This window comes from Pseudomonas sp. BF-R-26 (assembly GCF_019947395.1).
Taxonomy (GTDB): Bacteria; Pseudomonadota; Gammaproteobacteria; order Pseudomonadales; family Pseudomonadaceae; genus Aquipseudomonas; species Aquipseudomonas farris.
In genome coordinates, this window is record NZ_JAGYGK010000004.1 from 344661 (window position 1) to 402331 (window position 57671).

Consider the following 57671-nt stretch of genomic DNA (forward strand, 5'->3'; position numbering starts at 1 on the left):
TGGCTAACACCGGTGACAAAAAACCTGGCAATTTTGCCAACGACCCTGATAAAGCCTCCGAAGCTGGCAAAAAAGGCGGGCAGTCGGGCGGCGGGATGATGAACGATCCGCAACGCACTTCCGACGCCGGCAAAAAAGGTGGGCAGGCCTCAGGGGGACGTCAATCCCGCGATACCAATCGCTCCGGCAGCGAACAGGGAGGAGGGCGCGCCGGCAACCTTGTCGAAGATAGAGAGAAAGCATCTGACATAGGCAAAAAAGGAGGAGGACAAAATCCCGGCGGCGGGCGTAAACCCTGATGCCGTGTGAAATACATCAAGCCCCGCTTATGGCGGGGCTTGGTTTTATCCAGGTCAGATTCCCGACGCCTCACGAATCATGATCGGCGCATGCTGTGCCATCAGCTCAGCGACCCAATCGATGAATACGCGCAACTTGAAGCTGATATGCCGGTTCGGCGGAAAGGCCACGTAGATCGGCATCGGATCAAGGCGCCAATCTTCGAACAAACGGACCAACTCACCGCGCGCTTCGTAGGTTTTGGACATGTAGTCTGGCAGCCAAAGAACGCCGAGGCCGGCCAGACCGGCCGCGATGTAGGCGTTGCCATCGTCGACCGCCAACACATAGCGACCCTTGATATGGACACTCTCACTATTGCTGCGCATGGCATAAGGCACGGCTTTGCCTGTGCGTGCCCACAGGAAACCGACGACACGATGATGCGAATCTTCCAGCTCTTGCGGATGCGACGGCTTACCGACGCGCTCCAGGTAGCTCGGCGCCGCATAAACGCCCAACTGGAGTTCGCCTACCCGCCGGGCCATCAGAGACTGATCGGTTAGTTCGCCGCCGCGTACGACGCAATCTACATTCTCACCGATCATGTCCACGATGCGATCGCTGACCCCCATGTCGATCTGGATGTCAGGGTATCGAGCATGAAACGCAGGCAACGCCGGTACCAGAATCATGCTGGCCAACGGGCTGGGCACATCCACTCGCAGCCGGCCCCTGGGCAGGGCCGAGGCGCTGGACAGGCTGGTCTCGGCATCGTCCATGTCGGCTAGCAGCCTTACCACACGCTCGTAATAGACGGCGCCATCGGCGGTTACGTTGCACTTGCGCGTCGTGCGGTTGAGTAATTTGACGCGTAACCGGGCCTCCAACTGCTGCACCAGTTGCGTCACGCTCGTCTTGCTCATATGCAGGGTTTCGGCTGCCTTGGTGAAGCTGCCCGTTTCCACCACCCGAGCAAATGCCAGCATCGCATCGAAACGGTCCATTTCTGCCCCGGATATCTATTGGATTGTTTGGGTTTTACAAACAGTGATGGCTACAGTTGCTCGTTTATCGTGCAGGCACAAGTCCTTAAAGTCTCTTCATCATTAATGCGGGTCGGCTTTGACCCGTTGTTGGAGGCACTTTATGAGCAAGCGTGATGTTGTTTTTCCGCCCGGACGCCAAGCGCTTTATGAGCGCAATCGCTATTCGCCGGCAATTCGGTCCAATGGCTTTTTATTCGTATCGGGGCAAGTCGGTAGTACCGAAGACGGCTCACCCGAGCCCGACCTGGAGACTCAGGTTCGGCTCGCGTTCAACAACCTGAACGCGATCCTGGGATCTGCCGGTTGCACCTTCGACGACGTGATTGACGTAACGGTCTTCATCGTCGATCCGCAAGAGAAGTTCGAAACGATCTGGAAGGTAGTGCCGGAGTTCTGGGGTAACGCACCGCACCCGACGTTAACCGCCGTCGGGGTAACGTGGCTGTATGGATTTGAGTTCGAGATCAAAGCGATCGCCAAGCTTCCTGAAACCACCAGCAGTTGATCTGACCAGCGATAGCGCGGCGCAACTATCGGTTCAAGTAATAGTGACAATCAAGAAACGCAAGTTCTGCTTTGTCGGGCAAAGTCGGAAAATCGCCTCCATCGAGACGCTCAACGACCCCGACTTTTTATTTTCAGGACTTCACCAATGCGCCCTTTATTTGTTCCTGTCATGGCTTTCGCCTCCTTGCTGCTGGCCGGTTGCGCCTCCGCGCCGAACGACCCGACGCTGACTTTTCAGACGAAAAAAACGCCTGCCGAGTACGCCGACTGCGTGGTGCCGAAGTTGCAGGGCAGCGCACTGAACCCGACGGTCTCGCAAACCCAGCGCAGCTACCGGATCGTGGTGCCGAGCAAAGTCGCGGCAGACAACGTTCTCGAAGCCTACAAAGCCCCGAATGGCGGCAAGGTGTTTTTGTATGAGCGCCACTTGCTGGCGTCGAACTTCATGCCTTCGAGTTTCGAACGTGCCGCGCAGGAATGCCTGTAACCGCTTTTAAAATGCTCCTTTGGTTGGCCGCAACCAACCCATTTTTTGTCCCGCGACTCATTCGGTCGCGGGATTTTTTTTGCGTGAAGATTTTGGTGGGCAATGGATCATTCTTTGAGAAGTGACCCGGCTGCGTGACTGGCCTGGTTCCTGCTCCTGAAATGTGAGAGTTGGTAGGCGATTGCCAACCAAATGAACCATGCAGGCATCACGCACAGTGCAAGGCGGGTGTCTGGCCGAAGAGCAAGCAGGCACAGCACAAATGCGAGAAATGCGAGGGAGAACCACGCCATCGGTACGCCTCCAGGCATTTTGTACCGGGATTGCGCATGGAGATCGGGTCTTGCTTTGCGATAAGCGATGTAGGACGCCAGGATGGTCGACCAGGTAAAGATCACCAGGATGGCCGACACTGTCGACACGATGGTAAAGGCAGTCATGACTTCAGGGATGATGAACAGCAGCAGCACCCCCAACAGCATCAGAAAGGTCGTGAAGGCCAGGCTGATGAGCGGAACGCTGTTTTTCGATAGCCGCCTGAAGATACCGGGTGCACTGCCAAGGTCAGCCAGGCCGAACAACATGCGGCTGGACGAGAAGACGCCGCTGTTGGCGGATGACGCCGCAGAGGTTAGCACCACAAAGTTCACAATGCCGGCCGCCGCTGGAAAACCCGCGATCAGGAACAGTTCGACAAAAGGACTTTTGTTGGGCGATACCTGCTGCCATGAGGTCACCGCGATGATGCAGACCAGGGACAGAACATAAAAAAGGATGATCCTGAGCGGTATGGAATTGATGGCTTTGGGCAACGTCTTTTCGGGCGACTTGGTTTCGGCGGCCGCGGTGCCGATTAATTCTGTGCCCGCAAACGAAAAGATCGCCATCTGAAAGCCAGCGAAGAAGCCGAACAGGCCGTTGGGGAAGGCGGCCTGCTTGTCCAGCAGGTGCGTCAGGGAAGCCGTGACTCCCGTGGGTGAGACGAAGGAGCTGGCAATCAGCAGCACACTGACGGAAATCAGCGCGACGACTGCGATTATTTTGATGATCGCGAACCAGAATTCAACCTCGCCGAACAGTCTGACGGTGAGCACATTCAAGGCAAATAGAGTAAGCATCATGCCGATGGCGGGGATCCAGGCCGGTACATCAGGGAACCAGTATTGAAAGAACCCCCCGACGACCACTGCATCTCCCACAACGGCCACGCTCCAGCTCAACCAGTATGACCATCCGAGAAAGAAGGCCGCACGAGGGCCAAGGTAGGCCCCGGCAAAGTCAGCAAAGCTTTTGAAGTTCAGGTTAGATAAAAGCAGCTCTCCCATGGCACGCATGACGAAGTAAACAAAAAGACCGATGATCATATAGATAAGTATGATCGAGGTACCGGACAGGGCGATGATCTTGCCGGAGCCCATGAACAACCCCGTACCAATGGCGCCGCCCATGGCCATTAGTTGAATGTGGCGATTGCTGAGCGTGCGCTGTAATGCGGGTTGTTCAATTATTTCATGCGTATCTGATTTCATCACAAAACCTCTTGATTTTATGTTTTTTGAGTTTTGGCAGAGAAATAGTGTGTGTGTTTTATTGTTGTAAGTTCGCCATGCATCAGGATGGTGATTAAAACGTTTGCAGTATCGGTTAATCAGTAAGGTGTTCGTGGCTCGCCACCTGACTTGATAGCGAGCAATCGTGCATCTTAACTTGCTGCTAGCTGCTGCTTTTGCGGGGACGATACTGATGAAAAATCAGAGTTCTCCTCAATCAATTGATACAGGTTCTTGATATTGGCAGGCGTGGGTACAAGATGGATTTTCTCACCGATCGCGTATTTTCTAGCCTGATCATGCAAATAACGCAGTGAAGAAAAGTCTTCTAGAGCAAATCCCACCGAGTCGAAAACCGTGACTTGCGTGTCATTTTCCCGGCCTGGCTCGTTATCCCGAACGATGCGGAAATATTCGATGACAGGATGGTCAGCGTCCAGTTGCTGAATGTCGCCTTCAATGCGCGTCTGCGGTTCGAACTCGACAATGATCCGGGCGTTGCGCAGGACATCGGCGTGAAGTTCGGTTTTCCCGGGGCAGTCACCGCCAACCGCGTTGATATGCATGCCGGGCTCGATCATGTCGGGCGTCAATATTGTCGCGTAGGCCTTGTCCGCCGTGACGGTGGTGATGATATCAACGCCTTTGATGGCTTCATGTACCGAGGAGGCTATGGTGACATTGATGCCGGTATAGCTTTCCAGATTTTTTTTCAGTTTCAATGACGCGGCGCTGTCGATATCAAATATCCGCACCTCGTTGATCCCGAGCATTTCATAAAAGGCAATCGCCTGGAATTCGCTCTGGGCGCCATTTCCGATAATGGCCATGCGTGTCGAACCCTTGCGTGCCAGGGACTGGGCTACCAGGGCGGACGTTGCCGCTGTGCGAACCGCGGTGGTCAGGGTGAGTTCACTGAGAACGGCGGGGTATCCGCTATCGACGTTCGCCAATACCCCAAAGGCCATGACTGTCAGCAAGTTATTGCCTGCATTTCCTGGATGGCCGTTTACGTATTTGAATGAATACTGTTTGCCATCGTCAGTCGGCATCAGTTCGATCACCCCGCAAATGGAGTGATTGGCGGTGCGTGGGGATTTATCAAAGTCAGCCCAGCGGCAATAATCAGCCTTGATGTAGTTGGCCATTTGCGTAATGGCCTGACCGATTCCAATTTTGCCAAAAAGCGCGGCGGTGTGATCAACGTCTATGAATAGAGTCATATGTGTTTGTCTCTTAGTTGTAAGTATAGGAAGGTTGTCTCGGTCACGAAACTTAGAATTGTTTGCTCTCATACCCATGAAGTACATTGACCGCATTGATACCGATTTCATCGACCATGTATCCGCCTTCCATAACGAAGAGTGTCGGCGCGCCGACAGTGGCGATGATTTCACCCATGCCAAAGAAATCCTGGCTTTCCAGAAGAAAGTGGCTGATCGGATCGTCCTTGAACGTATCGACGCCCAGGGAAATCACTAAGAGTTCAGGCGAGAAGTTACGAAGTTTTTTGCAGGCATGGATCAGGGCGTTTTGATAACTATGCCAGGTGGTGTTTTTCGGCAACGGATAGTTCAGGTTATAACCTTCACCGGCACCTGCTCCACACTCGGAACTGAAGCCCGAGTAATAAGGATAGGAAACCGAGGGGTCTCCATGCAGGGAAGCAAACATCACATCGTTGCGATCGTAGAAAATGTTCTGCGTCCCGTTGCCATGATGGAAGTCGACGTCGAGCACCGCGACACGTTTAGCACCTTGAGTCAGTGCATGTTGCGCGGCAATGGCCGCGTTATTCAGGTAGCAGTAGCCTCCCATGTATTCACGAGCAGCGTGGTGCCCGGGTGGACGACACAGGGCAAAGGCGCTGTTGTGGCCTTCGTTGATCAACGACAGTCCTGTGAGTGCAATGTCCGCGCTGGTTTTGACGGCTTCCCAGGTGGTCGCGGTGATCGGCGAGCCGGCATCCATGGCAAAGAAACCGAGCTTGCCATCAATGAACGCGGGGACATGTTCATTGGACAAGTCGCGCACCGGCCAGACCAGGGGAAGGGCGTCGTGCTCCCGGCCGGTTGCCGTCCATTCGGACCACGCGGTTTCCAGAAAGGAAACATAGCGCTCACTGTGTGCATTGACGTAGCACGCCCGGTCAAATTTTCGCGGGACGATGATATCGCCGAGCCCAACGTGCTGGACTCGGTCGCGAACGGTATCCGCTCGGCTTGGCTGTTCGAAAGAAGGTTTGAGAACGCCGTCCTTTAATTCGGTCCCATGGTGCAAGCGATGGGAATCGCTGAAAACTGTAAGCATTTATACGCATCCGTCGTGGTGGTCCAGTGCCAATAGTTTGTTCTGGGACGGGTGCACTTTCTTTGCTTTTTGTTCTCGCTCTGCTAGCGTAATCGGAATTATTTTCCCGTAGATGGCACCATGCAGAAAAAAAATACCCATCGCGCATTGCTTGACGATACCGACCTTTCCATCCTGGCTTTGTTGCAGGAGGACGCCAGCATTTCCAACGCCGAGTTGAGTGAGCGCCTCTCGCTAAGCCTTACTCCATGCTGGAGGCGGCGCAAGAGACTGGAAGAGGAGGGAGTGATCAAGGATTACCAGGCAAACCTGGACCGGCGCAAGCTGGGGCTGGACATCATGGCGTTCGTGCATATTCGCTTTGCCACGCACACCGACCATACCCCCGAAGCCTTTGAAGCCGTCATCATGCAGCTCCCGGAGGTCTTGTCTTGTCACAAGATAACCGGGGATGCCGATTACCTTTTGCAAGTGTTGGCTCAGGATCTTGATAGCTACAGCGACTTTGTCGAGAGCGTATTGAGGCGACAACTCGGTATCGCCTCTATCCAGTCAAGTCTTGCGTTGCGTGAAGTCAAAACGACCAGTCGTATCGCCATTCCGGGGCGGACAAAGCAGTAAACGGGCATTCTGAAGCGTCCAGCCCGAAGCCTGGCTGCCCCGGACTGGTTCCTCTTATTGCATCACATAACGCCCCGGTGCCGACTCAAGTGCCGGGTATTGCGCATTCCCGGTGCTCAGCACTGAAGGCTGGCGTTCCCCGGCGTGTTCGGCCAGCCAGACGAACCAGTCATTCCACCAACTGCCCGGATGCTGCTGGGCATTCTTGAACCAGGTTTCAGGGTTCTTGGTGACGCGATTGTTGGTCCAGTAATGGCGTTTTTCCTTGGCCGGTGGGTTGATCACCCCCGCGATATGCCCTGAGGCGCCGAGTACGAAACGCTTGGTTCCAGACAGTAGCTTGGTGCTGGCGTAGGCGCTTTTCCATGGCACGATGTGGTCGTCATGGGTGGCGAGGATGTACGCCGGGGCATCGATGGCGCGCAGGTCCAGCTTGACCCCGCAGCAATCCAGTTCGCCGGATTTCAGATCGTTCTGCAGGTAGGTATGGCGCAGGTACCAGCAGTACATCGGCCCGGGCAGGTTGGTGCTGTCGTTGTTCCAGAACAGCAGGTCAAGGGGGATCGATTTCTGCCCCTTGAGGTATTTGTCGACGTTGTAGTTCCACCACAAGTCATTGGGGCGCAGCAACGAGAATGTATTACCCATGTCCTCGCCCTTGAACAGGCCGATGGGGCCGTTCAGGCCGCCGATGGTGCGCTCGCGATAAGCCACCAGTTGCTCGTCGACGAAGATGTCGATGGGGCCGGTATCGAGGTAGTCGAGGAAGGTGGTCAGCAGGCTCACGCTGGCGATCTCTTTGTCGCCACGGGCCGCCAACACGGCCAGCGCCGAGCTCAACAACGTGCCACCAATGCAGAATCCCACGCAGTTGGGCCGTTGCTCGCCGCTGATTTCACGGGTCACTTGCAGGCCTTTGATAATCCCGGTTTCGATCAGGTCATCCCAGGTGGTGCCGGCGTGTTCCTGGTCGAAGTTGCGCCACGACATCAGAAACACCGGATGGCCTTGCTGCAACAGGTGGCGAACCATCGAATTTTCGGGGCGCAGGTCGAGGATATAGTACTTGTTGATCGATGGCGGAACGATAAACACCGGGCGCCGGTACTGGGTTTCGCTTTGCGGATAGTACTGGATGAGCTGGAAGAGTTCGTTCTCGAAGACCACTTCGCCCGGGGTGTTTGCCAGGTCGACACCCACTTTGAACGCGCCGGCGTCGCACTGGCGCATCTTGCCTTCCTGCAGGTCGCTGGCCAGGTGCATCAGGCCTGTGAGCAGGCTGCTTCCTTGGGTGTCCACGACCCGTTGCAGCGCATCGGGGTTACTCGCCAGAAAATTGCTCGGCGCGCCGGCGGCGATGGCTTGCTCCGCCAGATAGAGCAAGCGTTGACGCGGTTTCTTGCCGTCGATCGGCAGCTGATCGAGCAGCTTCAGCAGAAAGCCGGCATTGAGCAGATAAAACGCCGCGAGGGAGCCGAACAGCGGTTGGCTCCAGTTGCCGCTGGCGAAACGCCGATCTTCGAAGCTGAAGGGCTGACCGGTCAATAGACGCTGGCCGAGTTCACACCATTGTTGCTGATAGTCCGATTGAAGGCTGTCCAGGGTTTCGCGTGGCAGCTCGAACCAGGCGTTGTAGTCCTGCCCGGTAAACCAGGGGTTGGTGCTGACCCAGAGCCTTAATTGTTGCACTGCAAAGGAAGCAATGAACGGAACCTGGCCCGACCAGAGTGTGTTTAAGGTATGCGCGTTGTCCATGGAACTCCTTGCCCACATGAATAAACCGGGCAGAAAAAAACCGCGGCACCGGACGTCGACGCCGCGTCTGACAACTCAGCCTGTGTTTCTAACGCTCGATGACCAGGCTGACGCCCTGGCCGCCACCGATGCACAAGGTGGCCAGACCTTTTTTGCCATCGCGACGAATCAGTTCATGTACCAGCGACACCAGAATCCGCGCGCCTGATGCGCCGATCGGATGACCGAGGGCAATGGCGCCACCGTTGACATTGACTTTGTTCATGTCCCAGCCCAGTTCCTTGCCGACGGCCAGTGACTGCGCGGCGAACGCTTCGTTGGCTTCGATCAGGTCCAGGTCGTCCAGGCTCCAGCCGGCTTTCGTCAAGACCAGACGGGTAGCGGGTACCGGGCCGATGCCCATGATCGACGGGTCCACTCCGGCACTGGCATAGGCCTTGATGCGCGCAAGTACCGGCAAACCCAGAGCCAGGGCCTTGGCGGCGCTGGCCAGCATCAACACGGCGGCGCCGTCATTGAGGGTCGACGAGTTGCCGGCGGTCACGCTGCCGTTTTTCTGGAACGCGGGTTTGAGGTTGCCCAGTGCCTGGAGCGTGCTGTCCGGACGCGGCTGTTCATCGGTGTCGAAGACCAGCGGCTCGCCCTTGCGCTGGGGAATCAGGATCGGGGTGATTTCGCCCTTGAAGTAACCCGCCTCGATGGCCGCGGCGGCTTTCTGTTGCGAGGTCGCGGCGAAAGCGTCCTGATCTTCGCGACTGATACTGTATTGATTCGCCAGATTCTCGGCAGTGATGCCCATGTGGTAGTCGTTGAAGGCATCCCACAAACCATCCTGAATCACGCTGTCTTGCAGTTGCGCATGACCCAGGCGCAGACCGGTGCGCGCCTTGGGCAGAACATAGGGCGCCAGGCTCATGTTTTCCTGACCGCCGGCAATCACCAGTTCGGCGTCGCCGCAACGGATCGCCTGAACCGCAAGCTGGACCGCCTTGAGGCCTGAACCGCAGACTTTGTTCAGGGTCAGGGCAGGGGTGGTATGGGGCAGGCCGGCCTTGATCGCGGTCTGGCGTGCCGGGTTTTGCCCGGAGCCTGCAGTCAGCACCTGGCCGAGGATGACTTCATCAATCTGCGCAGCGTCGATCCCGGTCTGTTCGAGCAGGCGACGAATCACCGCCGCGCCCAATTCGGTGGCTGGAATGGCAGACAGTGAACCTTGAAAACTGCCAATGGCGGTGCGAGTAGCGGCAACGATTACGACTTCGTTCATGCATGACCTCATTAGGATTCTGTCGAGCGGGAGCAGGGCATCCATGCCCTGACAGGCTTACTGCATGTTCATGCCGCCGTTGACCGAGAAGTCGGCACCAGTGCTGTAGGCCGATTCATCGGACGCCAGCCAGGCGACGATCGAAGCGATTTCTTCGGGTTGGCCAAGGCGCCCGACCGGTGTGGCTGCGATCATGGTCTCGAGAATGTCCGGGCGGATGGCCGCGGTCATGCTGGTCTGGATGTAGCCGGGCGATACGGTATTGACGGTCACGCCCTTGCCCGAGACTTCCCGGGCCAGTGCCATGGTGAAGCCATGGATACCGGCTTTGGCCGCGCTGTAATTGGTCTGGCCGAACTGGCCGCGCTGACCGTTGATCGACGAGATGTTGATGACCCGACCCCAGCCCTTGGCCAACATGCCTTCAATCACCTGTTTGGTGGTGTTGAACAGGCCGCTGAGGTTGGTCCCGATCACCGCGTTCCAGTCTTCTGGAGTGAGTTTGCGAAAGGAAGCGTCCCGAGTGATGCCGGCGTTATTGACCAGCACATCGATCGGGCCGAATTGCTCTCGTGCCATCTCGAAGGCCTTGCGGGTCGATTCCCAATCGGTGATGTCGCCGAAGATGCATTCGAACTGATAACCCGCCGCCAGTTGGGTGGCTATCCATTCGTTCTTGCGGGCGGAATCCGAGCTGCAGCCGACGATGACCTTGAATCCTTCCTTGTACAGGCGTTGGCTTATCGCAGTGCCAATCCCACCCATACCACCCGTGACCAACGCAATACGACCAAGCGACTTCATACAATCCCTTCCTTTCTTTGTTTTGCGTTGCAAGATGGGGGATTGTTCGGTATTGGCCGGGTGTGCGGAAGTGTTGAGAGGTGACTGTCTGGTGTCCAACGGTGCCATGCCCCCGGTTAATGACGGGTGGTGAAAAACGCTGGTTACCTATACTGGGGTCAATATTGGCAACTGAAGAACCCGTTAGTCTTTGATTCATCGCAGATCAGTTATGGCTCCGGACAGGATGTTCGGTTCCACAGGTCATTGAGGACGCCATGTATAGAATGAGTTCAGGCTATGCCAGCGTGCTGGTAAATACGCTCTCGGCTCAAGGACTGGATGTTGCCAGTCTGTGTCGGGAGGCTGGACTAGACATGAAGCTTGCGAACAAACCAGGAGCGTTTTGCGAGCGAAGGGCGATTTATCGATTATGGGATCTCGCCGCTCAGGCCTCGGGCGATTCGGAGATCGGCTTGAAGGCCTATGGAAGTTTCCACCCCGGTAGCTTTCAGATCGTCGGCTACACCATGATGTCCAGCCTGAATCTGAAAAAAGCCCTTGAGCGCCTGGTCCGTTTCAGTCCGTTGATTGGCACCGGATTCAGCCTTTTCTTTACCTCGGAACCGCAGGGTTACCGACTTTCCGGCCTCGATCATCAACAAAAAGGTTCGATCAAACCTCGCCAATACACCGATGCCGCGCTGGCTTCGTTGCTGGGCTTCTGCCGTAAGCTGGCGGGCGGTAACTCACCGCAACCCTTGAGTGTGGAGTTCACCTATCCCGAACCTGAAGACACCTCCGAGCATCGACGGCTGTTTGGCTGCGACCTGCGTTTCGACGCGGCTTACGACAGCATTTTGTTTGATGGGCAGGAGCTGCTGCGTCCGTTGAGCATGGCCAACGAAGCGCTGGCGGTGCTGCATGACAGTTTTGCCGAGGCGCAACTGGATCTGCAGTTTGGTTTTTGCATAGTCGGCAGGATTCGCGCGCTGATTACCGAGCGCTTGAGTCAGGGCCAAGGGCAATGCGATATGGAGTCGATCGCGGCGGCATTGAACGTTAGCAAGCGCACGCTGCAACGCGCACTGGAAAAGGAAGGGACGCAATTCAAGGACGTGCAGAACGCTGTGCGCCGGCAATTGGCCGACTTCTACCTGCGCCATTCTCACTTCAACATGAAGCATGTCGCGTATCTCCTTGGTTTTCATGATCACAGCAGCTTTAACAAAGCCTGTAGCCGCTGGTTTGGCATGACACCCGGTCAGTATCGGGCCGATGAATCGTTGGCAATCGAGGAAGCCGCGCCGGTCTGACACGGCCTTCCGTCAGCGTTCAACGTTATTTCATAGGAGGTTTTTTTACGGCTTTCTTGCCCTTGGCAGGTTTGCGCACCGGACTCGCTACCTTGGCGATGGGGTCTGGGGTCACTGCGGGGATTTTCTGCTTGATCGGCTCAGGGATGAGCACCGGGATGGCTTGCTTGATCGGCTCTGGCGTTATCGCCGGGACTTTCACTTCGATGGTATCGGCTGCACCGGGTGGCTGGGTCAGGCTGAAGCCTGGCAGCGGAACGTCGAGTAGCGTGTGCAGCTCACACCAGCATGGGTTGTTTGCGCCGCTGGTCAGCAGTTCGGGCAGCAAATTGGCGACGGCCGCCAGCACTTGTTGGCGCTCTTCGACTTCAACCAGCATCAAGGGCAGGCTGTGCAGGCTTTCTTGCGGGAGGGTGGCGACCAGCAGTTTTTGCAGGCGCAGGGTTTCGCGCAGATCAAGTGGCTTGGCACTGTAGTCCTGGAGCAGCACCTGCAGTTGCAGGATCAATTTCTCGACGCTTTCCTTGCCCGGTTCGTCGCCGTCGCGACCCAGCAGGAACAGGATCCGTATCAAGGCTTCCATCAGACCGCCAAGGGGCAGGGCATCCTGCAGGCGCTCGATCAGAACCTGGTCGTGCTGCTCGGCGTGTTCCTGCAGATTTCGCCCGGGTGCATTGCCGGCGAGGCTATTGAGTACGCCATACACGCCGTAGAAACACATTTCGTGAGCTGCATCACGCAGGTCCCGATAGCCGTTCAAGGCATCCTGCACCTGGTTGGAAAACAGTTCCTGCCAGACCAGCAGCGGGTTGTTCTGGCTGGCGGGGTGACGATCCTTGCTCACTTGGGCGGCACTGCCAGTCAGCCACCACAGTGCCGGGTTCAAACTGCTCCAGGCCACTTGCTGCTGATGGAAAGGGTGCGCGCGACGCAGCATTTCGGCGCTCGGTTCGTTGATCAGCTGGCGCAACCATGGGCGTATGAATTCGTCGTACACGCTGTTGTTAATGGCGGATGCGCGCTGCACCAGCGCGAATTCGCGATCGTCATCACGGGGCGGCTGCATCCGGCCATGAATGTCGGCGATACGCCGGGGCTCGAAACGCACGGTATACGGCGTCGCCGAGTGCTCCGGCAGGTCGTCGATCAGCATTTCATACAACCCGGCCGGCAGCGCATTGATCGCATCGACCGCACCCAGCAACTCACGGTGCTCACGCCGCGCCACTTCACCGGACACAAAGATGCCCAGGTGACCGATGCTCGCATGCCGCAGGTAAACGATGGTGCGTCCGGCATTTTGCAACGCGAGATCGCTGGGATAGACGTCGGTGATCCAGTCCAGTGCCTGCTGCGGGGAGGTGATGTTGTCGCCATAGGAACAGAACACCACCACCGGCACTTCGATCAATTTGAGGTCGAGCCCGCTGCTTTTGCGCCCCAGGCCGCCGGACAGCTGATTACCGATGAACAGGTCGTCGACAATCATCTCGATTTCTTCGCTATTGAGCAGGGTCGGGCTGCCCCACCAGCGTTCGAAATCCAGAAAGCGTGCGGCCTCGCTGTCGACTTCACTGAACAGGTGGTAGTACTTGCCCCAATAGGTGTTGGCCGGGTCCAGGTTTTCGAAATTGCTCACCAGCCAGGTGCCGTCGAAACGGTCATTACCGAGGTCGCTCCCCAGGCGCGCCATCCAGCCACCGCCCAGCAAACCGCCGGTGTAGCGCATCGGATTGCGGCCATTGACGCCGGCCCAGTACGACAACGGCGCACCGTTGACGATGATCAGCCCCGGCAACTCTGGCCGAGTGGCCGCCAGGCCCATTAACGCCCAGCCCGCTTGGCAGTTACCGATGACGACAGGTTTGGCGCTGTCCGGATGCCGAGCGCTGACGACCTCGATGAACCGTGCCTGGGCGTCTGTGATATCGGCAAGGGTTTGCCCTGGGCGTGGCGAGTGACTGAAGGCGATGAAGTAGGTGGGGTGGCCGGCTCTCAGGCTTTCGCCGATAACCGAGTCCTGTTTGAAACCGCCGATCCCCGAGCCGTGACCGCCGCGGGGATCAATGATGATCACGGGCTGTTTTTTGCTGTCGATCTGTTGCCCCGGGCCGCCGAGGATTTGCAACAACGAATAGTTGACCGCACGAGGCAGGTCTTCACCAGCGACCAGCGTTTCATGATTGAACTTGAGCAGTAGCGGATACCCGGCGCGTTCGTGGGCCAGGGTGTTGTCGCCCCGCTGACGCAAGGTGTCCCAGAACAGCACGCTGCGCTGGCCAAGGTCAGTGAAGTATTCCTGCCAGTCAGCCGGAGTCGGCTGTCTGAGTTGCCCAAGGCTTAAAGGCGCGAAGGTTTTTGCCTGGCGCTTCTGCACGGCGTCGAGGACGTTGTGGGTATTGAGGCGTTGCAGATGATTAAGGTGTTCGAACAAGCCGGCGGGGTCGCTACGCTCTTCATCTTGCAGCGCAATATTTGCTTTCTGACCCATGGTGATCTCCTGCTGCTTGCATGGGAACCTGCGCATCTGAACCCTTTAGTTAAAGAGGGCTAGGCTGGCTGTTCGATGAGCAGGAGTCTACAGCGAATGAGGAGGGCGTTAGCAACGTTTATTTTGCACCGCACAAAAATAGGCATTGCCAAATGATTTTGTGCGCTGCAATATCAAGCCTAACGCGATGACTGGCCGGATCGCTATCGCGTCCTCAGGCCCATCAGGGCCTTCCAGTACCAGGAGATTCAAGCATGTCTTTTTTCAATTCGGAAAAACTGCAAACCGCTCAGAAAGCCAACCTCGACCTTTTGCAGCAAATCAGCGGCAAAGTGTTCGCCAGCGTTGAACAGCTCAGCCAGTTGCAGTTCAAGGCACTGCGCGACTCCACCGAAGAGCACTTCGAAGGTGTTCGCAAGCTGCTGGCCGTCCGTGATCCACAAGGTTTCGCCGAGCTGCAGGCTTCTTTCACCCAGCCGAGCGCGCAAACCGAACGCCTGGCCGAGTTCAATCGTCAGGTTCAAGCACTGATCGTGGGTACTCAGTCGGACATCGCCAAATTGACCTCGAGTCAGGTCGCAGCGGGCACCCAGCAGATGCATGAGTTCGTTGAAACGATCAGCAAGAATGCACCGGCCGGCTCCGAGCCTGTTGTGGCCGCGTTCAAGTCGGGCCTGGCGAATGCCGGTACTGTGTTCGAAAGCGCACAGAAAGCCGTAAAACAAGCTGCCGATGTGGCTCAGAGTGGTTTCGATGCAGCGACTGCCGCGAGCACTAAAGCTGCCCCGGAAGCTAGCGCCAAGGCTACCAGCGGTAATAAGTAAGTCACACTAGATCAGCGGCACCAATGGCGATGGGTTTATTCCTCATCGCCATTTTTTTTCGTTCCGCCATTGGCACCGGGCTTGCCGCCGAACATGCCGAACAGGTTCTGGGTGTTCAGGTACAGCGCCTTCGACTGGTCGACATATTGCCGCATCAGATCCTGCATCACTGGCGCTTGCTGATGCATGAAGGTGCTCCAGGCTTCGGAGGATTGCGCGCCGGTCTGGGACTGGATGTCGATTACGGTCTGAATGCTCTTGTCCAGGTAACTGCCGAGTACGCCCTGATAAGGGCCGTAGAACTGGATAATCCCCATCAGCATCTCGCTGGTGAAGATCGGCTCACCGCCGCTTTCGGCTTCCAGAATCACTTGCAGCAAGATGCTGCGCGTCAGATCCTCGCCGCTCTTGGCATCGACCACCTGAAAGGCAATTTTATCGACCACCAACTGGCGTATGTCCGCCAGCGTCAGATGACTGCTGGTATGGGTGTCATACAGTCGGCGATTGGGGTACTTCTTGATCAGGCGTGGGGTGGTATCAGTCATGCGGGGCGTCTCGCGGCGGGCCTGGTTTGCAGGCATCTTAACCTACAATCATCATTGGTGTTCTTCAGGCCGCCATCGCGGGCAAGCCCGCTCCCACAGGGTTCTGCTGTGAATGCAGTATTTGTGAACAACAGAGATCACTGTGGGAGCGGGCTTGCCCGCGATGAGGCCCTCCAGCACACCGAAGATTCCCGAGTCGTAAAAAAGGGGAGCCCGCCGGTAGCGTGCCGCCCCCTCAGAGAAACTGAATCGGCTTACCAGATCGGCAAGGTATAGCTGACGATCAGGCGGTTTTCATCCAGGTCGCTGCCAAAGTGGGTCGAGCGAACTGTCGCGTTACGCCATTTCACCCCGACATTCTTTAATGGCCCGCTCTGCACGACATAGCCGATGTCGGTATCACGCTCCCATTCCTTGCCTTGCGGGCGGTTGCCGCCCAGATCGATATTGTCGCCGGTGAGGTAACGGGTCATGAAGGTCAGCCCCGGAACGCCAATCGCCGCAAAGTTGTAGTCGTAACGCGCCTGCCAGGATTTTTCGTCCTTGCTGGCGAAGTCGCCGATCTGCACGAAGTTCACCAGAAACGCATCGGTGCCGTTGACGTAGGCGTAGCCGGTGTCGCCGCTCATGCCTTGATAACCCAGACCCAACGCATGCCCGCCGAGGCTGTAGGTGAACATCGCGCCAATGGCATTGTTATCGACATTACTGCCGCCATCGTCCGTGGAGCGGGCGAAGCGCAGATCCGTCTTCAGCGACTGGCCGGTTGTGACCGGCAGCACGTAGGTCAGGTTGACCAGGTGCTGGCTGTAGAAGTCGTCGAGGTGACCATAGCTGTAACCGGTGGCGAGGTTGCTGGTCCATTTGTAGTTCAGGCTGGCGAAATCGAAGCTGTCGCTATCGAGATGACGTGTGGTGATGCCCTTGGCGCCGGTGCGGGTAATGCCCATGTCCTCGTAGTCCGAGGAGTCGCGCTGATTGACTTGCGTCAGTCGCCCGGCATCCACCGTCAGGCCTTCGATTTCCAGCGATGTCAGCTGACCGCCCTTGAAAGTTTGTGGCAGCAACCGTGAATCGTTGGCCAATACCGTCGGCAGTTTCGGCAGCAGCGTGCCGAGTTTCAGCGTGCTTTTGGAGGCCCGCACTTTGGCCGTCAAACCCAGTTCGCCGTACTCGTCCTGAGCCCCTTTGCGGGTGTCGCGATGGCGTTTGAGCAGGCCGGAGCCTGCGCGATCGGGGCTGGAATCGAGCTTGACGCCGAGCAGGCCAATGGCATCGAAACCTACGCCGATCAAACCGTCGGTGAATCCCGATTCATAGCGCAGCAGGAAACCCTGCGCCCATTCCTCTTGTCTGGATTGCGGGGCGTTGTCTTGGCGATAGTCGCGATTGAAATAGAAGTTGCGCAGCTCCAGGCTGGCCTTGCTGTCTTTGACAAAATCCGCAGCGGCGGGGGCCGAAAGGCTGATGACGCCGCCGGCCAGCAATAGTCGAATAGCGAGGATGCGGGTGTTGCGGTCCATGGTGAAGCCCCTTTGTTTTTATTATGGAAAGACAGGTCCCGCGGCCCTCGCCAGGTGGGCGAGGGCTTATCAATAAAAAAACGCGAACGCCAAAAAGAGAGGAGCGTGGCGCCGCGTGCGGTTCAATCGTTAGAACTGTTCGGCGCGCAGGCCAAACAACGAGGCACTGCCCGCGAGGATGGATTGTTCCAGGCTCAAAATGCGCGGCAGCAGGCGATGAATGTAGAAGTCGGCGGTGGCGATCTTCGCGCCATAAAACCCTGCATCTTCGTGCAGCTTTTGCTTGGCAACCTGCGCCATGCGCGCCCAAAGCCAGGCATAGGCGACGTAACCGAACAGGTGCAAATACTCCACCGAAGCAGCGCCGACTTCGTTGCGATTGGTGGTCGCCTGGTCCTGCAGCCAGTCGCTCAGGTCTTCCAGGCGCTGCACGGCATCGAACAGTTGAACGGAGTAGGGCGCATCCGGCTGATGGGCGAAATGACGGATCTCGCCGGTGAACTGGCGCAGCGCGCAGCCCTTATCGCCGAGCACTTTGCGTCCAAGTAAATCCAGAGCCTGAATGCCGTTGGTGCCTTCGTAGATCTGCGCGATGCGCACGTCGCGAACCAATTGTTCCTGGCCCCACTCGCGGATGTAGCCATGGCCGCCGAACACTTGCTGGCCGTTGATGCAGCTTTCCAGGCCGGTGTCGGTGAAGAACGCCTTGGCCACCGGCGTGAGCAGCGCCACCAGGGTTTGCGCGCTGTCCCGTTCCTTGGCGTCATCGGAAAACTTCGCCAGGTCCAGTTGCTGCCCGACATAACTGGCGAACGCACGGCCGCCCTCGGTCATGGCTTTCATGCTCAGCAGCATGCGGCGCACATCAGGGTGGACAATGATCGGGTCGGCCACTTTGTCCGGAGCAACAACACCGGTCGGCGCGCGACTCTGAACGCGTTCACGTGCATAGGCGACGGCGCTCTGATAGGACGCTTCGGCGCAGCCAATGCCCTGAATGCCGATGGACAAGCGCTCGTAGTTCATCATGGTGAACATCGCCGCCAGGCCTTTGTTGGCTTCGCCGACCAGCCAGCCGCTGGCGCCGTCGAAGTTCATCACGCAGGTGGCCGAGGCCTTGATGCCCATCTTGTGTTCGATCGAACCGCAACTCACTGCGTTGGCATCGCCGAGGGAGCCGTCAGCATTGACCAGTACTTTGGGGACGACAAACAGCGAGATGCCTTTGGGCCCCGCAGGTGCGTCCGGCAGTTTGGCCAGCACCAGATGCACAATGTTTTCGGTCAGGTCCTGATCACCACCGGTGATGAAGATCTTGCTACCGGTGATGCTAAAGCTGCCGTCGGCCCGGGGTTCGGCGCGGGTGCGGATAATCCCCAGATCGGTGCCGGCGTGGGCTTCGGTCAGGCACATGGAACCGGCCCAGCGGCCTTCGTACATCGGCGGCAGGTAGAGGTTTTTCAGGGTGTCACTGGCGTGGGCATCCAGCGCCAGGCAGGCACCGGAGCTCAATGCCGAATACAGCGCGAAGCTGGAGTTGGCGCCGTAAAGCATTTCTTCGAACTGCACGGCGAGCATCTTCGGCATACCCATGCCGCCAAAATCGGCGTTGCCGGACAGGCCCACCCAGCCGCCTTCGATGTAGGTGGCATAAGCTTGTTTGAAACCGATCGGCGTGCTGACTTGGCCGTCGGCCCACTGGGCGCCTTCCTCGTCGCCACTGCGATTCAGTGGCGCAATCAGGTGCGAGGTGACTTTGGCCGCTTCCTCAAGAATGGCGTCTGCGGTGGCGGCATCGACACTGTCGGCCAGGGCCGGCAGGCGTGCCCACAGGGCCGGGGCGTCGAACACTTCATTCAGCACAAAGCGCATGTCGCGCAGCGGGGCGTTGAATTCGGGCATAACGTGAACCTCAAGGTTGTGCGATGGACACGGCGCCGCTTGAGCAGGCAGTGCCCTTTCTATCAATGGGCGGAAGCGCTGGCTGCGCCGAGGCCGGTCTGGGCACGAACGAACTGGTCGGCGTAAGCGTCACGTTCCTTCTCGGCCCGTACGCTGCGGTCGAGTTTGGATACGACGACGATCACCAAGAACGCCAGTGGCATGGAGAACAGCGCCGGGTGGTCGTACGGGAAGATCGCCTGTGCATGGCCGAGCACGGTGACCCAGACCGCTGGCGAGAGGATCACCAGGACCAGCGCGCAGATCAGCCCGGCGAAACCGCCGATGATTGCGCCTTTGGTGGTCAAGCCTTTCCAGTACATGGCCATGATCAGCACCGGGAAGTTGGTCGACGCAGCGATGCCGAAGGTCAGGCCCACCAGGAACGCGACGTTCATCTTCTCGAACAGAATGCCCAGCAGAATCGCGATGATGCCAAGGCCCACGGTGGCCATGCGGGTCACGCGCATTTCCTGTTTCTCGCTGGCTTTGCCCTTCTTGAACACCGTGGCGTAGAGATCGTGGGAAATCGCCGAAGCACCGGCCAGGGCCAGCCCGGAGACCACCGCAAGAATGGTGGCGAAGGCCACGGCCGAGAGGAAACCGAAGAACAGATTGCCACCGACCGCTTTGGCCAAGTGCATGGCGACCATGTTGCCGCCACCAATCAAGGTGCCACCGACTTCGCCATTGACGTAGTACTGCGGGTCGGTGCCGATGATCACCATCGCGGCGAAGCCCAGGGTGCAGACCACCAGGAAGAAGAAACCGATGAAACCGGTGGCGTAGAACACCGATTTTCGTGCTTCCTTGGCGTTAGGCACGGTGAAGAAACGCATCAGAATGTGCGGCAGGCCGGCAATCCCGAACACCAGGCCCAGCGACATCGAAGCGGTGTTGATCGGGTCGGCGAGCATCGAGCCGGGGCCCATGATGTTCCAGCCACTGGCGTGCGCCTGAACGGCTTTGTCCGCGAGGGTTTCGTAGCTGAAGCCGAATTGCGACATGGCCATGAATGCCAAAGTCGTGCCGCCGGCAAGCAGCAGCACGGCCTTGATGATCTGCACCCAGGTGGTGGCGATCATGCCGCCGAAAATCACATACACCAACATCAGCGCGCCGACGATCACCACGGCGACCGGGTAGTCGAGGCCAAACAGTAACTTGATCAACTGACCTGCACCGACCATCTGCACGATCAGGTAACAACACACCACCGTCAGTGAACCGAAGGCGGCGAAGATCCGCACTTTGTTCTGGTCCAGTCGATAGGACACGATGTCGGCAAAGGTGTAGCGCCCCAGGTTGCGCAAGCGCTCAGCCATCAGGAAGGTGATGATCGGCCAGCCAACAAAGAAGCCGATGGTATAGATGAAACCATCGTAGCCCTTGGCGAACACCAGGCTGGACAGCCCCAGCAGCGTAGCGGCGGACATGTAGTCACCGGCAATTGCCAGACCGTTCTGAAACCCGGTGATGCCACCGCCCGCGGTGTAGAAATCAGACGTGGATCTGGTTTGCCGCGCGGCCCACCAAGTGATGGCCAATGTGCCCAGTACGAAGACGAAGAACATGCCGATCGCATGCAGGTTGAGCGGCTGTTTTTCCACTGCACCCAGCGCGGGCGCAGCCAGCACAACGGAAGCCGGCAATAGCCCGGCAGCGGCGAGGAGAAGTTTACGCAGCAGAGTCATCACTTGCTCTCCTCGAGAATGGCGGCGCCCAGTGCGTCGAAACGTGTGTTGGCGCTGTAGACGTACCAACCGGTCAGCAGCCAGGAAAAAATGATGATCGCCGCGCCAACCGGCATGCCCAGGGTCAACATCCGATGCTCGGCGATCGGCGCGTGCAGCCACTGCGGGGCAAACGCCACCACCAGCATGAACGCGTAGTAGGTGCCGAGCACGGCAGCACTCAGCGACCAGGCCAGGCGCGAACGGCTGCTCACCAATTGAAGGAATTTGGGGTTGGACCGAATGCGTTCACAGCGTTGGGTATCGGTTGAATGGATGTCGATCATGGGTGGCTCCACATTGTTTTTGTTATCAGTGTGTAGATCAGGGGCAGGGCCAAATTCAGCCTGCACGAGCCCGAAGCGGCGGGTAAAACACCTGCCGCTGGGTGGGTACAACGTCGATTCGGTTAGAGCGCTTTGGCCCTGTCGCGCAAAACGTACTTCTGGATCTTGCCGGTTGAAGTCTTCGGCAGCAGGGTGAAAATCACGGTGCGCGGGACTTTGAAACCGGCCAGGTGTTCGCGGCAGAAACTGATGATGTCGGCCTCGCGAACGTCCTGGTGATCAGCCTTCAATGTGATAAAGGCACAGGGCGTTTCACCCCACTTCTCATCGGGACGGGCGACGACGGCCGCTTCCATGACGGCTGGATGGCGATAGAGCACACCTTCCAGTTCGATGGTGGAAATGTTCTCACCGCCGGAAATGATGATGTCCTTGAGTCGATCCTTGATCTCGACATAACCGTTCGGATGACACACCGCCAGGTCGCCGGTGTGGAACCAGTCGCCGTCGAACGCTTCGGCTGTGGCGGTCGGGTTCTTCAGGTAGCCCTTCATCACGGTGTTACCACGCATGAAGATCTCACCGATGGTCTGACCGTCTCGCGGGGTCGGCTCCAGCGTCTTCGAATCGCCAACCATCACACCTTCGAGCGTCGGGTAGCGCACGCCCTGACGGGATTTGATTTGCGCTCTTTCGTCGAGCGGCAACTCATCCCATTCGGCATGCCAGGCGCAGAGCGTCACCGGGCCATAGGTTTCGGTCAGGCCATAGACGTGGGTGACCTTGATGCCCATTTGCTCCACGGCACCGATCACTTTGGCCGGCGGTGCGGCACCGGCGACCATCGCGTTGACCGGATGATCGATCGCAGCTTTCGCCGATTCCGGCATGTTGACCAAGGCATTGAGCACGATCGGCGCAGCGCACAGATGGGTGACCTGATGCTCGCGGATCAGCGTGAGGATTTTCTGTGGATCGACGCGGCGCAGAAACACATGCACACCGGCCATGGCGGTGACGATCCACGGGTAGCACCAACCGTTGCAATGGAACATCGGCAAGGTCCAGAGGTACACCGGATGGTTACCCATGGCCCAGGTCATCTGGTTGCCCAATGAGTTCAGGTAGGCACCGCGATGGTGGTAAACCACGCCTTTGGGATTGCCGGTGGTGCCGGAGGTGTAATTCAGCGAGATGGCTTGCCATTCATCATCGGGCCACTGCCAGGCGAAAGCAGGGTCGCCTTCGGCCAACAGCGCTTCATAGTCCAGATCGCTGACAGCCTGGCCTTCGCCGTATTCCGGATCATTGACGTCGATGACCAATGGCGGGTGATCCAGCATGCCGATCGCCGCGTGGATCACATCATGGAACTCACGATCGGTAATCAGCACCTTGGCTTCGCCATGCTGCAGCATGAAGGCAATGGCTTCGGCATCCAGACGCACGTTGAGCGGGTTGAGCACCGCGCCAATCATCGGCACGCCGAAATGCACTTCGAGCATCTCGGGAATGTTGGGCAACATCACCGCCACGGTGTCGTTCTTGCCGATGCCGCGACCGGCCAGCGCCGAGGCCAGGCGGCGGCAGCGAGTGTAGGTCTGCGCCCAGGTGCGGCGGATCGAGCCATGGATGACGGCGGGATAGTGTGGGTAAACGCTGGCGGTGCGCTCGATGAAGCTGAGCGGAGACAAGGCAATATGGTTGACAGCCGCAGGGCCTAGCCCTTGTTCATAGATCGACATGTACGGGTACTCGGTGGCTGATTGTTAGCTCTATAGGTGACCTTGCAGCGTAGCCGCTGAGGTCGCCTTTTATGTCCGGTCTGCTTTATATAACATCCAGCTAACGATATGGAAGTACAACCTATATCATATAGGATATGTACTATATTTGATTCTTGCGGATCTAAATGAATACAGTGACACCGCCAAGGCCGGTATATCCTTGGCTTCCCCAACGAAGCGGACCTGTGATGACCCTGACTCCCGTTCGATTGCACAGCTGGTTGCGCCTGCAGCGCGAGGGTGTGTCTCTGGCCGCCCGGGCCGATGCGTTGTGCCGTGCGCTGCAGGATTGCCCCGAGGTGCGCCGGGCGGTTTATCTGAGTTGGCAACCCAATGCGCGGATTTACAGCCACGAGGGCGCCGCCCAGCATTTTCCACCGGGGCTGGGCGACCCTTCGCTGGCCAGCGATCAGCGGCTGTTTGATCGGCTGGCCGAAGCGGGGCGGCTGGATCTGGCTCAAGTACGTCAACTCGATTGTTGGCTGGCCGGCCGACTGCGCCGGGCCGCTATCAGCCATGGCCAGGTGTTTGATCTGGCGTTGCAACCGGGTCAGGCGGGGTTGTTGCTGGTGGAAGTGTGCGAGGGCGTGAGTCTTGATTGGCTGGGTTGGGTGCAGGACTTGCTGACGACGTTGCTGAGTAGCGTCAATGGCATGCTGCGCGGCTCACCGCTGTTGGGGCACGACCCGCAACCGAGTCTGTTGCTCGATGCGCAGGGCCGGCCGCTGGAGTTCAACGCGGCGCTGCTGGCGTTGCTGGCCGAAAAGCCGCTGACTGATGTGCTGGGTTTTTTACCGGTGAATCACCGGGTGCTGGTTCGCGCCTGCCTGGACCAGCAACGCGCCATCGAAGGTGTCGAAGCCCAATTCGAAGCGCAGATCCTGATCTGGACGTTTATTCCCGATCCGCAGGACAACCGTGTACTCGCCCGGTGTCGCGATGCCACGGCACAAGTGCTGGCCGAGCGTGAAGCGGCTACGGCACGACGGCTGTACCGGCTGATCATTGAAAACACCACCGACCTGATTTCCCGACACACACCGGACGGGCGCTTTCTCGATGCCTCGCCGGCGTCCTGGACATTGCTCGGCTACTGGCCGGAGGAGTTGCGCGGGCAAATGGCCCAAGGCTTGTTCCATGGTCAGGACCTGGCCAGCCTGGTGCAGCGCGCGCGGGATGCCCTGGAGCAGGACGGTTATCACACGATGACGTATCGGATTCGCCATCGGGATGGGCATTACCTGTGGTTTGAAACCGCCAGCCGGGCGATTCGCGAGACCTATACCGGCACGGTAGTGGAAGTGGTCAGCGTGTCCCGGGACATTACCGCCCGGGTGCACGCCGAGGAGAACAAGCGACGCCTGGCGGAAGTCGTCGAGGCCAATACCGATCCTGTGTTGTTCATCGACCCCGAGGGGCAGGTCACTTACCTCAATCCAGCGGCGCGGCGCATTCTGGGGATCGACGAGCAACAACCGATGCCAGCGCTGGCAACATTGTTCGCCAGCGGCGACCTGGCACGTCTGCAGCGTGATGGCTGGAGCAGTGCCGAGCGCGACGGTGTCTGGAGCACCGATGCGCGATTGCAACCACCGGCAGGCGGCACTTCGGTGCCGGTATCGCTGGTGCTGCTGGCGCACCGTTCGGCCGGCGGCGAGCGCTATTACTCGTTGGTGGCGCGGGACATGACCGAGCGTGAACTGCGTGAAGTGCAGCAGCGCCGTCATCAGGACGAACTGGCGCACACCGCGCGGTTGGTCACCCTGGGTGAATTGGCCTCGGGCATCGCTCACGAAATCAACCAGCCATTGGCTGCGGTCGTCAATTACGCCAATGCCAGCCAGCGCTATTTACAGACGCTGGACTCCAATCCCCAGGCCGCCGCCAAAGTGGCGCAAGGGCTGGAGCGCATTACCCATCACGCCACTCATGCTTCAGAAGTGATCAGACGTTTGCGGGCGTTTCTGCGCAAGGGGCAACGCCGCATGCAGGCCTTGAATTTCACCGAGGTCGCCCGCGAGGCCGTGCGTTTATGCGCCTGGGAGGCGAGCAATTGCCAAGTGACAATCGAGGATCGCCTACCGGATAATCTGCCGCCGATTTATGCCGACCGAGTGCTGCTGGAGCAGGTCCTGCTCAATCTCTTGCGAAATGCCATCGATGCCAACCGCGAACAACATCCGGGGCAACCCTCGCTGATCGTGATGGCTGCGGGGCAGGGCGGTGGTGCAACCGTGGAAATCAGTGTGCAAGACCAGGGGCCAGGCGTCAGCGAGCCCGAACTGGAGCAGATATTTACCCCGTTCTATACCAGCAAGGCCGATGGCCTGGGGCTTGGCTTGTCCATGAGCCGCAGCATCATCGAAGGTTTTGGTGGCGAATTACAGGCCCGACGCCAACCTGTCGGGCTGCTGATGTGCTGCCGTTTGCCGCTGGCCGGCCCAATAAAACAACAACAGGAATAACGTAATGGCAGGTGCGACGGAGCACGTGGTGTATGTGGTCGACGATGACCAAGGCATGCTCGATTCAACCGTCTGGTTGTTGGAGTCGGTAGGGCTCAAAGCCTTGCCGTTTACCAGTGGCGTGGCGTTTCTCAATGCCTGTGATGCCAGTCTTGATGCCTGCGTGCTGCTCGATGTTCGCATGCCCGGCATGGGCGGTTTGAACGTGCAGGAAGAGATGCGCGCACGTGAGCTGAACCTGCCGATCATTTTCGTCAGCGGGCACGCGGATGTGCCGATCGTGGTTCGTGCTTTCAAGGCGGGTGCCCATGACTTCATCGAGAAGCCCTACAACGAACAATTGCTGCTGGACAGCGTGCAACAGGCGCTCAGCAACTGCGCGGCAAGCCGCTCGGGCAATCAGGGGCACGAAGCCTTGCAGGCGCGCTTGCTGACACTGACCCCACGGGAGCGCGATGTCTTGCTGCCGCTGGTCCAGGGTTACACCACCCGCGAGATCGCCGAGCAACTGGGTGTCAGTGCGAAAACCGTCGATCTGTATCGTTCGCGGGTGATGAAACGCATGCAAGCCAATACCTTGCCGGACCTGGTGGGCATGGCCATCGCCGCTGAACTGGTCGATCCGCTGAAGCTGCGGTGATTGCTGGCGTTTTCCAATGATCGTCTATGGGGGGGAGGATCAGCCGCAAGACAGACCGGACGTCCCACCAACGTTATGACTGCCTGAGCTTGCGCTAGCATGAAAGATGTTCAGGCCACTCGCCATTGAGACTGGTCATGGGGCTCTGCCAATTGCAGGGGCCGGAGGAGGTGTGTTGAAACCATTCCAGCTCAGACCTAGCGCCTCAACCCTGAACATGTTGCGTCAAGCGTGCCTGCAACGCCGTGATGCGGTGCCGCCAACGTTAACGGAAAGAGCGCTGATCCCGGACATTCCAGATGCTCGCTACTGGCTGGACCAGGACCTGACGCCGTTCATTCGGGATGTGAGCCAGGCCAACCTTCGAGAGGCTGAGGCGCTCGCCAGCGCAGGGTTACCGAACGACATCCTGCCGCGGGCAAATCTGCTGGCCGTTTCGGGCGGCGGCGACGCCGGCACATTCGCCGGGGGCATCATTGCGGGATGGACCCGGCATGGGACTCGACCTGAGTTCAAAGTTGTCACCGGCATTAGCGCTGGTGCCCTGGTCGCCCCGTTTGCCTACCTGGGGCCCCAGTACGACGAGGTCATTGTGCGGATCTGCAATGCGGTCGGTCCAAAAGACATTTTCCATGCGCGCAATATGCTGACCCGTCTTACCAGCGATGGTATGGCGCACAGCAAGCCACTGTCGCGGCTCATTGCACAGCACGTCACTGCCGAGACTCTTGCGGCGATCGCGGCGGAATACGCCAAGGGACGGCTCCTGATGATCGGTACAACCGACCTTGATTCAGGGCGCCCGGTCACCTGGAACATGGGGGCCATTGCCTCCAGCCAGGCACCGGGAGCGCTCGAGCTGTTTCGCAACATCATGGTCGCGTCGATGAGTATTCCCGGCGCCGTCTCGCCCGTCATGATCGATGTGGACGTTAACGGCCACCCGTTTCAAGAAATGCACGTGGACGGCGGTGTCCTTACGCAGGTGTTCCTTTACCCACCCGGCACCGTAATGGCGCTGAACCAAGTGCCCGGGGCGCGTTTGCGGCGTGAACGGCATTTCTATGTCATTCGCAACGGCAAGCTGGAACTGCAATGGTCCGGAACCAAGCGCCGAACCTTGAACATCGGCGGTCGAGCCATCAGCGCATTGATCCAGAATCAGGGGATCAGCGATCTGGATCGGATTTACCGAATTGCCCAGCAGGATGGGGCGGACTTCAATCTAGCGTACATCGGCTCCGACTTCCGCATTTCTCGCCTCCATAAATTCGATGGCGAGTACATGAAACGCTTGTTCAAATACGCCTTTGAACTCAGTGCCAAAGGCTATCCGTGGCATAAATCGCCGAGTTTGTGAGAGACGGTCTCAGCCGATCGGCTCGGCCGTACAACTCATTTCCCCTGAGCCGGGTTTCTGGAAAAGCCCCACGTTGCCGTCTTGCCAGAAGCGGTAATTCCCCTGGTAATCCTTGCCAATGTATTGGGTTCCCGAATCACTCTGCACTTGGTTCAGGGTGATCGAGGAGTTCGCCCATTTCAGGTAAACGACACCAGGCTGCGTGTTAAAGAAAGTGGCGGCAATCAGCGCATTAAGCCCTGTACACCGAAAAGCCAGGGGGCCTTCAGTGAGTCTGTCTGGATCCTTGGTTCTCACAATGGCCGAACCTTGGCGTAGCTGGTGCGCGCGCTCGGCATAATGTCGGATCGTGCACGCCTTGGGCTCAGACGTGGAGGCACACTGATTGCGGGCGTCGACCCAGAACTGCTGGTCGATCATGACTTTGTCTGGACGCGGCACTGAATGATCATCCGTGAGCGCCAGGCGATAAAGACGCGTCAGTTCGATATCCATCTGCATCAGTTGTGGGTCGCGACAAATAAGCTTTTCGACGGATGCCCTTGCCGTGGCGCAGTCGAAGCTGGTCTGGAAGGTCGGCGTAGCAGGTGAAGCATTGACCCAGCTGCTCGCCGCCGCGCACATGCTGGCAGCGAACAGACAGGTGACCGTTTTCATGTTGGCTTGATTCATTACCTGATACCCGGATTGCTGTGGGATCTATTGATCCGTTGAACAGTCATTTGTTCGCATTGGGTGTATCGCAGTGTAAGTCAGTGCTTAAAACTTGCCGCACCCGTTCGAGTTCGAGAAGTACAAATGGAATTAGAGCTTGCACCCTAAGAACTTTGTTCCAGGGTTAGTCGCCAGACGCTGAGCTAGACTCAAATATCCAAAGCACACTGATAGCAGTGGAGGCTTTATGAACAGATCCATTCCCCCCTGTCTGGCTACGATTGTCTCGGTATTCTGCCTTTGCGCTTCCGCCGAGACCGTAACGCCGCTCAAAGGGCAGTCCCCCGAATTGATTCAGCAGGACATCAGCGCATGCCAGGCCCAAGCTGGCAACGCTGCAAGCACCAGCACAACGCCTGAATCAGGTGGACGTGTCCGTGGTGCCGCTACTGGCGCAGTAGCAGGTGCGGCGGTTGCCGGAGCGCGCGGTCGTCAGCATGACGAGGTTTATGACAAGGTAGACGACGATGTTAAACAGGAATATCGACAGAACAAGGCCAAGGATGCTGCTGTCGCAGGTGCGGTTGTAGGTGGATCCCGGCAACGTCAGGATCGTCGTCAGGATCGCCGGGAAGAACCAGCTGTCACTGCTTCCGCCTACAACAGTTGCATGCAGCAACGGGGCTACCAGATAACCCCTTGAAGCTGAACATGCATCAAGATCTGTATCGTCTTTGACGGGCGCGACGGTGCAGGGAAGGGCGGAACGATCAAGGCGCTCAAGCCTGCCTGACCACATAGGGGGTGCAATGCGCATTCCATTGTTTTACGCGGTGTCAGCTGTATTGTTTTTGAGCGGACCTTACTGCCTGGCGCAGCCATTGGATGCGAGCGCGACCGCAAACGCTGCCGATACAGCGCCCGTCACGGCGGCGGCCAAAGATGCCGTGTTTACCCAGGAACAGCTGGATCAAATGCTGGCTCCCATTGCGCTTTACCCGGACCCGTTGCTGGCACAGGTGCTGATGGCCACCACGTACCCCGGGGAAATCGCCGAGGCGGTAACCTGGTCTAAAGCACACCCCGACGCCAAGGGCGATGATGCGGTCAAACAAGTGGCGAGCCAGCCCTGGGATCCGAGCGTGCAGGCGCTGGTCGCTTTCCCACAGGTGCTGGTAACGCTGGGACAGGATCCCGTCTGGGTACAACGCCTGGGTGATGCCTTCCTCGCGCAGCCCGACGATGTCATGGGGGGCGTGCAACGCTTGCGTCATCAAGCTCAAGCAGCAGGCAACCTGCAGAGCAACCAATATCAGAACGTGACAGTTCAGGCTGTTGCGGCACCGGCACCGGCAGCAACTCCGGCCCCGGCCCCTGCCAGCAGCACCTCCACCATCATTATTCAGCCCTCCGATCCGCAGGTGGTGTACGTACCCAGTTACAACCCGACAACAACCTACGGCACCTGGCCCTATCCTGCATCGCCTCCCGTTTACTATCCACCGCCGCCAGCCTATTACCCCGGTTCTGCATTGATGGCTGGGCTGGCGTTTGGTACCGGTGTGGCTATCGTCGGTGCGTTGTGGGGTGAATGTGACTGGGGCAATAACGACATCGACATCGACGTCGATCGCTACAACAACATCAATCGCAACAACCAGATCACCAATAATCAGAACAAGTGGCAGCACAACACCGTTCACCGCGATGGCGTTCCCTATCGAGACAGCAAGAGCCGCGAACAGTACGGCCGCCAACTGGACGGTGCCAATAAGCGTGAGGCCTATCGAGGGGAAGATGCTCAGCGAGCCCAGGCTCGTGAAAAAGCCCGCGGTTCAATGGACAAGCACGGTATCGAACGACCGGCCACCAGCAACCGCGAAGCCCGTGATCGAGCGCGCGCAGCCCAGTCTGGAACCTCGGCCAGCAATCGGATGCAAGCAGGTACAGACAGACCGAAGTCGTCTGACAGAAGCCAGGGCACTGCCAGAAACACTCGGGAGAGTCAGCAACCCAGGAAACAGACCGCTCAGGTAAATCAGCGCGGGCAGGGCGATTCGCAAGGGCGCCAGGCTGCGCAAAATCGACCGTCCGCCAGTACGGGCAGTGCCCGCAACAATGCGTTCGCCGGCGTACGCTCACCGTCCCAGGCCAATGCACAAGCCAGTCGTGGCCAGGCCAGCCTGGCATCCGCCCAGCGCCCCAGTGCCTCGCGACCAGCCGGCCATCAGGTCAGTCGCCCGTCCAATCCACCAGCACGTCAAAGGGGAGGCCGTCGTTGAAAAACAATGCTCGAGTGAAGGCACCCATGGGCTTGCTCCTTCATGTCTTGGCGATAGCTGCCGGCTTGGCGTGGTCGGGCATGGTTACGGCACAACAGGCATTTCCAACGCCAGAAATGGCCGCCCAGGCGTTCGTCGACGCACTGGGTACGGAACACGCCGATCAGGCACGCCTGACAGAATTGCTGGGTAATGAATGGCGCAGTTTCATCCCCCGCGAAGGCGTGCAGCGCAGTGATGTGGATGCGTTTTTGAAGCAATATCGCGAGCAACATTCCATTGAAAAAACCAGCGATCGCAAGGCGATCCTGTCGGTTGGCAGTGACCACTGGACACTTCCTATCCCCATGATAAAAGCCGCGAACGGTTGGCGCTTCGACATCGACGCCGGTAGCGCCGAAGTCCGTGCACGTCGAATTGGCCGCAATGAACTCGCCGCGTTGCAATCAGTGCTGACCTATCACGACGTCCAAATGGACTATGCGTCAGTGGATCGTGACGGTGACGGCGCACTCGCCTATGCGCAGAAAATCTTCAGCACTGCCGGCAAGCACGATGGACTTTATTGGGAGGACGACGATAGCGGTCAGATCAGCCCGTTGGGTCCCTTGTTCGGCAAAACCATTGCCGGCGAAGACTGGCATGGTTACCAGTTCCGTATCCTTGATGGCCAAGGTCCTTCGGCACCTGGCGGCGCCTACAGCTACCTCATCGGTGACAAGATGATCCGTGGCTTTGCATTGATCGCCTGGCCAGCGAAATACGATGACACCGGAGTGATGAGTTTCATGATCAGTCATGAGGGACAGGTGTTCGAAAAAGACTTGGGACCCGGTGGTGAAAAGTTGGCGCAGTCGATGAAGCGCTTTGATCCAGATGACAGTTGGAAGGTGGTTACTGCAGATCAAGAGTAGATCTACCTGGGGTATTGCAAGTCCCCTGCGGGAGCGGGCAAGCCCGCTCCCAGGATGTGGGCCTAACTCAAGACTGTGAAATCGCTGGCGTGCAGCTCCTGAACGCCCACCAATTGGATTTCGAACTCGGGGGTGGCCCCGGCGTTGACACTGCCGTAGAGAATGCCATCGGCAAAGCGCAGTTGGCCGGTGGCGTCGGCAGGGTCGAAGGCGTTGCTGCCGATGAAGGTGAAGGCGTCGACAGCGGTGGTCAGCGGGTTGGCGTCCAGGCCGGTGAAATCCAGAAGATCGCCCTCGGTGCTCTTGAAGCCGTTGATCACATCGCGCAAAGCCCCGACACCCATGTCCGACAGCGCACCAAACGCGTAGGTATCCGCGCCAGTGCCAGCAGTTAGGTTGTCGGTGCCTGCACCGCCGATCAACCGGTCATCGCCCGAACCGCCCACCAGCGTATCGTTGCCCGCGCCACCGTTCAGAACGTTCGCAGCGCTGTTGCCCGACAGAGTGTCGGCGTAGGCGCTTCCCGTCAGGTTTTCGAAGAATTTCAAGGTGTCGAGCCCGGAACTGACGGTGTTTTGTTGCGCTGACGTCGAGAGGTTTACGGTAACGCCGGACAGGGCGCGTTCAAAAGACACCGTGTCATTGCCATCGCGCCCGTCCAGCACATTGTTGCCGGCTCCGGCGAACAGCGTGTTGTCCAGCGCGTTGCCCGTGCCATTGGCGGCGCCAGTGCTATCGATATACAGACGCTCGACGTTGTTGCCGAGGGTATAGGCCGCCAGGCTGCTGTGCACACTGTCGACTCCTCCAGACACCGTATTGCTGTTGATCTCGATCACGGCGTCGTCGGTGTTGTCGACATAGTAGGTGTCGTTGCCATCGCCGCCGCTCATGCTGTCGTCCCCTGCGGCACCATTGAGCACGTTATTGGCGGCATTGCCGGTAATGAAGTTGTGCCGCTCATTGCCGGTGCCGTTGATGCCCGACACACCGGTGAGCACCAGGTTCTCGAGGTTGGCGGCCAGGGTCCAGCTGACCGAGGCCTGCACCGTATCGATCTGCGAGGTCGAGGTGTTGGTTTCCACCACGCGGTCGGACGCGTTATCAACCACATAGACGTCGTTGCCATTGCCACCGGTCATGGTGTCTGCGCCCAAGTGGCCATCCAGCGTGTCGTTGCCCGAACTGCCCACCAGGGTATCCGCCTGGTCGGTACCGGAAATCATGTTCTGAGCGTTGTCAAAAATGTCCTGCACGCTGTTGTTGTCGTTGGGGTTGCCCTGGAAGCCAAGGTCATTGGCAATGTAGTCGGCCAGGCGCTGGCCGACGATCTCCGCCGACTCCTCGTGCAGGTGCCAGACGTCGTCCGGATACGCCAGCGGATCGACTTCGTAACGCAAGGGGAGGTCGGTGTAGTCCACCGCCAGCTTGACGTCGGCGCGCTCGGCGGCGATGGCTTCCTGGACGGCGCGGACATAACCAACCCCCTCGACGATGGAGGCAATTTTCTCCTCCGAATAACCACGGGCACGCGCCGCGTCCTGTTCGTAGTGACCGGTTTCCATCATGTACACGTTGAAGTTGCCGAACTGGGCATGCAGGTAATCAAACACCTTCAGGGTCGCGGCCTTGTAGGCCGCTGCTGCCGCTGCTTTATCCGTGGCGCGGCCGATCTCCTGGGCGGCTTCCTCGCCCTGGCCCCAAATGATGCCCATGGTGACGTTATCGATGGATTGCAGTTCGGTGCGCTGGTCCCGCAGCAGCGTCACGGCGCGCAACAGCGCAGCCCCGGGTTGGTTGGTGTCGGTCAGCCACCAGCACAACTGGAGTTCTTCGGCGCTGAGAGTCGACAGGCCGGTGACCGTGCTGCCGCCCACCGCGATGTCGATGCCGTTGCCCTCGGCATCGGTGAACTGGCTGCGCACGTCATAAGAGGTGTAGCGGTCCAGGTCGTTGACCAGCATCGAGGTGCCGGACTGATTGTCGTCCTCCGTCATGCGCAGCAGGCGCGCATTGGATTGGCCGAGGGTGGGCAGGTAGAGGATGTTTTGCTGGGCGCTCTCGCCGAACACGAAGTCGCTGGCGGTCAGGGTGTTGAGGTAGTTGCCGCTGAGGGCGATTTCAAAACGATTGCCATCGGCATCCGCTTCGGCTGACTTGATGTAGGTCTTGTCGCCGGCCGCATTGAGGGTCATGTACAGCGTGCCATTGCTGCCATCGCCGAGGCCGACAAAACCCAGGCCCGAAACATCGATCTTGTCGACGCCCGCAGTGAAGTCATAAATCGTGTCGGTGGCCGTGATACCACCGGTGTCGTAGTCGCGGTAGCTGTCGAGTGCGTTGGTGTAGCGGAAGGTGTCGGCACCGTCGCCGCCGTACAGCGAATCGCGTCCGGCGCCGCCGTCGACGATGTCCGCGCCGGTGCCGGCCTTGATTGTGTCGTTGCCACCGAGGCCGAGGATCAGGTCTGTGCCCGCCGTGCCGTTAAGGGTTTCGGCATTATTGGTGCCGGTGATGGTGTTGGCGGGCGCATCGGCCACTACCAGGGCGAAGCTATCGCTGACCGATGCACCGGCCGGATCCGTAGCTTTGACCAGCACGTTGTAATTGCCGGACGCGGTGCTGGTCGGCGTGCCGGTGAAGGTCAGGTTGGTGGCATTGAAGCTCAGCCACGCGGGCAGGGCGCTGCCATCGGCGAGGGTCGCGGTGTAGCTGAGGCTGTCATTATCCGGATCGGTGAAGCTGCTGGCCGGCACCGCGTAGCTGAACGCGGTGTTTTCGGTCGCGTTCTGATCCAGCAGCGGCGTGGCCAGCACCGGCGCCTGATTGGTCGGCGATGAGGTGGCGAAGACAAAATTAGCGCTGGTCAGCGTGTTGAGGTAGTTGCCGTCCAGTGCCACTTCGAAGCGGTTGCCATTGGCGTCGGCGGTCAGGGATTTGATGTAAGTCTTGGTGCCGGCACTGTTGAGCACTACGTACACGGTGTTGTTCTTGCCGTCCCCCAGGCCGGTGAAACCCATGGCCGAGAGATCGATCTTGTCGGCGCTGATATCGAAATCGGTGATCAGGTCGCCAAGGTTGGCACCGCCGGTGTTGTAGTTGCGGTAACTGTCCAGGCGATTGGAAAACACGAACGTGTCCGCTCCGGCACCACCGGTGAGGATGTCCATACCGGCACCGCCATCGAGCTTGTCGTTGCCCGCGCCGCCATTAAGGCTATCGTTACCTGCCAGGCCGAGGAGGGTGTCGGCCGAATCGCTGCCCAGCAGCGAGTCGCTGCCGCTGGTGCCGGTGATCACCCGATTAAAGATGAAGTTATTGGCCGTCAGGGTGCTGGTCAGGTTACCCGAGAGGATCAGCTCGAAGCGATTGCCGCTGGCGTCGGCATCGTAGTCCTTGATGTAGGTGCGGTCGCTGCTGGCGCTGTAGCTGACCTGCAGGGTGCCGCCGCGGCCATTGCCCAGGCCGGTGAAACCGAGGCCGGCGAGGTCGATCTTGTCCTGGGTGACGTCGAAGTCGGTGATGGTGTCATCGAAGCTTGTGGTTGCGTTGCGGTAACTGTCGGACTGAGTGGTGAAACGGAACGTATCGGTGCCGGTACCGCCGGTGAGTTTATCGGTGCCTGCACCACCCACCAGAATGTCGCCACCGGCCCCGCCATTGATGGTGTCGTTGCCGGCCCCGCCGTAGAAAATCTCGCTGGCGGCGCTGCCCAGCAGGGTGTCGTTGCCAGCCGTACCTTGCACGGTGGTCATCGGCTCCGTGGCGCTGACGTAGCTGCCGTCACCATAGATAAGCGTGGCACCCTTGCTGGTGTGGCTGATGGTATTGCCGATAATGGCGTTGCGATCAGTGCCGTCTTCGTTGCGTTCGGCCACGCCGTAGGTCGACAGGTCGCTGCCGATGATGATGTTGCCCTGGATGGTGTTATCGCTGCCGTTGAAGTACTTGCCGGACACGCCCAGGGTGTCGTTGTAGGACTGGATGATGATCTCCGGTACGGGGCTGCCCAGGGAATTGTTGGTGAGCGTATTGTCGATGATCTCGACGTGATTGCTGCCGTAGATGCGTATCCCGGCGCTGGTGTTGTCGTAAATGTCGACGCCGCTGACAGTCACCTCGCTGGACAGTTTGATCAGCACTCCTTCGGCGCCATTACCGTACACCTCGCCACCGGTGATGGTGATGTTTGTGGGGGAGGGGATGTCCTCACTGCCGCGCTGTACCACGATGCCATTGCCGCCGTTGTTGTAGGCAATGTTATTGGTGAGCGTGAAGTCGTGGGTGCTGGTGACAATGTTGAAACCGTGGCGGTCGTTGTCGTAGGCGATGTTGTTTTCGAAGGTGCTGTCGCTGAGGAAGTCAGCCACGAAGCCGTCCAGGCCGTTGCCGTGGGACACGCTGTTCTTGATGACCATATTGACGGTCTGCTCGTGGGGGTCGAAACCGTACCCGGAGCAATCCTTGATCTCGACGCTGTCGAGGGTGACGTTGGAGTCGTAGCCTGCTTCGCCGGGAATGTAGCCGTTGAACCAACCGTCGATCTTGCCCGTGGTGCTGTCACGGTTGCCATCGATGGTGAGGTTGCTGACGCCGAAATCGTGGGTTTCCTCGCCATAGGCGGAGCGGATGACCCCTGTGATCTTGGTGTCGGAGCCGTCAGCCACCTTGACGGTGGTTGCGCCCATGCCATCCCCGTACAGGTAGACGTTGCTCTTGAGCATCAGGCAACCGTCGGAGGGTTCCTCACCTCCCGAAACGATATAAGTTCCGGTCGGCATATACACCTGCCCACCGCCTGCAGCGGCCGCCGCATCAATTGCACTTTGTATCGCCGCTGTGTCGTCAGTGATGCCATCTCCTTTGGCGCCAAAATTTTGTACATTGAAAATCATGAGCTTATCTCCGTATCAGGCGAAAACCTCGGTAGATGCCAATATTCCATCGACAGCTACCGTGTTATGACCCAACGGAGCGCAAAAGTTGTGACCGCGTATCGGTGAAGTGTCAAAAAACCGGACTAACTGATTAGCGGTTAGAAGAGGTTTTGGGGTGTTTCGAAAAAATAACGTTCTGTTGACGCTTGCTCAAATAGCAGCGGATGCCCTGTGGGAACGGGCTCGCAGAGACTTTCGGCGCCTAGTCGTTCCCAAAGAGCATCTGTGGTGAGGGCAGGGGTGGGCTAGAGGGAGTGGCGATACCTCACGAAATTGCGCTCGACGGCAGGGCTGTGACCGGTAAGGAGTCACCCTCAATCAGTCTCCATATCCGTTGTAATGCTTAAATTGGAAGCGCCCAGGACACAGACACGACCCGGTAACTGTCAGATCAAGTCTGAGCGTTCCGCACTTTCAGTAGCGAGCGGCAGTATTACTTTCAATCGCCTCTGCCGCCGCCAGCGTATTTTTCATCAAACACGCTACGGTCATAGGACCAACGCCGCCCGGAACCGGAGTCATCGCCGATGCTACGTCCTTGGCAGAGTTGAAATCGACATCACCCACCAGAACCGACAGTCCATCTCTTTCAACCCTGTTGATACCAACGTCAATGACCACTGCACCTGGCTTGATCGCCTTTGCGTCGATGAATTCAGCCCGACCAATCGCAACTACCAGGATGTCAGCCTGACGACATTCGGCGATCAGGTCTCGCGTGCGAGAGTGGACAATTGTGACCGTGCAGTTTTCCTGCAAAAGCAAATTCGCCATGGGCTTGCCGACGATGTTTGACCTGCCGACGATTACCGCTTTCTTGCCGCTGAGGTCGCCGATCTGATCCTTCAGCATCATCAAGCATCCCAAAGGCGTGCACGGAATCAGTTTGGCTTTTCCCTGACCCAACAGGCCCACATTGATCGGATGAAAGCCGTCGACATCTTTGACTGGGTTGATTGCCGCAATAACCTTCGATTCATCGATATGATCGGGCAGCGGAAGTTGCACCAGGATCCCATGCACATAACGGTCATTGTTCAGCTTGTCGATCAAGCTCAGCAGGTCCGCTTCGGACGTATCGCTTTCGAGCAGATGAGGGAAAGAGTCAATCCCGGACTCCAAAGCCTTTTTCATTTTGGTTTTAACGTAAACCTGGCTGGCAGGATCGCTCCCGACGAGGACTACAGCCAGCCCTGGTGCTCTGCCGCGTTTCTCCCTGAAGGCTCTTGCACCGACGGCGACATTCTTGCGCAGGATTTCGGCAAACGCCTTCCCATCAATTATGGAGGCCCCTGCATTGGGCGCGTTATCCAAAAGTTGTGTAGTGGTCATTTCATCCTACCCGTTAGCGGTCAGAAAGCTGCCTCCACTTCCATGGAGGCAGTTGCATAATCAAGATTTGAGGCGTTCGCCCTTAGGATCGTAGAGGCATCCGCGAACGACTTTCGCAGGGCGCTCTTCGCCCAGAATTTTGATGGTGAGTTCAGTGTCCAGGGTCGCAAGTTCGCGCTTGATAAAGCCCATGGCCAAACTCTTTTGAACGCGATAACCATAGGCTCCCGATGTTGTAAGCCCTACCAGTTTCCCTTGATGGAAAATTGGCTCGCTACCCAATGCGTCAGCAGGGCCCGCTTGCACTTCCATCAGCACGAGACGATGGCCACTCGGCTGCTCTTTTTCTGCCAGCACTGCCGCACGCCCTTCAAAATCGCCTTTATCGGTCTTGATGAAGTAGCCCATGTTGGCCGCCAGTGCCGAGTACTCGGTTGTCAGCTCGCGACCCCAGATCTGATAGCCCTTTTCGATGCGCATCGAGTCCATGGCCCGCAGCCCGAAGTCGACGATCTCATGCGCCTCACCCGCCCAAACGAGGGCTTCGTAAAGTGCCTGCTGGTGTTGAAGTGGATGGTGGAGTTCCCATCCCAATTCGCCGACAAAGTTCATCCGCAACGCGCGTACGGGAGCGCCAACAACCTGGATCTCCTGGCCGGTGAACCAGGGGAATGCTTCGTTACTTAGGTCGGCGTCGGTGAGTTTTGACAGCACTTCTCGTGCTTTAGGGCCAGCCAGGATGAGCGTGCCCCAGTCCCTGGTGATATTCGCGATGGAGATATCTGCGTACTTCGTTGCCCGTTGCCGCAGCCAATCTTCAATCAGCAGTTCACAGGCCGCCGGGCACATCAGGTAAAACGCGCCGCTTTCGAGGAGCGTCATGGAAAATTCCCACGCCACGCTTCCTGATGGGGTAAGAACATGGGCGAGAGCTACATCCCCGCATTTAGCAGGAACCTGGTTGGGGCTGATCCGATCCAGAAATGAACGAGCATCCTTTCCAGAAATCTCGAATTTTGTGAAGGCACTCAGATCGAGGATACCCACGCGATTTTGCACCGCTTCACATTCCGACCGGACTGCTGCATCCCAATTGCCCCGGCTGTAGCTGAAGTTCTCGACAGGGGCATTGGCAGATTGTGCAAACCAGCTGGCACGCTCCCAGCCGTAATAAGCGCCGAACACGGCATTCTTGTGTTTGAGTATTTCGTAAATCGGCGTGGTCTTGACTTCGCGGCACGCCGGGCGCATCGCGTATTCGTTCGGGCAGCTTAGTTGGTATTCGTTGGCGTACAGCTCAAGCGATTTAGTGACTGTGTAGGAAAGGTTCGCGTAGCTACCAAAGCGTCGGGAATCCAGCTCCCAAAGTTCAACCTCAGGGTGGCCGTCGATGATCCACTGAGCAAGATAACGCCCCGCGCCGCCACCCTGAGTGATCCCGAAACTGAACCCTGCGCAAGCGAAGTAGTTGTCGTAACCGTGCACGGGGCCGAGCAGGGGAAGGCCGTCCGGGGTGTACACGATAGGGCCGTTGACCACGGTCTTGATCCCGCCGTCACCGATGATGCCCACCTGTTCCATCGCTGAACCGATGATTTCTTCGAGACGGTTCAGTTCGGGTTGCAGAAGTTCCTGACCGAACGTCGCTGGAACGCCATCGACTGCCCAAGCCACCGGCTCGCGCTCGTAGGGGCCGAGTATCAGTCCTTTCCCTTCCTGGCGAAGGTAGTAGGAAATATCGGGATCGCGAAGCAGGGGAAGGTGGTTGGGTCTGTCCACCAGGGCTGGAATATTGTCGGTGACCAGATACTGATGTTCCAGTGAACAGATTGGGAACTGATGGCCGATCATCGCGGCCACTTCGTTCGCTCTGAACCCTGCAGCGTTGACGATAATGTCTGCGTGAATAACGCCTTGCTCGGTCGTCACTTTCCATTTTTTGTCGGCGAGCTGAGTAATCGCGGTGACTGGATTGTGCCGAACGATGGTAGCGCCGTAACCACGGGCCAATTGAGCCATGGCATTGGTCACGCTGGTCGGGTCGATATGACCGTCATACGGGTCCCAAAGCCCACCCAGCAACCCGGTGGTGTCCAGGAAGGGATGCAGTTCCTTCAGGCGCTCATTGTCGACCACTTCGACGCCATTCAAGCCGGCAAGCGTAGCCAGGCCTGCCACCCGTTTGAACTCATCCAGACGTTCCTTGGTATGCGCAAGCCGGATCGAACCTGTTTGATGGTGACCGACCGATTGACCGGTCTGTTCCGCGAGTTGTTGATACAGCTCGATGCTGTTTTTCTGAAGCTTCATGATGTTCAGACTGGTGCTGAACGAAGGAAGGTTGCCCGCGGCGTGCCAGGTTGATCCAGATGTCAGTTCAAGCCTCTCCACCAGCATGACATCCGTCCAGCCGGATTTGGCCAGATGGTAAAGCGTGCTCACACCAGTAATACCACCACCAATCACTAAAACTTTGGCTTCCGATTTCATCTCGGGGGGATCCTTTGACGGGTCTATTGGAGACATGATTCGCCGGGGCTCCGGGCGTCTGGATTCGATGCTAAGGCGCTTGAGATGGCACTACAAACGATGTATACCAGTGTCATTTATAAGTAGGGCTTATGCCGGGGTGCCGCAATGTCGTTGACCAATCTTCAGCTCAACTGGCTTCGGACGTTTGAATCAGTCGGGCGACATTTGAGCTTTTCGGCTGCGGCGATTGAACTGAACATGAGCCAGTCGGCGGTCAGCCAGCAGATAAAACTGCTCGAACACAAACTGGGCAAGGCACTTTTTTTGAGGCAAACACGTTCGATCCAGCTGACCGTATCGGGGCGGGCGTATTTGGCAGTGGTCCGGGAAGGCCTTTGGCATATGCACCAAGGGATGAACAACATCTTCAGCTCGGTCGCCCAAGGCGTACTTGAATTGAGCGTCAACAACTCTTTTGCGCAGCTGTGGCTCGCCCCCCGCATGGAACGCTTTGCTGAGCTGTATCCGCAAATTTCTCTTCGCATGTACGGTGTTAACTGGGAGGCGGATGCGCCACCTTCCAGCGCAGAGCTGGAGATTCGCTATGGTGCGGGTAATTGGCAGCAGTACGACATCCAACAGCTGCTCTCGACTGAGCTGAAACCGTACTGCTCACTGGACGTTGCTGCCAAACTTCGAAGTGCCGGGGGATTGCTCAGCCTGCCCTTGATCGATGTGTTGGGCACACCCAATGGCTGGAGCGACTGGTTGGCTACTTACCCGCAAGGTGAGGCAGAAAACTATCAGCGTTTCTACGTCGACAGTTACGCAATCGCGGCGAGCATGGCCATTGAAAACGCAGGCGTGTGTCTGCTTAACGAGGAACTCGTGGAGAAATCCAGGCTGCGTGGACAGCTCGTGTCGCCGCTCGATCAGAGCATTGAGTGTCTTGCCGGGTTCTACTTGCTGAAGCCGCACAACAAGCCGCTATCAGGGGCTGCACAAGCCTTTTGCACTTGGCTGGAGTCGGAGCTTCGTTAATCTCTGCGGACTGGGTGGGGAGTCAGGAGCCCGCCATAGGCGGGCTCCTTTCCCTTAACTGTTACTTGGAAACGCGAACTGCGCAGCCTCATGGCTGGCACGTTGTGGCCAGCGCTGTGTGATCGCCTTGCGACGCGTGTAGAAACGAACACCATCCGGACCATACGCATGAAGATCGCCAAACAGCGAGCGCTTCCAGCCGCCAAAGCTGTGGTACGCCACCGGAACCGGTAGCGGAACATTCACACCCACCATGCCGACTTCGATTTCGTCACAGAACAGGCGGGCAGCTTCTCCGTCACGGGTGAAGATGCAGGTACCGTTGCCATACTCGTGATCATTGATGAGTTGCATGGCTGCTTCCAGGCTCGCGACTCGCACGATGCACAGTACGGGGCCAAAAATCTCCTCCTTGTAGATCCGCATTTCTGGCGTAACGCGGTCGAACAGACATCCGCCCAGGAAGAATCCATTTTCGTTGTTGGTCACCTGGAGTCCACGCCCGTCGACCACCAGTGCTGCTCCCGATTCAACGCCTTCATCCACGTAGCTCTTCACTTTTTCCCTGTGTGCGCTGGTGATCAGTGGGCCCATATCAAGGCCGCAGGTAGTGCCGGCGCCGATTTTCAGCGCCTGGATCTGGGGCACCAATTTTTCGATCAGCGCATCGGCGATTTGATCGCCGACGCATACGGCGACAGAAATCGCCATGCAGCGTTCGCCGCAGGAGCCGTAAGCCGCCCCCATCAGGGCGCTAACGGCATTGTTCAGGTCAGCGTCCGGCATGAGCACCGCATGGTTTTTAGCGCCGCCCAAGGCCTGGACACGCTTGCCGCGTTTGGTGCCTTCGGCGTAGATGTATTCAGCAATAGGCGTCGACCCTACGAAGCTCAATGCTTTCACTTCCGGCGCCTCGATCAACGCATCGACCGCTTCTTTATCGCCGTGAACTACGCTCATCACCCCTTTAGGCAAACCCGCTTCTATCAGCAACTCTGCAATGTAAAGGGTAGAGCTTGGGTCGCGCTCCGAAGGCTTGAGGATGAAGCAGTTGCCGCACACGATGGCCAACGGATACATCCAGAGTGGAACCATCGCCGGAAAGTTGAACGGCGTAATACCGGCCACCACTCCGACGGGTTGGAAGTCGCTCCAGGCATCGATGTTCGGCCCCGCGTTGCGGCTGAATTCACCTTTCAGGATTTCCGGGGCGGCACACGCAAACTCAACGTTCTCGATCCCGCGTTTGAGTTCTCCGGTGGCATCTTCAATGGTTTTGCCGTGCTCTTCGCTGATCATCTGCGCGATTTTGGCTTCGTTCTGTTCCAACAATTGCTTGAAGCGAAACATGACCTGAGCACGCTTGGCGGCCGGTGTCTTGCGCCATGCAGGAAAAGCGGCTGTCGCTGCGTCAATGGCGTATTGAACGGTGGCGTGATCCGCGAGTAAAACCTGGTGGATGACCTCGCCCGTGGAAGGGTTGAACACGTCCGCAGTGCGACCGGCGCTGGCGGTACGTTCGCCATTGATCAGGTGATGAATGATGCTCATTGATGGAGACCTCGAGAGTGTAAAATAAAAAGTGGTGCTGGCGAGTCGACCCGCCAGCGCGCAGGGCGGGCACTTCAGTCGATGTGGTTCAAGGCTTCACCGACAGCGTCAAACATCCGGTCAAGATCTTCAGGCTTAGCGTTGAAGGTCGGCCCGAACTGGAGGGTGTCGCCACCGAAGCGCACATAGAAACCCGCCTTCCAGAGCGCCATGCCAGCTTCGAACGGACGCACAATTGCATCGCCTCCGCGCGGTGCGATTTGAATGGCACCAGCAAGACCGCAGTTGCGGATGTCAACGATGTGTTTGGCGCCCTTGACGCCGTGTAATGTGCGTTCGAAATGCGGCGCGAGGTCAGCGGATTGCTGAATGAGGTTTTCCTTCTCCAACAGATCCAGTGTTGCGAGGGCAGCAGCGCAGGCAACCGGGTGCGCCGAGTAGGTGTAGCCATGGCCGAATTCGACCGCGTATTCAGGGCTCGCCTGACTCATAAAGGTTTGGTAGATCTCGCTGGATGCGATCACCGCTCCCATTGGAATAGCGCCGTTGGTGATCTGTTTGGCCACGTTCATGATGTCCGGCTTCACGTCGAAGTACTCCGCGCCGCTCCAGGTGCCCATCCGCCCGAACGCGGTGATCACTTCGTCGAAAATCAACAGAATATTGTGTTGAGTGCAGATCTCGCGAAGGCGCTGCAAATAACCTTTGGGAGGAACGATGGCACCTGCGGAGCCCGACATAGGCTCGACAATAACCGCTGCGATATTCGTCGCGTCATGCAATTCAATGAGTTTCAGCAGCTCATTTGCCAGTTCCACACCACCGGTTTCCGCCATTCCTTTGGTGAAGGCCAATCCCGCCTGCAACGTGTGGGGCAGGTGGTCGACATCCATCAATTGACCGAACATCTTACGGTTGCCACCGATGCCACCCAGGCTGGTGCCAGCGATGTTCACGCCGTGGTATCCACGTGCCCGGCCGATCATTTTGGTCTTGGTCGACTGACCTTTCAGACGCCAGTACGCCCGGGCCATTTTTACTGCGGTGTCTACGCACTCGGAGCCCGAGTTGGTATAGAACACATGATTGAGATCGCCGGGCATGAGGTCAGCGACACGCTCGGACAGCATGAACGATAACGGGTGGCCATATTGGAAGGCGGGCGAGTAATCGAGCGTGCCCAACTGGAGGGCTACGGCTTCCTGGATTTCTTTGCGCGAATGGCCTGCACCGCAGGTCCACAGGCCTGAAAGACTGTCGTAGACCTTTCGGCCTTCGGAGTCTGTCAGCCAGCTGCCTTGAGCAGAGACGATGAACCGTGGGTCACGCTGAAAGTTGCGATTCGAGGAGAACGGCATCCAGTGTGAATCCAGTTTCAGCTGGCTGGCCAAGGAACGTTCGTGAGCCTGTTGTGTGTTCATGAGCAGTGGTCCTCGTGGAGAGATACTCATCGTGGTCAATCGGAGAGTTGTCCTGTTGAGCGTCCTGAATGCGAATTCAAGGCTTGCCTAGAAACTGACACGCGCTTAGATTCGGTAAAACATACCTTTCGATACCTTTGGTTTCAGGTTACCTAAACTATGAAGGCGCGCCGTCCCAATCCCGTTGCTCAAGTCACTGATTTTGATATTCGAATGCTCAAGATTTTTCGGAGTGTCGTGGAGTGCGGTGGGTTCTCCGTTGCCGAGAGCGTTCTCGGAGTTGGCAGGTCAGCAATCAGCCAGCAAATGACAGAGCTTGAACAGCGATTAGGCTTACGGTTATGCCAGAGAGGGCGAGCCGGGTTCTCCCTGACGGAGGATGGGCAGCAGGTGTACGAGGCGTGTTTACGGTTGTTGTCGGCAATGGAGGGATTTCGAAGCGAAGTCAACGGGATACACAGTCACCTTCGGGGCGAGTTGATCATAGGCTTGACGGACAACCTGGTAACGATGCCTCACATGCGCGTCACGGACGCACTGGCTTCTCTAAAGAAAAAAGGACCTGACGTTCAGATTCAAATTCGAATGAGTACACCTGGTGAGGTTGAGCAAGGCGTGCTGGATGGTCGCCTGCACGTTGGCGTCATCCCGCAAGTCGGTGCGCTTTCAGGTCTTGAATATCAGCCGCTGTATAGCGAACGTTCTCAGCTCTATTGCGGTGTTGGCCATCCTTTGTTTTTCCTCAAGGATCTGGATTTGAGTGAGCAGCGTATCCAGGAGCAGGACGCCATAGCCCCGACATTCCGCTTACCTGCAACCATCCAGGAGCACTATCAAGCGCTGAAGTGCACTGCCAGCGCATCGGATCGGGAAGGGATGGCTTTCCTGATTCTCACCGGCCAGTACATCGGCTACCTGCCCGACCATTACGCGCGTAGTTGGGTTGCAGAAGGAAGGCTCAGAGCGCTGAAACCCTATTCCTGTTTTTACGATCTGACGCTGGCTTCTGTCACTCGAAAAGGTCGCCGTCCCCATTTGGTTTTGGAGACCTTTCTGGAATCGCTCGCGGTGAACGGGTGACGGGTTGTCGAGCCTCCAAGTGGTCACTCATGGATTAGCTCAACTTATTAATAAGCGACTGATACATCGTTTGTTGTAGCAGATAAGCCGCTCGTACGATGGGCTCCAGAGGCTATGTTCGATGCCTGTGGAGGTTTTGATGCAACGCGAGGCTATGGAATTCGATGTCGTCGTAGTGGGTGGAGGGCCTGCCGGGCTATCTGCCGCCATTCGCCTGCGTCAGCTGGCGATCGCAGAAGGACGGGAGCTGACGGTATGTCTCGTTGAAAAAGGCGCAGAGGTCGGTGCGCACATCATGTCCGGTGCTGTATTTGAACCCACCGCGCTCAATGAATTATTTCCTGACTGGCGAAACATGGGGGCGCCACTGAACACCCCGGTGCAGTCAGACGAAATTTTCTATCTGTCATCCTCGAGCCTTTCAATTCGGGTTCCCGGGGTATTCGCTCCCAGCACGATGCACAACGAAGGCAACTACATCGTCAGCCTCGGCAACGTTTGTCGTTGGTTAGGCCAGCAAGCGGAGGCTCTGGGCGTCGATGTGTTTCCAGGCTTTCCTGCTTCCGATGTTCTGTACGACGAGGAGGGTAGGGTCAGAGGCGTTGTGACCGCAGACATGGGTGTAGGTCGGAGCGGAGAACAGAAAGGCGGTTTCACGCCGGGTATCGAGCTGATCGGTAAGCAGACTGTCTTCGCGGAAGGCTGTCGCGGGCACTTGGGCAAGCAGCTGATCAGCAAGTATCAACTCGATGCCGATTCCGATCCTCAACACTACGGATTGGGTATCAAGGAAGTCTGGGAAATTCCCGCTGAGCAGCATGTTCCCGGGCTTGTGATTCATAGCACTGGATGGCCATTGACCCAGAGTGGCACGCAGGGCGGCGCCTTCATGTATCACCTGGAGGACGGTACGGTGGTGATCGGGCAGGTCGTGGATCTCAACTATCGCAATCCTTACCTGTCGCCGTTTGATGAGCTTCAACAACTCAAGCATCACCCGCTTTACGAGCAGTATCTGCGCGGTGGCTCGCGCATCAGCTACGGCGCCCGTGCCATTGCGAAAGGCGGGCTTCAGTCTTTGCCGAAGATGCACTTCCCAGGTGGCCTGCTGATTGGGTGTGATGCCGGCACCTTGAATTTCGCCAAGATCAAAGGCTCCCACACGGCTATGAAGTCCGGGCTGCTGGCGGCTGAAACCATCTTCGAGGCGTTTGCTGTCAATGAGGCGGCTGGCCAGGATCTATCGGCGTATGAGGGAAAATTCAGGGCATCGTCCATTTACGACGAGCTTTACCAACAGCGTAATTTCGGACCCGCCATGCACAGGTTCGGCAATCTGATCGGGGCCGCCTACGCCTGGGTCGATCTGAACTTGTTGAAAGGGAAATTGCCCTGGACGTTCCATGACAAACGCCCCGACTACTCGACCATGGATCCTGCCGATAGCGCTTCGGTCATTCACTACCCGAAACCCGATAACGTCCTGAGTTTCGATAAGACCTCTTCGGTCTATCTGTCGAACACGAACCATGAAGAAGATCAGCCCTGTCATCTGACGCTCAGGGACTCCTCAATACCCATCGCTTTTAACTTGCCCACCTTTGCCGAGCCTGCGCAACGGTACTGTCCTGCCGGTGTGTACGAGATTGTGCAGGAAGGGGCGGCGAGCCGATTTCAAATCAATGCGCAGAACTGTCTGCACTGCAAAACCTGTGACATCAAGGACCCCAGTCAGAACATCGTTTGGCGTGCACCCGAGGGAGGCGGGGGGCCCAACTACACCAGCATGTAGAGGAGAAAGAGTCGCTACGCGATTGAGCGACCGAAGCGTTACTAGTGCGATGCGTGGAACAGAACAATAACGAACTCGATGAACACACTGCCTTCCTTACTAGAAATCTATCGGGAGCATCATGAAAAAATTAGCGTTAGTCCTCGTCTCTGGTTTGGCCTCTTTCGCCGTATTGGCGGAGGAGAACCTAACGGTTGTCACTTATGGTGGGAGTATCGCGGCGGCTCAGCAGCAGGCTGCGATCAAACCCTATGCAGATAAAACAGGCGTCAAGATTCGCACCGAAGATTATTCGGGAGGTATCGCCCAACTCAAAGCTCAGGTTGAGTCGAAAAAAGTTGCCTGGGATGTGATCGACATGGAAATGCCAGATGCTGTGCGTGCATGTAATGCCGGTTTGCTAGTGCGCATCAACCCGGCGAAAGATCTCGACGCCGCGCCTGATGGCTCCACGGCGAAGGATTTTCTTCCGGGTTCGCTTAATGATTGTGGGGTCGGTGCCTACATCTGGAGCACGGCGGTGGCCTACAACACCAATGCCTTTAAAGGGCCGCCACCGACAACTCTGGCTGATTTCTTTGACCTCAAAAAATATCCCGGCAAGCGTGGCCTGCGTAAAGCTCCCCAGGCGAACCTCGAGTGGGCTTTGTTAGCGGATGGTGTTCCTCGTGATCAGGTATACGCAACACTTGAGACTGATAAGGGGCTTGAGAGGGCTTTCCACAAGCTCGACTCTATCAAGAGCCAAGTGATCTGGTGGGAGGCTGGCGCTCAACCCCCACAGTTGCTGGCTGACGGTCAGGTCACGATGACCTCCGCCTGGAATGGCAGGATTTGGGCCGCACAGACGAAAGAAAAACAGCCATTCAAAATCATCTGGGACGGCCAGATGTACGACATCGATGTGTGGGCCGTGCCGGTGGGTGCACCCAATAAAGCCAAGGCCATGGACTTCCTGCGTTTCGCAACCTCGACTCAGGTTATGGCTGACCAGAGTCAGTACATCGCTTATGGGCCTACACGCAAGTCGTCCCAACCGCTGGTTCACGCTGATATGAAGTCGAGTATGCCGACAGATTCAGCCAACTTTGCGACAGCATTACAGGTGGACTCGCAGTGGTGGGGTGATCATGCCGATGAGCTGAACGAACGCTTCAATGCCTGGCTTGCGAAGTGATGATGGTTTGATTTGATTATTGAGTTTAGCCGTTAAGCCGTGTGGGTCGGCTTGCATCGAAGTACCAGATTCGGTGAGGGATAACGGCTAGTAGCCCGGCTGAACCAAAAGGAATGGCTCTCTGCCTGGTGCACATTTGCCCGACGCTAGCGTCGGGCTTTTTTTGTGAGTTATTTAAAACAAAGAAAACGAGTAACTGGCGATCAACCGGTTTTCATCAATGTCGCGGCCGTCATCGCTGCGGTAGGTTGCGTTGCGCCAGCGGACAGAAAAGCCTTTCAGCACGTCTTGAAAAGCGTAGGTCACATCGATGTCGCGCTCCCATTCCTTTTCTGCGCCCGGTTTGTCCAGCCCTGTCCCTCGTATGTAGGCCGTGAAAAAGGTCAGGCCAGGAATGCCCATCGGCGCGAAGTTGTAACCGTAGCGCAATTGCCAGCTGCGTTCGCCGGCGCTACCGAAGTCATGGTATTGCACATAGTTGGGTAAGTAGGGGTTGTTGATATAGGGAAAACCGGTGGCACCTTTCATGACTTGATAGGTTGCCAGCACGCTGTGGCCGCTATCGAGGTTGTAGCCCACTGCGGCGGAGTAGGCCCGGTTATCGACCTCGCCAGCTTTTGCGGCGCCGATATCGCGGCTGGAGAAGGCGCGTACATCGGTGGTCATTTTGCCTTTTCCAAGACGCGTGGTGTGCACCAGTCCAACGAATTGCTGGCGATACACATCATCCAGTGCGCCGTAGTAATAGCTCCCGGTCAGTGTCGGCGTGAGTTGATAACTGCCGCCGCCATAACGGAAGTGGTCTCCGACGCCGGTAGCTCGATAACGCCCGTCCTTGGTCGCAATGCCGATGTCACGTTTATCGGTAGAGTCCGGGGTGACGGTTTTATCGAACTGAGCGAAGTTCACCGTCAGATGTTCGATTTCGCTGGAGCTGATCTGAGTACCCTGGAATGTCTGGGGAAATAGCCGACTGCCATTGAATTGCAGCACGGGCACTTTGGGCAGTGCAATGCCGTAGTTCAGGGTTGTTTTCGAGAGCCTGACTTTGGCCGCCACACCACCCTTGGAGTATTCGTCAGCGGCTTCACCGGAGGCCCGTCGGGGTAACAGGCCGCTGCCGGTACGGTCCGGGCTGGAGTCCAGTTGATAGCCGGCGTATCCCAGCGCATCGATCCCGAATCCAACGGTCCCTTGGGTAAAACCGGACGCGTAATTGAGCAAAAACCCTTGTGCCCATTCATCCCGTTTGGACACACCGACGCCATCCCGGAAGTCGCCGTTGTAGTAGAAATTACGTGCTTCGAGACTTGCCTTGCTGTCCTCGATAAAGCCTGCGGCCATCGAGGACATGCTCCAGCAGACACCAGGTACGAACAATGCGATAGACAGAGTACGGTTCATTTTTATTATTTTCCTGACACGACGAGTCGCTGTTCGGTACTGGACCGAACAGGCACTCGATTGAAGTTGTTAGGGGGAGAGTGTTAAGCCTTGCAGCCCAGCTCTTGAGCCAGTTTTTTGCGGTCCAGTTCTTTTTCCCAGGCGGAAACCACCAAGGTCGCTACACCGTTGCCCACCAGGTTGGTCATGGCCAGCCCTGTGCCCATGAAGCGGTGGATGCCGAGAATCAACACCATGCCGGCGACGGGCACGATCGGTATCACCATCAAGGTGCTGGTCAACATCACGAACGCTGCGCCGGACACTCCGCTGGCACCCTTGGACGTCAGCATCGCCACGATCACCAGGGTCAATTGCTGTGACAGGGTCAAGTCGATATTCAACGCCTGGGCAATGAACAACACCGCCATCGTCAGGTAGATGTTGGTGCCGTCCAGGTTGAAGGAATAACCGGTCGGGATCACCAGGCCCACGACGGGTTTGGAACAGCCCAGGCGTTCCATTTTGTCCATGATTTGTGGCAGCACCACTTCTGAGGAACTGGTGCCCAGCACCACTAGCAGTTCCTCTTTGATATAGGCGAGGAAGCGCAGAATGCTGAAGCCGCAAACCCGTGCGACCCCGCCGAGGATGACAACCACGAAGAAGATGCACAGCAAGTAGAAGCTGCCGATCAATTTAAGCAGCGGCAGCAGCGACTCGACCCCGTAAGTGCCGACGGTGAACGCTATGGCACCAAAGGCGCCAATGGCCGACAGTTTGGCGATGATGTGCACAATGCGGAAAAAAACACCCGACAGGCCCTCGACGATGTCGTACACCGGCTTGCCTTTCTCCCCCATGGCTGACAGCGCGCAACCGAACAGCACCGATACCAGCAAGATGCACAGTACGTTGCCCTCGGTGAACGCCTGGGTGAAGGTGGTGGGGATGATGCCCATGAGGAAATCGACCATGTGCAGGTGCTGGGCTTTTTCCGCAAAGCCCGTCACTGCCTTGGCATCGAGCGTGTTGACGTCAACGTTGAAGCCACCGCCGGGATTGAACAGATGGCCACCGATCAACCCGATCAGTAGCGAGACCGTCGAAATGACTTCGAAATACAACAATGCCTTGCCGCCGACACGGCCGACCTTCTTCAAATCCCGCATGCCGGCGATGCCGGTCACTACCGTACAGAAAACCACGGGACCGATGATCATCTTGATCAGTTTGATGAACGCATCGCCCAAGGGTTTGAGGTCAGCGGCGAAGTCAGGCCAGAAGTGACCGACCAGCACACCGACGATGATTCCCAGCAGGACCTGAAAATACATCGCACGGTAAAAGGGTTGTTTGGTTTTTACGTTAGCGCTGGTCGGTGTCTCGACCTGAGCGGGCACATGGATAGGGTTCATAAGGTTTACTCGCTGCCATCTTATTGTTGGAGGTGTGGCAAAGGGGCCTGCTGTCAGCGTCCGTACAATTTCAGCGGGTTATCAATCAATAGCTTTTGGCGCAATACCGGGTCGGTGCAGAAGCGGAACATCAGATCCACCAGACCACCGTCGTTGGGCATGTCTTTGCTAATATTGGGATGTGGCCAATCGGTGCCCCACAGCACGCGATCCGGTGCTACCTGGATCAGTCGTTCGGCGAAGGGAATTGCGTCATCGAATGGCCGACGACCGATCGACACGCGCTCGGCCCCGCAGACTTTGACCCAGGCCAGGGGATTTTCCATAAGGTCGAGCAGGGCCAGGAAAGATGATTGTTCGATACCGTCCTGAGCATTGACCCGACCCATGTGATCGATGATGAATGGCACGGGAATACGTTCCAGGCGGTCGACGTAAGTCAGGATGTCCTGAGCATCGAGATGCAACACCACATGCCAGCCCAGCGGCGCGAGCCGTTCGATGGTGCGATCAAAAACATCCAGATCGGGTGCGCCACCCAGGTGTGCAACAAAATTGAAACGAACCCCGCGCACGCCCCCGGCATCCATCTCGGCGAGTTGGGCGTCGGTTTCGCTGCCGTCGACAATAGCCACGCCGCGATAACGTCCCTCACTGCGGGCAATGGCATCGAGCATCGCTCGGTTATCACTGCCGTGACAGCTGGCCTGGACGATCACGCCACGGCTGAATCCCAGATGATCGTGCAACGCTCGCAGGGTTTCAAAAGGAGCGTCGGGTGGGGTGTAGCTGCGGTCGGCGGTATAAGGGAACTGAGCGGCAGGGCCGAACACATGGCAGTGTGCGTCCCAGGCACCTGCTGGCAGGGCATGCGCAGGTTGGGTGGGATTGGAATCCGGAGCCAGGCAACTTTTCATCAGGTGTCCTTCATTCATCGGTGTTTGTAAGCGATACCTGATGGTCGTCTTTGCGAGCGCCTCGAACAACAGAGTCCAGGTTCTAGCAGCTATGCGGTTTTTGCATGCATGTCTTCACGGTATGCAGATTTCACGAACCATGGCCAATGTCTTTTCAGCCAGACGCGTCAGCGGTCGCTGCTCCGATGTCGCAATAAACAGATGGGTAGGAATGGAGGGTTCGACAATCTGCGCCGCTCTCAAGCCATCCGGCAGACTGTTGCTCCCGGCGAGGGCAGAACGGAACAACACACCGTAGCCCATGCCCAGCTTGATCAGCTCCAGGAGCGAGGGAATGCTGTCGATTTCCAGGCACACGTCCAGTGTGATGTCATGGCGGGATGCCTGGGTTTCGACCAGCCGACGTAGCGAATGAGGTTCGCTGGGAATGATCAGTGGATAGCGCCCCAGATCCTTCATGGCGACCGTGTCTGGCAGGTCCGAACTGGAGGCGCCGATCAACATCAATGGCTCGGAGTGGATGTGTTCGTAGTGCAGCTGCGCACTGTGGGCGGGGTTGAACAGGAGGGCGAAATCCAGACGGCCCAGCAATAGCCACTCCCGCATCGAATGGCTCAAACCCTCTTTGATACCTAACGAGCAACCAGGAAAACGTTCACGAAAGGCCGACACCAGGGTCACGGTGTGGCGTCGGGAAATGCTCGGCGGAAGTCCAATCACCACTTTGCCGGACAAGGTGTCGCGTTGCTCGCGCAACTCTTCGCGAGCCACTTGCACCTGTCGCAAGATGCCTTTGCCGTGATCGAACAGCCGCTGGCCAGAAGCAGTCAGCAACACGCCACGGCCGTGGCGCAGCAGCAGATGCTCCTGTAATTCGACTTCCAGTTGTCGAACCTGGCGGCTGACCACCGACTGGGAGATGTTCAATACCGCGGCCGCTTTGGTAAAGCTTCCGAATTCGGCGACTCGTACGAAACATTCGAGTTGTTTTAAGTCCATGAGCCGTTCTCGGGGGAAAAGCTCATGTTAACGCTTTTCCTCCAACAAGCTTTCTCGGGAGACGGGGCTGCCGTAGAGCGTATCGATCAGGCGTAGCCAGTCGAACGGTTCAAGACTTGGGTAATCAAGGTCGGCATCAAGCATGGCGTCCACAAGGCCCCGCTGGGCATTGACGATGGCCTGGCTCATGTTCGGTACAACACCCATGTCGTTCGAGGTTTTTGCCACCTCCTTCATTTCTTCGGACCTGCGCAGACCATGTTCGGCCACGCGGCTGATCAAGTAGTGCGGCAGCGCACCGTCCCAGCCCATCTGCGGGAAACTCTGATGCAATGAGGCCAGCACCTCGTGTTCAGCCTGATACTGTCGTGCGGTGCTCAAGCACTCGGTCGTCAGCGCTTCCAGTCCCTTGATCATGATGCTGCGACACATCTTGATCGCAGACGCGACACCGACTTCTTCGGACACCGGGCGAACGTTCATGCCCAGTTCACCGAGCCGGTCAGCAACCAGCCCGGCGGCTGATCCGCCTACCAAAATAGGGGTTTTCAAGCGTTGAGGCGGGACCGGTGCCATAACGGCAGCATCGATGTAACCGACGCCGCGCTGCTGCATGGCTGTGAATGCAGCCCGTTTGGTGGACGGAGCAACGGAATTGATATCGATGAACAGCTGGTCGGGCCTCATCAGCGCTGCTGCTACCCGAGCAACATCCAGCGCCGCATCGGCGGTGACCGCTGAGATGACCCAGTTTGCGAGTGCAATGGCTTCGGCGAAACTGTCGCATAGACGGACGCCGCTGCACCGAGCCTTGTCGTAGAGAGCGGCGCGAGTGCGAGGATTTTCCTGCAGGCGATCATAGGCGAATACGGTCACGCCCGTAGCCACGAGATCCTGGCCAAAAATACTACCAGCCTCGCCGAAGCCGATCAGCGTGATGGTGGTCGGCTTCATGGTTTCACCTCGTTTTGCCAGACGCTCTGCGCAATAAATACATCGCCGTCGAACAGCAACCGGGCCGTACGCAGCAGTCCACAGCCCGCCAGTTGACCATTTTGCATGCGCAGTTCCACGGTGAACTCTCCCGTTGGATGTTCTACCGATACCTGTACGCGTTCACCGGTCTGCGCTGCCTGGGCCAGTCCGCTGGCGACCGAGCCCGGAACCTGACACGCGGAGGCAACGCTCACAGCGCCAAACACCCCGATCGAGGCATGGCAACGACGGGGGATGAAGGTGCGACTGCAAATCGCGCCGCCATCACGAGGGGCGGCAATCAAGGATACTTTCGGTACGCTGCGCTGACTGACATCCCCCAGATTCATCAATGGCCCCGCTTGCAAGCGGATGGATTCGAGCACGGCTTTGAGTTCGCTGTCGGCGTCCAATTGTTCGGGACTTTCGTAGCCGCTACGGCCGACATCGGTGGCTCGAATCAAAATAACCGGCATGCCGTTATCAATGCAGGTTGCGTCAATGCCGTCGAAGCGATCTGTGGGGTTGCCAGTCGGCAGCAATGCGCCGCAGCTGGAGCCGGCAATGTCCTCAAATTCGATAATCAGTGGGGCGCCGGTGCCGGGAACGCCATCGATGCGAGCATCTCCTGCGTAACTGACCGAACCGTCCGGGGTGGGTACATGGGCGATGGCAATCTGACCGGTGTTCTCCATGAAAATCCGCACCGACGTAACGGGTCCCTGAGCGCTCACCAAGCCACATTCGATGGCGAACGGCCCGACCCCAGCCAGGATATTTCCGCAATTCTGGCCATAATCGACCTGGGCCTGTTCGACCAGTACCTGGGCGAACAGGTAATCGACGTCGGCGTCAGGACGCTTTGAGAGGCGGATGATTGCGACCTTGCTGGTCAACGAGTTCGCGCCGCCGATACCGTCGATCTGCCGTGCATCGGGCGATCCCATTACAGCCAACAACACTTGGTCACGCAGCAACCCTTCGGCGGGCAGGTCGTGTGCAAGAAAGTACGCGCCTTTGGACGTGCCGCCGCGCATCATCAAGCAAGGAATACGAGTCTGGCTCATGCGGGTCATCCTTGCAGGTCGTTGAGGCTGTCGTAATAGGTCAGGCCTCGGTCGGCGAGCTTCTGACGCATCTCGTAGATATCCAGGCCCAATTCGCCGGCTGCCAGGCGCACACGTTTCTGCTCCTCCAGTCTGGCGCGTTTACGACTGGTTTCAACGACCGTTGGCAACTCTTCGCGGCGGACAATCACCACGCCGTCATCGTCCGCAACCACGATGTCACCAGGCTCGACCCACTGGCCGGCGCAGATGATCGGTACGTTGACCGAGCCCAGGGTTTCCTTGACCGTGCCTTGGGCATGAACCGCCCGCGACCATACCTTGAAGCCCATGTCCCTCAGGGTTCGAGTATCGCGCACCCCGGCATCGATGATCAGCGCTCGTACCCCACGGGCCATCAACGAGGTGGCGAGCAAGTCGCCGAAGTAGCCGTCGGTGCAGGGCGACGATGTCGCGACCACCAGAATATCGTCGGGTTGGCACTGTTCGACCGCGACATGGAACATCCAGTTGTCGCCCGGCGCGACCAATACGGTGACTGCTGTTCCGCTGATGCTCTGGTTCTGCTGGATGGGGCGAATGGCAGAGTCCAACAGACCTTTGCGGCCCTGGGCTTCATGCACGGTGGCAACACCGAAGCGATCCAGTTCATCGATCAATGCGGTGTCGGCTCGGGGAATGTTGCGAACGACGATGCCGGTTTTTCCGATCAGCCTGCTCATGCCAGATTCTCCGTCACTCGTGGGAAGAGACTCTGGTAGCCCTCGGCGTACACGATGTTGCGGGTGGAGGCGATACCGACGTTGCGCTTGGCCTGTACGCCTCGTTGCAGGGCGACACGGGTGTAGTACTCCCAGAGATGCTCTTGACCGGCCATGCACTGGATGGCGGCATATTTCTTGTCCCAGACCTCAGTGATATCCAGCAGGACATCCGGGCGCCATTCGCACTGCTCCGGTTGATGGGGTTCGAAGCTGTATACCGGTGGGGCTCCGATGAATTTCTCGCCCGGCTTGTACCCTTCAGCCTGCGCGATGATGCGCGCCTCCTGTGTCAGGTTCATGGCCAGCGGGTGGTCGTAGTTGTAAGGGTCTTTGATTGAATGACTGAGGACAAACTCTGGTTGTACTCGGCGGAACACGTCGGCCAGACGGAACAAAGTCTCGTTATCTGCCCGCATCGGGTAATCGCCGATGTCGAAGAATTCTACAGTGGCGCCCAGGATCTGCGCCGCTGCTTCGGCCTCGCTGCGACGTGCAGTTTTGACCTTGTCTTCGGACATCTCGCCTTTGCGCCAAAGCTTGGCTGATTCGCCTCTTTCTCCATAGGACAGGCATACGATGTGAACGGCATAACCCTGTTGTGCATGCAGTGCGATGGCGCCACCGGCACGCCAAACGAAATCGGCTGAATGGGCGCTGACGACCAGTGCGGTTTTTTTTGTATTAGTCATTGAAGGGCTCTTCTTGCGGCTATTTGGTAGGGCCACATTCGCACTTGGTTGCGGTGATGAATAATGCGTTCGGCTGCAAGAGGTATGCATTTTACTTATCGAGGCAAGTTCTGCATGCTGTGAAACCGCTTCCCTGAAAACCGATAGGTGTCCATGAACAGTCTTGAACTGCCCAATCTCATGCAGGTTCGGGCGTTCCTTCATGTCGTCGACTACGGCAGTGTATCCAAGGCCTCTACCGTGCTTTTTCGGGCTCAACCTGCGGTGACGCGCGCCATCCTGGCCTTGGAAAAACGCCTCGGCGTCTTGCTGTTTGAGCGTAACGTCAACGGTATGCGTCTGACCGATTATGGTGAAGGCGTGCTTCCCCGTGCTCGTCGTACCCTGGAGGAGTTGCAGGCCGTTGTGCCTTTGCTGGGTCATGCGCCGGGGCATACCGCCGAACCGCTTTACCTGTTCCAGACGCGCCGTCTGGAGGTCTTCGCGACACTCTGCCAAACGCACCATATGCAAACTGCCGCGAGTATTCTTGGGGTATCGCAGCCGGCAATCAGTGCCGCCATCAAAGTCCTTGAGCAAGGTAGCGGTTGCAGCCTGTTTGAACGCACACCCCATGGCTTGCTGCCGACCCGCCCGTGCCTGGCGATGTTGCTGCGGGTGCGTCGAGCGCTGAATGAACTTCGTCATATCGACGCGGACATCGCCGCGCTGGGTGGCTCCCTTCAAGGCGCCGTGCATGTAGGGGCTTTGCCTCTCGGTCGTACCGGAATATTGCCCGAAGCCATGGTGCGTCTGACCTCGGAGCACCCCCATGTACGGATCGTGACCAACGAAAGTCCGTTTGATTTGTTGGCCAGTGAACTGCGCGCAGGGGATGTTGATTTCATCCTCGGCGCTCTACGCCCGTCGGCCTACGCCAGTGATTTACATAGCGAGGCCTTGTTGCAGGAGGAGATGGTAATCCTGGTGCGCCGTGACCATCCGTGGCTGAAACGTTCTCTTGATTATGACGACTTGAGTGCCGCCCGCTGGGTTCTACCTCGTGCCGGCTCCCCCGCGCGAAAGCTTCTGGACGCATTTTTCGCCCACATCGGCATCGCCGCCCCCAGCCCTGTGATCGAAACGGCCGACCTGGCGATCCTGCGGGGTGTGTTGTTGCGCTCAGACATGCTCGCCGCCGTTTCGGCCCATCAGTTGGAACACGAAATGGCCAGCGGTGATCTGGTGCGCCTGCCGCTTGCGCTCAGCCACACTACGCGCCCGATCGGCCTGATCTCCAGAGC

44 protein-coding genes and 2 pseudogenes (2 of these 46 cut by a window edge) are annotated in these 57671 nt (G+C 57.8%); 18 read left to right on the top strand and 28 right to left on the bottom strand.

The genetic code is table 11. From position 1 onward, the window contains the following. Window positions 1-158: pseudogene (locus KGB18_RS07530) on the top strand (general stress protein) (its annotated part extends 1 nt beyond the left edge of the window); the annotation flags it as partial. 195 nt (window positions 159-353) lie between these two features. Here the strand turns inward: KGB18_RS07530 and KGB18_RS07535 are convergent. Beyond that, on the bottom strand, window positions 354-1286 hold the full coding sequence (locus KGB18_RS07535; RefSeq protein ID WP_201060436.1) for a LysR family transcriptional regulator: 933 nt from the start codon (window positions 1284-1286) through the stop codon (window positions 354-356). Between the two features lie 142 nt (window positions 1287-1428). Between KGB18_RS07535 and KGB18_RS07540 the strand changes: the two genes are divergently transcribed. Then, the gene (locus KGB18_RS07540) at window positions 1429-1833 is read left to right on the top strand and encodes a RidA family protein (RefSeq protein ID WP_123722773.1); all 405 of its coding nucleotides are present in this window, start codon (window positions 1429-1431) and stop codon (window positions 1831-1833) included. 147 nt (window positions 1834-1980) lie between these two features. After that, a complete protein-coding gene (locus KGB18_RS07545) occupies window positions 1981-2322 on the top strand; it encodes a hypothetical protein (protein WP_123722772.1) in 342 nt (113 codons plus the stop codon). Window positions 2323-2429: 107 nt separating this feature from the next. Here KGB18_RS07545 and KGB18_RS07550 read toward each other — a convergent pair whose 3' ends face one another. From KGB18_RS07550 to KGB18_RS07560, 3 genes are all read right to left on the bottom strand, one after another. Further along, the gene (locus KGB18_RS07550) at window positions 2430-3851 is read right to left on the bottom strand and encodes an amino acid permease (RefSeq protein WP_223569623.1); all 1422 of its coding nucleotides are present in this window, start codon (window positions 3849-3851) and stop codon (window positions 2430-2432) included. Window positions 3852-4024: 173 nt separating this feature from the next. After that, on the bottom strand, window positions 4025-5095 hold the full coding sequence (locus tag KGB18_RS07555) for an ornithine cyclodeaminase (protein ID WP_223569624.1): 1071 nt from the start codon (window positions 5093-5095) through the stop codon (window positions 4025-4027). A 52-nt stretch (window positions 5096-5147) separates the two neighbouring features. Continuing rightward, window positions 5148-6182 (bottom strand): histone deacetylase family protein, encoded by a 1035-nt coding sequence (locus KGB18_RS07560; protein ID WP_201060443.1) that lies wholly within the window; start codon window positions 6180-6182, stop codon window positions 5148-5150. A gap of 120 nt (window positions 6183-6302) precedes the next feature. On the opposite strand from KGB18_RS07560, the gene KGB18_RS07565 reads away from it, so the two are divergent. After that, window positions 6303-6803, top strand: coding sequence for an Lrp/AsnC family transcriptional regulator (locus tag KGB18_RS07565; RefSeq protein ID WP_052963513.1), 501 nt, complete (start codon window positions 6303-6305; stop codon window positions 6801-6803). A gap of 54 nt (window positions 6804-6857) precedes the next feature. On the opposite strand, the gene phaC is transcribed toward KGB18_RS07565, so the two are convergent. From phaC to phbB, 3 genes are all read right to left on the bottom strand, one after another. Continuing rightward, window positions 6858-8558, bottom strand: a complete 1701-nt coding sequence (phaC, locus tag KGB18_RS07570; protein WP_223569625.1) for a class I poly(R)-hydroxyalkanoic acid synthase — start codon at window positions 8556-8558, stop codon at window positions 6858-6860. Between the two features lie 88 nt (window positions 8559-8646). Then, entirely contained in the window at window positions 8647-9825 is a 1179-nt protein-coding gene (locus KGB18_RS07575; protein WP_123722767.1) for an acetyl-CoA C-acetyltransferase, read from the bottom strand. Between the two features lie 57 nt (window positions 9826-9882). After that, complete coding sequence (gene phbB / locus KGB18_RS07580; protein WP_123359419.1) at window positions 9883-10629, bottom strand: acetoacetyl-CoA reductase; 747 nt, start codon at window positions 10627-10629, stop codon at window positions 9883-9885. Window positions 10630-10886: 257 nt separating this feature from the next. Between phbB and KGB18_RS07585 the strand changes: the two genes are divergently transcribed. Next, complete coding sequence (locus KGB18_RS07585) at window positions 10887-11924, top strand: AraC family transcriptional regulator (protein ID WP_123722766.1); 1038 nt, start codon at window positions 10887-10889, stop codon at window positions 11922-11924. 25 nt (window positions 11925-11949) lie between these two features. On the opposite strand, the gene KGB18_RS07590 is transcribed toward KGB18_RS07585, so the two are convergent. Further along, a complete protein-coding gene (locus tag KGB18_RS07590) occupies window positions 11950-14415 on the bottom strand; it encodes a DUF3141 domain-containing protein (RefSeq protein WP_223569626.1) in 2466 nt (821 codons plus the stop codon). Between the two features lie 254 nt (window positions 14416-14669). Between KGB18_RS07590 and phaP the strand changes: the two genes are divergently transcribed. Beyond that, window positions 14670-15239: a TIGR01841 family phasin gene (phaP, locus tag KGB18_RS07595; protein ID WP_223569627.1), complete on the top strand. Its 570-nt coding sequence runs from the start codon at window positions 14670-14672 to the stop codon at window positions 15237-15239. A 35-nt stretch (window positions 15240-15274) separates the two neighbouring features. Here phaP and phaR read toward each other — a convergent pair whose 3' ends face one another. The 6 genes from phaR to KGB18_RS07625 form a co-directional block, all read right to left on the bottom strand. Beyond that, window positions 15275-15823, bottom strand: coding sequence for a polyhydroxyalkanoate synthesis repressor PhaR (gene phaR, locus KGB18_RS07600; protein WP_201121258.1), 549 nt, complete (start codon window positions 15821-15823; stop codon window positions 15275-15277). Between the two features lie 218 nt (window positions 15824-16041). After that, complete coding sequence (locus KGB18_RS07605; protein ID WP_223569628.1) at window positions 16042-17310, bottom strand: OprD family porin; 1269 nt, start codon at window positions 17308-17310, stop codon at window positions 16042-16044. Between the two features lie 129 nt (window positions 17311-17439). Then, window positions 17440-19212 (bottom strand): acyl-CoA dehydrogenase C-terminal domain-containing protein, encoded by a 1773-nt coding sequence (locus tag KGB18_RS07610; RefSeq protein ID WP_223569629.1) that lies wholly within the window; start codon window positions 19210-19212, stop codon window positions 17440-17442. A 62-nt stretch (window positions 19213-19274) separates the two neighbouring features. Beyond that, complete coding sequence (locus KGB18_RS07615; protein WP_123722760.1) at window positions 19275-20945, bottom strand: cation acetate symporter; 1671 nt, start codon at window positions 20943-20945, stop codon at window positions 19275-19277. Then, window positions 20945-21271 carry a DUF485 domain-containing protein gene (locus KGB18_RS07620; RefSeq protein WP_048393398.1) on the bottom strand — a complete coding sequence of 109 codons (327 nt, stop codon included), beginning with the start codon at window positions 21269-21271 and terminating at the stop codon, window positions 20945-20947. Before KGB18_RS07620 ends, KGB18_RS07615 begins: the two co-directional genes overlap by 1 nt. Window positions 21272-21393: 122 nt before the next feature. Then, complete coding sequence (locus KGB18_RS07625) at window positions 21394-23016, bottom strand: acyl-CoA synthetase (protein WP_123722759.1); 1623 nt, start codon at window positions 23014-23016, stop codon at window positions 21394-21396. A gap of 230 nt (window positions 23017-23246) precedes the next feature. On the opposite strand from KGB18_RS07625, the gene KGB18_RS07630 reads away from it, so the two are divergent. From KGB18_RS07630 to KGB18_RS07640, 3 genes are all read left to right on the top strand, one after another. Then, on the top strand, window positions 23247-25523 hold the full coding sequence (locus KGB18_RS07630) for a PAS domain S-box protein (RefSeq protein ID WP_223569630.1): 2277 nt from the start codon (window positions 23247-23249) through the stop codon (window positions 25521-25523). Window positions 25524-25527: 4 nt separating this feature from the next. Continuing rightward, window positions 25528-26163, top strand: coding sequence for a response regulator transcription factor (locus KGB18_RS07635; protein ID WP_123722757.1), 636 nt, complete (start codon window positions 25528-25530; stop codon window positions 26161-26163). A gap of 175 nt (window positions 26164-26338) precedes the next feature. Then, a complete protein-coding gene (locus KGB18_RS07640; RefSeq protein ID WP_187326498.1) occupies window positions 26339-27523 on the top strand; it encodes a patatin-like phospholipase family protein in 1185 nt (394 codons plus the stop codon). Between the two features lie 9 nt (window positions 27524-27532). Here the strand turns inward: KGB18_RS07640 and KGB18_RS07645 are convergent, their stop codons facing one another. Continuing rightward, window positions 27533-28180 (bottom strand): MliC family protein, encoded by a 648-nt coding sequence (locus KGB18_RS07645; protein WP_411736813.1) that lies wholly within the window; start codon window positions 28178-28180, stop codon window positions 27533-27535. 244 nt (window positions 28181-28424) lie between these two features. On the opposite strand from KGB18_RS07645, the gene KGB18_RS07650 reads away from it, so the two are divergent. The 4 genes and pseudogenes from KGB18_RS07650 to KGB18_RS07665 all read left to right on the top strand — a co-directional run bounded on the left by KGB18_RS07650 (window position 28425) and on the right by KGB18_RS07665 (window position 31373). After that, window positions 28425-28880 carry a YMGG-like glycine zipper-containing protein gene (locus KGB18_RS07650; protein ID WP_123722754.1) on the top strand — a complete coding sequence of 152 codons (456 nt, stop codon included), beginning with the start codon at window positions 28425-28427 and terminating at the stop codon, window positions 28878-28880. Window positions 28881-28892: 12 nt separating this feature from the next. Continuing rightward, window positions 28893-28958, top strand: a pseudogene (locus tag KGB18_RS07655) (hypothetical protein); the annotation flags it as partial. Window positions 28959-28986: 28 nt separating this feature from the next. Beyond that, complete coding sequence (locus tag KGB18_RS07660) at window positions 28987-30459, top strand: DUF3300 domain-containing protein (protein WP_223569632.1); 1473 nt, start codon at window positions 28987-28989, stop codon at window positions 30457-30459. Window positions 30460-30485: 26 nt separating this feature from the next. Further along, the gene (locus KGB18_RS07665) at window positions 30486-31373 is read left to right on the top strand and encodes a DUF2950 domain-containing protein (protein ID WP_223569653.1); all 888 of its coding nucleotides are present in this window, start codon (window positions 30486-30488) and stop codon (window positions 31371-31373) included. Between the two features lie 62 nt (window positions 31374-31435). On the opposite strand, the gene KGB18_RS07670 is transcribed toward KGB18_RS07665, so the two are convergent. From KGB18_RS07670 to KGB18_RS07680, 3 genes are all read right to left on the bottom strand, one after another. After that, window positions 31436-36268 (bottom strand): M10 family metallopeptidase C-terminal domain-containing protein, encoded by a 4833-nt coding sequence (locus KGB18_RS07670; protein ID WP_223569633.1) that lies wholly within the window; start codon window positions 36266-36268, stop codon window positions 31436-31438. Between the two features lie 456 nt (window positions 36269-36724). Beyond that, window positions 36725-37642 carry a bifunctional methylenetetrahydrofolate dehydrogenase/methenyltetrahydrofolate cyclohydrolase FolD gene (gene folD, locus KGB18_RS07675; RefSeq protein ID WP_123722750.1) on the bottom strand — a complete coding sequence of 306 codons (918 nt, stop codon included), beginning with the start codon at window positions 37640-37642 and terminating at the stop codon, window positions 36725-36727. A gap of 60 nt (window positions 37643-37702) precedes the next feature. Beyond that, complete coding sequence (locus KGB18_RS07680) at window positions 37703-40132, bottom strand: FAD-dependent oxidoreductase (RefSeq protein ID WP_223569634.1); 2430 nt, start codon at window positions 40130-40132, stop codon at window positions 37703-37705. 147 nt (window positions 40133-40279) lie between these two features. Here KGB18_RS07680 and KGB18_RS07685 point away from each other — a divergent pair, with 147 nt between their 5' ends. After that, complete coding sequence (locus tag KGB18_RS07685) at window positions 40280-41155, top strand: LysR family transcriptional regulator (protein ID WP_108215547.1); 876 nt, start codon at window positions 40280-40282, stop codon at window positions 41153-41155. Between the two features lie 54 nt (window positions 41156-41209). Here KGB18_RS07685 and KGB18_RS07690 read toward each other — a convergent pair whose 3' ends face one another. Both KGB18_RS07690 and KGB18_RS07695 read right to left on the bottom strand, forming a co-directional pair. Then, complete coding sequence (locus tag KGB18_RS07690) at window positions 41210-42706, bottom strand: CoA-acylating methylmalonate-semialdehyde dehydrogenase (protein WP_223569635.1); 1497 nt, start codon at window positions 42704-42706, stop codon at window positions 41210-41212. Window positions 42707-42780: 74 nt separating this feature from the next. Beyond that, window positions 42781-44127 (bottom strand): aspartate aminotransferase family protein, encoded by a 1347-nt coding sequence (locus KGB18_RS07695; RefSeq protein ID WP_223569636.1) that lies wholly within the window; start codon window positions 44125-44127, stop codon window positions 42781-42783. Window positions 44128-44286: 159 nt separating this feature from the next. On the opposite strand from KGB18_RS07695, the gene KGB18_RS07700 reads away from it, so the two are divergent. The 3 genes from KGB18_RS07700 (at window position 44287) to KGB18_RS07710 (ending at window position 48176) form a co-directional block, all read left to right on the top strand. Further along, window positions 44287-45207, top strand: coding sequence for a LysR family transcriptional regulator (locus KGB18_RS07700; protein ID WP_223569637.1), 921 nt, complete (start codon window positions 44287-44289; stop codon window positions 45205-45207). Window positions 45208-45346: 139 nt separating this feature from the next. Continuing rightward, window positions 45347-46999, top strand: coding sequence for an electron transfer flavoprotein-ubiquinone oxidoreductase (locus tag KGB18_RS07705; RefSeq protein WP_123722745.1), 1653 nt, complete (start codon window positions 45347-45349; stop codon window positions 46997-46999). 121 nt (window positions 47000-47120) lie between these two features. Next, window positions 47121-48176 (top strand): ABC transporter substrate-binding protein, encoded by a 1056-nt coding sequence (locus KGB18_RS07710; RefSeq protein ID WP_123722744.1) that lies wholly within the window; start codon window positions 47121-47123, stop codon window positions 48174-48176. A gap of 174 nt (window positions 48177-48350) precedes the next feature. Here the strand turns inward: KGB18_RS07710 and KGB18_RS07715 are convergent, their stop codons facing one another. The 8 genes from KGB18_RS07715 to galB all read right to left on the bottom strand — a co-directional run bounded on the left by KGB18_RS07715 (window position 48351) and on the right by galB (window position 56388). Beyond that, complete coding sequence (locus KGB18_RS07715) at window positions 48351-49580, bottom strand: OprD family porin (protein ID WP_123722743.1); 1230 nt, start codon at window positions 49578-49580, stop codon at window positions 48351-48353. An 83-nt stretch (window positions 49581-49663) separates the two neighbouring features. Next, complete coding sequence (locus tag KGB18_RS07720) at window positions 49664-50977, bottom strand: dicarboxylate/amino acid:cation symporter (RefSeq protein WP_123722742.1); 1314 nt, start codon at window positions 50975-50977, stop codon at window positions 49664-49666. A 53-nt stretch (window positions 50978-51030) separates the two neighbouring features. After that, complete coding sequence (locus KGB18_RS07725; RefSeq protein WP_223569638.1) at window positions 51031-51894, bottom strand: amidohydrolase family protein; 864 nt, start codon at window positions 51892-51894, stop codon at window positions 51031-51033. Between the two features lie 114 nt (window positions 51895-52008). Beyond that, on the bottom strand, window positions 52009-52893 hold the full coding sequence (locus KGB18_RS07730) for a LysR family transcriptional regulator (RefSeq protein ID WP_123722740.1): 885 nt from the start codon (window positions 52891-52893) through the stop codon (window positions 52009-52011). Between the two features lie 27 nt (window positions 52894-52920). Further along, window positions 52921-53847, bottom strand: coding sequence for an NAD(P)-dependent oxidoreductase (locus KGB18_RS07735; protein WP_123722739.1), 927 nt, complete (start codon window positions 53845-53847; stop codon window positions 52921-52923). Beyond that, window positions 53844-54935: a 4-oxalomesaconate tautomerase gene (locus KGB18_RS07740; protein ID WP_123722738.1), complete on the bottom strand. Its 1092-nt coding sequence runs from the start codon at window positions 54933-54935 to the stop codon at window positions 53844-53846. Before KGB18_RS07740 ends, KGB18_RS07735 begins: the two co-directional genes overlap by 4 nt. A gap of 5 nt (window positions 54936-54940) precedes the next feature. Continuing rightward, window positions 54941-55657 (bottom strand): 4-carboxy-4-hydroxy-2-oxoadipate aldolase/oxaloacetate decarboxylase, encoded by a 717-nt coding sequence (locus tag KGB18_RS07745; RefSeq protein ID WP_123722737.1) that lies wholly within the window; start codon window positions 55655-55657, stop codon window positions 54941-54943. After that, entirely contained in the window at window positions 55654-56388 is a 735-nt protein-coding gene (galB, locus tag KGB18_RS07750) for a 4-oxalmesaconate hydratase (protein ID WP_123722736.1), read from the bottom strand. The genes KGB18_RS07745 and galB overlap by 4 nt, the downstream gene beginning before the upstream one ends. Before the next feature lie 153 nt (window positions 56389-56541). On the opposite strand from galB, the gene KGB18_RS07755 reads away from it, so the two are divergent. After that, window positions 56542-57671: the 5' portion of a LysR family transcriptional regulator gene (locus KGB18_RS07755; protein WP_123722735.1), read on the top strand. It continues 94 nt past the right edge of the window; the window shows 1130 of its 1224 coding nt (coding positions 1-1130); its start codon is at window positions 56542-56544; the stop codon falls past the right edge of the window.

Coding starts and splice junctions, on each gene's coding strand:
- KGB18_RS07690 (WP_223569635.1), bottom strand. CDS start 42,706: ATGAGCATCATTCATCACCTGATCAATGGCGAACGTACCGCCAGCGCC.
- phaP (WP_223569627.1), top strand. CDS start 14,670: ATGTCTTTTTTCAATTCGGAAAAACTGCAAACCGCTCAGAAAGCCAAC.
- KGB18_RS07615 (WP_123722760.1), bottom strand. CDS start 20,945: ATGACTCTGCTGCGTAAACTTCTCCTCGCCGCTGCCGGGCTATTGCCG.
- phbB (WP_123359419.1), bottom strand. CDS start 10,629: ATGAAGTCGCTTGGTCGTATTGCGTTGGTCACGGGTGGTATGGGTGGG.
- KGB18_RS07645 (WP_411736813.1), bottom strand. CDS start 28,180: ATGAAAACGGTCACCTGTCTGTTCGCTGCCAGCATGTGCGCGGCGGCG.
- KGB18_RS07625 (WP_123722759.1), bottom strand. CDS start 23,016: ATGTCGATCTATGAACAAGGGCTAGGCCCTGCGGCTGTCAACCATATT.
- KGB18_RS07685 (WP_108215547.1), top strand. CDS start 40,280: ATGTCGTTGACCAATCTTCAGCTCAACTGGCTTCGGACGTTTGAATCA.
- KGB18_RS07620 (WP_048393398.1), bottom strand. CDS start 21,271: ATGATCGACATCCATTCAACCGATACCCAACGCTGTGAACGCATTCGG.
- KGB18_RS07630 (WP_223569630.1), top strand. CDS start 23,247: ATGACCCTGACTCCCGTTCGATTGCACAGCTGGTTGCGCCTGCAGCGC.
- KGB18_RS07730 (WP_123722740.1), bottom strand. CDS start 52,893: ATGGACTTAAAACAACTCGAATGTTTCGTACGAGTCGCCGAATTCGGA.
- KGB18_RS07590 (WP_223569626.1), bottom strand. CDS start 14,415: ATGGGTCAGAAAGCAAATATTGCGCTGCAAGATGAAGAGCGTAGCGAC.
- KGB18_RS07745 (WP_123722737.1), bottom strand. CDS start 55,657: ATGAGCAGGCTGATCGGAAAAACCGGCATCGTCGTTCGCAACATTCCC.
- KGB18_RS07660 (WP_223569632.1), top strand. CDS start 28,987: ATGCGCATTCCATTGTTTTACGCGGTGTCAGCTGTATTGTTTTTGAGC.
- KGB18_RS07575 (WP_123722767.1), bottom strand. CDS start 9,825: ATGAACGAAGTCGTAATCGTTGCCGCTACTCGCACCGCCATTGGCAGT.
- KGB18_RS07710 (WP_123722744.1), top strand. CDS start 47,121: ATGAAAAAATTAGCGTTAGTCCTCGTCTCTGGTTTGGCCTCTTTCGCC.
- KGB18_RS07735 (WP_123722739.1), bottom strand. CDS start 53,847: ATGAAGCCGACCACCATCACGCTGATCGGCTTCGGCGAGGCTGGTAGT.
- KGB18_RS07695 (WP_223569636.1), bottom strand. CDS start 44,127: ATGAACACACAACAGGCTCACGAACGTTCCTTGGCCAGCCAGCTGAAA.
- KGB18_RS07670 (WP_223569633.1), bottom strand. CDS start 36,268: ATGATTTTCAATGTACAAAATTTTGGCGCCAAAGGAGATGGCATCACT.
- KGB18_RS07715 (WP_123722743.1), bottom strand. CDS start 49,580: ATGAACCGTACTCTGTCTATCGCATTGTTCGTACCTGGTGTCTGCTGG.
- KGB18_RS07725 (WP_223569638.1), bottom strand. CDS start 51,894: ATGAAAAGTTGCCTGGCTCCGGATTCCAATCCCACCCAACCTGCGCAT.
- KGB18_RS07720 (WP_123722742.1), bottom strand. CDS start 50,977: ATGAACCCTATCCATGTGCCCGCTCAGGTCGAGACACCGACCAGCGCT.
- KGB18_RS07585 (WP_123722766.1), top strand. CDS start 10,887: ATGTATAGAATGAGTTCAGGCTATGCCAGCGTGCTGGTAAATACGCTC.
- KGB18_RS07545 (WP_123722772.1), top strand. CDS start 1,981: ATGCGCCCTTTATTTGTTCCTGTCATGGCTTTCGCCTCCTTGCTGCTG.
- KGB18_RS07610 (WP_223569629.1), bottom strand. CDS start 19,212: ATGCCCGAATTCAACGCCCCGCTGCGCGACATGCGCTTTGTGCTGAAT.
- KGB18_RS07565 (WP_052963513.1), top strand. CDS start 6,303: ATGCAGAAAAAAAATACCCATCGCGCATTGCTTGACGATACCGACCTT.
- phaR (WP_201121258.1), bottom strand. CDS start 15,823: ATGCCTGCAAACCAGGCCCGCCGCGAGACGCCCCGCATGACTGATACC.
- KGB18_RS07550 (WP_223569623.1), bottom strand. CDS start 3,851: ATGAAATCAGATACGCATGAAATAATTGAACAACCCGCATTACAGCGC.
- galB (WP_123722736.1), bottom strand. CDS start 56,388: ATGACTAATACAAAAAAAACCGCACTGGTCGTCAGCGCCCATTCAGCC.
- folD (WP_123722750.1), bottom strand. CDS start 37,642: ATGACCACTACACAACTTTTGGATAACGCGCCCAATGCAGGGGCCTCC.
- KGB18_RS07700 (WP_223569637.1), top strand. CDS start 44,287: ATGAAGGCGCGCCGTCCCAATCCCGTTGCTCAAGTCACTGATTTTGAT.
- KGB18_RS07680 (WP_223569634.1), bottom strand. CDS start 40,132: ATGAAATCGGAAGCCAAAGTTTTAGTGATTGGTGGTGGTATTACTGGT.
- KGB18_RS07705 (WP_123722745.1), top strand. CDS start 45,347: ATGCAACGCGAGGCTATGGAATTCGATGTCGTCGTAGTGGGTGGAGGG.
- KGB18_RS07560 (WP_201060443.1), bottom strand. CDS start 6,182: ATGCTTACAGTTTTCAGCGATTCCCATCGCTTGCACCATGGGACCGAA.
- KGB18_RS07555 (WP_223569624.1), bottom strand. CDS start 5,095: ATGACTCTATTCATAGACGTTGATCACACCGCCGCGCTTTTTGGCAAA.
- KGB18_RS07665 (WP_223569653.1), top strand. CDS start 30,486: ATGGGCTTGCTCCTTCATGTCTTGGCGATAGCTGCCGGCTTGGCGTGG.
- KGB18_RS07740 (WP_123722738.1), bottom strand. CDS start 54,935: ATGAGCCAGACTCGTATTCCTTGCTTGATGATGCGCGGCGGCACGTCC.
- KGB18_RS07540 (WP_123722773.1), top strand. CDS start 1,429: ATGAGCAAGCGTGATGTTGTTTTTCCGCCCGGACGCCAAGCGCTTTAT.
- KGB18_RS07535 (WP_201060436.1), bottom strand. CDS start 1,286: ATGGACCGTTTCGATGCGATGCTGGCATTTGCTCGGGTGGTGGAAACG.
- KGB18_RS07635 (WP_123722757.1), top strand. CDS start 25,528: ATGGCAGGTGCGACGGAGCACGTGGTGTATGTGGTCGACGATGACCAA.
- phaC (WP_223569625.1), bottom strand. CDS start 8,558: ATGGACAACGCGCATACCTTAAACACACTCTGGTCGGGCCAGGTTCCG.
- KGB18_RS07650 (WP_123722754.1), top strand. CDS start 28,425: ATGAACAGATCCATTCCCCCCTGTCTGGCTACGATTGTCTCGGTATTC.
- KGB18_RS07605 (WP_223569628.1), bottom strand. CDS start 17,310: ATGGACCGCAACACCCGCATCCTCGCTATTCGACTATTGCTGGCCGGC.